This window comes from Jiulongibacter sediminis (assembly GCF_001306455.1).
GTDB lineage: Bacteria > Bacteroidota > Bacteroidia > Cytophagales > Spirosomataceae > Jiulongibacter > Jiulongibacter sediminis.
Map to the genome: position 1 here is coordinate 345,822 of NZ_LGTQ01000005.1, position 57,671 is coordinate 403,492.

Sequence of the window (57,671 nt, forward strand, 5' to 3'; positions counted from 1 at the left end):
TGCTACTCTTCCATATGTAATTCAATTGGCGAATAAAGGCTGGGAGACAGCATGCAGAGAAAACGTGGGTTTAAGTAAAGGTCTGAATGTCGTGAACGGGGAAATTGTTCATGGTGCAGTTGCAGATGCTTTTGAACCCCAATTAGCTTAGAAAGAATATTTGGTAAGAATAAAATTAGATTTCCTTAAACTGTTATGATGATGTATGCCCCGGTGATTTCCGGGGTTTTACTTTTTGTAGCCTCTCCTTTTTGACCGATACTCCTATTTCCAGATATTTTCTGTTTATTACTTCACAATTCTTACTGATTGAATTTAAAATAAAAGATGTAAATACATGTATTATTAAAATATTGTCTAACTTTAACATGTTAAAAGTTAGACAAAAAGAATAATCCAGATTTGACTGTCCAACGTAAATCAGCATTATGTCAAAAAAAGTAGTCATAGTAGGTGCAGGTTTTTCTTCGTTAGCTGCAGCTTCGTATCTGGCCAAATATGGCTTTGAGGTTACGGTTGTTGAGAAAAATAAAGAGGTAGGTGGAAGGGCCCGACAACTAAAAAAAGATGGCTTCACTTTTGACATTGGTCCTACTTTCTATTGGATGCCGGATGTTTTTGAAAAATTTTTCAATGACTTCGGTAAAACCGTTTCCGATTATTACGAACTAATTCAGCTGGATCCGGGGTATCAGATCTATTTTGGTGAAAAGTACAGTATCCCTGTATCAGCAGATTTTGAGAAGACGCTTCAAACTTTTGAAGAGGTACAAAAAGGCAGCGGCCCAAAGCTTCAAAAGTTCATGAATGTTGCCGAAGACAACTACAACATAGCAATTAAAGACCTCGTATATCAACCAGGTGAAAGCTTGATGGAGATCGTTACTCCCAAAACCGCTCTTAAGCTTGGTTCATTTATAAAGACAATAAAAAAAGACGTTGGTAATTACATTGACCATCCTGAGCTTAAGCAAATCTTGGAATTTCCTGTTTTATTTCTCGGGGCTAAACCATCAACCACTCCTTCCTTCTACAACTTCATGAACTATGCAGATCTTAAGCTGGGAACCTGGCACCCAAGAGGTGGTATGTACAAAGTGGTAGAGGGAATGACCAAACTGGCCAAAGACCTTGGAGTAAAAATAGAAACAGGTTGTGAGGTAAAAGCTTTTGATATCAGCCAAAATGAAGTCGTTAGTGTAAAGACATCGAATGGCACTTTTGAATGTGATATTCTACTAAGTGGAGCTGATTATCATCACACTGAACAATTATTGCCGGAAGTTTTTCGTCAATACAGCCAGAATTATTGGTCCAAAAAGACCTTTGCACCATCCGCTTTACTTTTTTATGTGGGTTTTGATAAAAAACTTCAAAATCTAACGCATCATACTCTATTTTTTGACACCGATTTTGAAAAACATGCCGAATGTATTTATGACTCAAAAAGTTGGCCTGATGAGCCTCTTTTCTATGCGAGTTTCCCAAGCATGACAGATGCCGATGCTGCTCCTGAAGGACAGGAGGCTGGCATTTTTCTTATTCCCTTAGCAACCGATATAGAAGATACACCAGAAATCAGAGAGAAATACTTTGATCTCATTCTTGATCGTATTGAGCGGTTGACAGATCAGAAAGTGGCTGATCACGTCTTATTTAAGGAATCATTCTGTATTAATGATTTCAAATCAGAATACAACTCATACGGAGGAAATGCCTACGGTCTGGCAAACACATTATTGCAAACGCATATTTTGAGACCCAGACTAAAAAGTAAAAAGCTAAAAAATATGTACTTTACAGGACAGCTTACTGTTCCTGGACCCGGTGTACCCCCTTCTTTGATTTCAGGAAAGATAGTTAGTGACCTAATCTTAAAATACCATTTATGAAAAAGTTATTTGATTCTTCGAGTTACGACTGCAGTAAGTTGATTACTAACACCTACAGCACTTCATTTTCTCTGGGCATTAAGTTATTCGGGAGGTCTATAAGGCCAGCTATTTATGCCATTTATGGTTTTGTAAGATATGCTGATGAAATTGTTGACACCTTTCATGATTATGATCAGGAGAAGCTGCTTGACGAATTCGAGGAAGAATACCAAAAGGCGATAGACCGAAAAATCAGTTTGAATCCCATACTGAACTCCTTTCAGGAAGTGGTTCATAATTATGAGCTTTATGAATATGTAGAGGATTTCATGCGTAGTATGCGTTATGACCTTTCTGTTGATGATTATACCTCAGAAGAGGCGTATAAAGATTATATCTATGGCTCAGCTGATGTGGTAGGGTTGATGTGTCTAAGGGTTTTTGTGAATAACGATAATCAGCGTTTTGAAGAATTAAAAGGCTTCGCAAAACATTTGGGTTCTGCTTTTCAAAAAGTAAATTTCTTGCGGGATCTTAACGCTGATCTTGAAGGTCTGGGACGTTCCTATTTTCCGAATCTTACTGGAAGAGACTTGAATGATATCACAAAACAGGAGATCATCGCAGATATTGAAGCTGATTTTGCAGAAGCTTATAAAGGGGTTGTGAAATTGCCTCTTGAAAGTCGTTTAGGAGTTTATCTTGCCTATCGTTATTATCAGGGTTTGCTTAGAAAGTTGAAAAGGCTTGATTGTACCAGAATCATGACTCAACGTACAAGAATCTCAGATCCCATCAAGTTATATATTATGTTCAAGGCTATCGCCCGGTACAAGCTTAACTTGATTTAATGTTTGATTCTAAACTTTCTGCCTTGCCTTTTATGACTGTTCGGCTATGGCTGAAATTAGAGACAAAGATGACTATCTGACCACGGAAGAGAAGATAGTTAACTTTCCTTGTGTGAAAAATCTTCATATAAGTCTTCAGAAGCTTACTTGGCCGTGGCAATATTGCGAAAAGTGGAATATACTAATTGACCCAATAAACAGTTTCAGTATTTTAGGCGGGGTAAGGAAATGTTGGAGAATTATATAAGAGAAAATCCAGTTGATTTAGAGGCCAGATATTTACAGATTATGGTTCAACTCAATGTTACCTCTTTTTTTGATTACAAAGATGCCTACCGGAACCATTACGCTTTATTGAAAAAAGAAATTGGGTCATCTTCATTGCCTCAAAGCTATCAAACACGTATTTTGTCAAAGATTAAAAACTAATTGAAAGAATGACAGTTTTAACCTATATCGGTATTACAGTTCTCACATTTTTAGTGATGGAAGCCGTTACGTGGTGTACTCATAAATTTGTAATGCATGGTTTTCTATGGTATCTGCATGAAGACCATCATCAACCCAAATACCAAGGTGTTTTTGAGAAAAATGATGCCTTCTTTTTGATTTTTGCGGTTCCGAGTATGCTACTGATGTACTTTGGTGTTGAACCTGTCTTAAACTATAAGTTATTCATAGGTCTTGGAATTATGTTTTACGGGATGGCTTATTTTCTGATTCATGACGTTTTAATACACCAACGCTTTAAGTGGTTTGATAAAATCAAAAATCCATACTTGGTTGGCTTAAGAAAAGCCCACAAAGTGCATCACAAACATTTAGGCAAAGAGCATGGCGAGTGCTTTGGTATGCTCTACGTTCCAAAAAAGTATTTCAACGTTTAATTATCCTTCTTTTGAAAAAACTAGCGGCTGTTTTGGCCTTTATTTTGATGGCTGCAGTGGCTCCTGCACAATATGCTTTCAAAGGAGAAATGGTTTCTCTAAACCAAATAGGTGATAATTCTTACGTTCATCTTTCCTACCTTCAAACCAATGATTTTGGTAATGTTGGTTGTAATGGAATGGTCATAATAAAAGGGAAGAAGGCCTATATTTTTGATACGCCGGCAACAAAAGAAGCCACAGGAGAACTGTTGAAATATTTAATGGATGAAAAGGGTTTGAAGGTTGCTGCTATTATTCCTACACATTTTCATGCCGACTGTCTTGCTGGTCTTGCTCTCTGCCATGCCAAAGAAATTGAGTCCATAGCTCATGAGCGTACAAAGAAATTGGCAGAGAAGAAACAGCTGGAGCTGCCAAAGAATACTTTTAACCGCGATATAGCTAAGCTCAAACTAAAAGGTTTGTCTTTGTTTTATCCCGGAGAGGGCCACACCAGTGACAATATAGTTGCCTATTATGAGCCTGATATGATTCTTTTTGGTGGTTGTCTGATCAAAAGTGATGGAGCAGGTAAGGGGAATTTAGAAGATGCGAATACATCAACATGGTCTTCTTCAGTAAGGAAGGTAAAAAAACACTATCCGAAAATGCAGAAAGTTATTCCCGGGCATGGTGATTCGGCGGGTCCAGAATTGCTTGATTATACGATACGCCTTTTCGCAGAATATTAACTGTATTGATCTGCTAATAACTCCCACTCTTCATCTAATGTAATTGACGGAAATGCTAATCCGAGCTGCCTGTACCACCATTTCGCATTGAAAAGATCACCCTCCACTCTATGTAAGTAAGCGTGTATGCGATCATAGTCAAATTGACCTTCATTAGACTGTGCAATTTCATGAGCCCTGTCCCAATTCCCTTTTTTGACCTGCCATAAAGCTTTTAGCATGTCGTTTGAGAGTTCGTTTTCAGAAGTGGCTTCTTGTATATTAGTCATTTATCTAAAATATTATATTTTCAATAATATTTGAAAATTATTTATTGCTCTCTGGACTTTTTATACGCTTTGGCGATGAAATAGAGTAGGGCTCCAAAGGCAATAATCCCAAAGAAAAGGTAGACAAAGTTTAAGACATCTTTCAAAACTGCCAGAAGTACGATAGATATCAAAAATAAGGTCGGAAGTTCATTTAAAAGTCTGAATTGAAAAGAGTTGTATGTTTTTTCTCCTTTTTCCTGCTTTTTGATAATTGTTTTACAATACACATGATAAACGGTAAGCAGAACCAGCAGTACCAGTTTAACTTTGATCCAGTTCTGTTGTAAAATTCCATGATTAAAACCTAGCATCAATAAGCCAAAAGTCCAGGTGATCATCATGGCCGGATTCATAATTATTTTATAAACCCGCTGTGCCATCAGGTTAAATTGGCTTTTCCATTCTTCTCTGATGTTCTCAGGTTTTTCATCGGCTTCAGCATGATAAACGAAGATTCTTACGATATAGAAAAGGCCTGCAAACCACGAAACAAATCCTACAATGTGAAGTGCCTTAAAATAGAGGTAATACTGCATCTTACTCGGGTACGGTAATTGTAACACAAAAATAAAAACATTTATCAAGCGTTTTTTATTTGATTTGAAATATGCCTTAGGTTACCTGAAGGCAAAGCTGATTTTCAACACCCTTCTTTACGGATGCCACTAAAAAACAAACTCTTATTTTCGGTTTTTGCTATTGTTTTGAACATCTCGGCCTTATATGCTCAAGACAGGAAAGCGGTCAGTTTTTACAAAAAAGCTGAAGAGTCCTTTAAACAAAGAGACCTTGCAGGGGCAAAGGTTTTTCTTCAGAAAGCTATTGAACGAGATGCTGAATATACGCTGGCCTATTATCTTCTAGGGCAAATTTCTTATGCTCAGCGTGATGTCGGTGGTGCCCGCCAAAACTTCGAAAAAGTGGTTGAACTTGATGGTGGCTCAAATTCATATGTAAGAGCTTATACCTTTTTGGCATCCCAATATCAGAAAGAGCAAAACCATGAAAAAGCAATGGCCTACTTCCAAAAGGCTCTGAAAAATACCAAAGAGGGGAGTAGGGCATATGCACAGTTGAAGCGAGACATGGCTGCCAGTGAGTTTGCCCTGGAGGCACTTGAAAATCCTCTGGTGATAAAGCCTAAAAAAATGGCTGATGTGCTTAATTTCAAAGCTATGCAATACTTTCCGGTCTTTACTGCGGATGGCGAAATGATCTACTTTACGGCAAGGCCTCAAAATGGTGACGAGAATATTTACATTTCAAAAAAGGTGAATAATCAATGGACCGAGCCTGAGAGCATCTCTAAAGTTATCAATACTGATTATAATGAGGGAACCTGCTCAATTTCGGCCGATGGTAAAACCATGGTATTTACCAGTTGTGAGGGCAGAGAAGGTTTTGGTCGTTGCGATCTTTATATCTCGAAGTTTACTGAAAAAGGTTGGTCGGTTCCTGAAAACCTTGGCCCAAATGTCAACTCACCTGAATGGGATTCTCAACCGGCCCTCTCACCTGATGGGACTGTTTTGGTTTTTTCTTCAAACCGTTTCGGTGGTTTGGGAGGGAAAGATCTTTATGTATCAACTTTAGATGATATGAACAGTTGGTCTAAAGCCGTGAACCTTGGGAAGGTAGTTAATACAATTCGTGACGAGGTTTCTCCGTTTTTGCATGCAAACGCAACTACGATCTTCTTTGCCAGTAATGGTCATACAGGTTTAGGTGGATATGATATATTCCTTACCAATAAGGAGTCAGGGAACTTCACGGAGCCTTTTAACCTTGGATACCCTGTCAATGATGAACAAGATCAATTTTCGCTGGTTATCTCAGCTGATGGCAAAACGGCTTATTACTCAAAAGAATCCGGGGAAGCTATCGACTTGTATGAATTTAAAATGCCGGATGAGCTAACCGAAAAGTTTAGCCCTACTTTCTATTTGAAAGGTAAAGTGACTGATTTAGCTTCAGGTCAGCCGCTTGAAGCGGATATCAAATTAGTTGATCTCAAAACCAGAGAAACTTTATCTTCTTTCAGGGCCGATGTAAAGGGTGATTATTTGGCTGTTTTGCCTCAATCTGGCAGTTATGCTCTCTATGTGGAAGAACCAGAGTACTTTTTCAAAAGTATGTCTTTTAGTCTTGACAAGGCTTCTGCTAAGAAAAACAAAATTCTGGATGTTTCCCTCGAGAAGATAGAGAAAGAGAGAACTGAGATTCTTAACAATATATATTTTGATGAAGCCAGCTGGGAGTTAAAATCAGAGTCTCAGGTTGAACTCAGTAAACTCGCTGAATTGATTTGGAGAAACCCAACTTTGAAGGTTGAAATTTCAGGCCATACGGATGATATTGGCTCACCCGACTCCAATCAAGAGTTGTCTCAAAAAAGAGCACAATCTGTCGTGGATTATTTGGTTAAAGAAGGACTGAATGAAAAGAATCTGGAGGCCAAAGGTTTTGGAGAGACTAAACCAATAGTGCCCAATAACTCAGACGAGAATCGACAGCTAAACAGAAGAATAGAATTAAGGTTTTACTAATTAACATTTATTAAAGCCATATCCTCGTGTTTCTTTGTGATAACAGGTACTTTTGAGGCCTTGGTATTGCTGTATTATTTGGCGAACTTTGCCGCCTTTCAAGGCGTTTAAAGAAGAAAATTTTAATAAATGACAACCGAATCCGTAGAGGTCTTAATCCTCGGCTCAGGCCCTGCAGGCTACACAGCAGCTATTTACGCAGGAAGAGCAGGCCTGAAACCAGTAATGTACCAGGGCAGCCAGCCAGGCGGCCAGCTAACAATCACTAATGACGTAGAAAACTTCCCCGGTTACCCCGAAGGCATTCAAGGGCCAGCCATGATGGAAGAGTTAAGAGCTCAGGCTGAGCGTTTTGGGCTTGATAACCGTTACGGAATGGCCACCTCTGTTGACTTTTCCATTCCTTTAGCTCACAAAGTAATTGTTGACGAGAATCACGAGATAACAGCGAAGGCCGTTATAATTGCTACCGGTGCTTCAGCCAAATGGTTAAATATAGAATCTGAACAACGCTTAAACGGACTTGGCGTGTCAGCCTGTGCTGTGTGTGATGGGTTCTTTTATCGTGGGCAGGATGTGGTCGTAGTAGGTGCAGGAGATACCGCTTGTGAAGAAGCTCACTACCTTTCAAAGCTTTGTAATAAAGTGACTATGCTGGTTCGCAAAGATCACTTCAGAGCTTCTACCATTATGGAGAGCCGAGTTAGAAAGACAGAAAATATTGAAATTTTATTCAATACTGAGACTGTTGAAGTACTTGGAGATGAAGGTGTTACCGGCGTGAAAGTGGTAAACAATCAGACCAAGGAGGAATCTGTGATCACTGCAACCGGCTTCTTTGTTGCCATCGGTCACAAACCCAATACCGATATTTTCAAAGGTTTCCTGGATATGGATGAAACGGGATATCTTGAAGTTGAAAAAGGAACTTCAAAAACGAATATAGAAGGTGTTTTTGCCAGCGGAGACGCCATGGATAAAGTTTATCGTCAGGCCGTTACTGCAGCCGGTACCGGTTGTATGGCCGCCTTAGATGCTGAACGTTATCTGGCAGCACACGAATAATTGAGATATGAAAAAGATTCTTGCTTTACTGATTTTTGTTTTGGGCTCTCAGCTTGTTATGGCTCAGCGTGAGAGAGGTAGTATTATTCGTGCTCCCAAAATTTTTCAGAAAAAGCAGGAATCATCTCCATCAGATGAAAAACAGGAAGCTGATACCTTTCAAAATGAGGTTGATTTTCAATTTGAGGAAGAGCCAAAATTACGGTTTCAAAACTCATTTGAAGTAAAAACGGTAAAGTCGAGTATTCCTTCAAATGCTCCCGGTACGGAGAAGTTTTCTGACTCTGAGATTCAAATAGAGCCTTTAAGGAGCCTGAATGAGAATATTCATGAAGATACCAGTTCTATTGACGAAGGGGAGTTGATGATTGTTGAAATCGAGGAAGAAGCTCGGTTCCCCGGTTCTGATGAAATGGTAAAAATTGCCAGTTATTTCTCTGTTTGGGATAATCATTATGTTAATCCCTACGGTATTAATCCCAGAACTTTCAACGATGTTATTCCTCTGAAACTTTATGATATTACTAAAGGTCGCTACTGGGCACCACCTCTTGACGCTTGCCCTGTAACGTCTCATTTTGGATTCCGTTGGAGAAGATGGCATAAAGGAACAGATATTGATCTTGAAACTGGTGATCCGGTTTATGCTGCTTTTGATGGAATAATTAGGATTTCCGGCACCAAATCGGGTTTTGGACGCTGTATTGTTATAAGACATTATAATGGCTTGGAAACCGTTTACGGTCACTTGTCAAAATTGCACTTTCCTGAAAATACGCGTGTAAATGCAGGAGACGAAATAGGCCTTGGAGGAAATACCGGAAGGAGTTATGGATCTCACCTTCATTTTGAAACCCGTTATGAGGGTAATTCTTTTGATGCAGAGAATATCTTCAAGTTTACAAGAGACTCTACCCAAATTCGCATGCAGGAGTTTTTAATGACTTCTAAAATGTATGATTATCTGAGAGGTAAATCGCCGAGGGTTGCCGTTGAGGATGTGGATGCGTCTATCAATATCCAGCCTGAGCAGGATATAGTGGAAGGGGAGGAGTTTGAAGACGACTTTGAAGAGGAAATTCCGGAGGAAGTTGTTCAAAAAGTTTGGTATAGAGTTAGACCCGGCGATAATCTTACCAAAATTGCCCGATCATACGGGACTACGGTTTCTGAAATCTGCAACCTGAATAAAATCAGTTCATATAAAAAACTATACGTAGGCACTCGACTGCGAATCAAGTAAGATGGCATTGAAATTAGATATTCTGGTCATTGCTGTGCATCCTGACGACGCGGAGCTCGGCTGTAGCGGTACAATTGCTAAGCACGTGGAAATGGGTTACAAAGTTGGAATTGTAGACTTTACCCGTGGAGAGTTGGGAACCAGAGGCTCAGCTGAAATAAGGGATCAGGAGGCTGCTGAATCGGCTAAAATTCTTGGCCTCGCGGTTAGAGAAAACCTGAGGTTCAGAGATGGTTTCTTCAAAAATGATGAAGAACACCAGATGGAGCTGATCAAAATCATTAGAAAATACAAGCCGGATATTGTTCTTGCTAACGCCTTGGAAGATCGCCACCCTGATCATGGCAGAGCGTCATCTTTAGCCACTGATGCCTGCTTCTACAGTGGTCTGAGAATGGTGAAAACAATTGACGACAAAGGGGAAGAGCAGGAAGCCTGGCGTCCCGATCAGGTGTATCATTATATACAGGACAGATATATTGAGCCTGATTTCGTGGTTGATGTTTCGGATTTTTGGGATATTAAAGATGCTTCTATCCGAGCTTTTAGTAGTCAGTTCTATGATCCAAATAGTTCAGAACCAGAAAGTTATATCGCCTCGCCTGACTTTCTTCAATTCGTGGAAGCCAGATCCCGGGAAATGGGTCACAAAATCGGTGTAAAATATGGCGAAGGTTTCACCAGCGAAAAAAAGCTTGAAAAAAAGGACTTGATAAAAGGGTAGTCTTTCTACCAGTACTTACCTCTGTTTTGTGCTATTTTGAAAATTCCACGAAAAAGGACAACCAGATGATTATAGATGTTTGGAAAAAATCCAAAATGGTTTTTTAATACATTGTATCGGTCAATAAGCGATTTTGTCAAGTTTTGATTTGAGATTCCTCCTTCGAGGTATTTAGCAATTGGGTAATTCAGGAAGACTGCTTTTTTAGCCTTTTTAAAACTTTTAATTTCCCAGTCAATATCAGCACTTAAGTTGTTTTCAATATACGCTGGTGCAATTGATCTTCTGACAATCAGGCTTTGATGGCAAACGAGCATTCCGTATTTCAGGTCTTTCCAAGTCATATTTGCCTTTAGTTTATGTGGGGTCAGATCAGATCTTTTTCCTCTGATTTCTCCCGACTCATTTACAAACCAGGCATCCCCATAAATGAGGTCGCAATCGGAATGAATATTTGCAATGATCTTACACATTGTACTTTCATCTGCTATTTCATCTCCGGCATTCATGAACCAGACAAATTCGCCTTTGGCCATAGCCAGGCCTTTATTCATCGCGTCATAAATGCCATTATCTTTTTCGGAAACTATGGAAGTGATCAGGCCTCGGTATTTATTTGCAAGCTGAAGTGTTCCATCTTTTGATTGGCCATCTATCAGGAGATATTCAAAATTCTTACATTCCTGTTTCGCTATACTTTGAAGGGTTCTTTCAAGTACTTTTTCAGCGTTATAAGTGATAGTGATGATTGTAATGAGGGCCATGTTCTCTTAAATCAAAAGTATTAGCCTAACTTTATGAGCTATATTTGCAAAGAAAGTTAAGTCTTGGCATTTATATTGCAATGTTGTGTTAAACGTAGTTCCTAATACTTTAAAATGAAAAAAATCTTCGCCAAAGAAGCGATATTGCCCATCCTTCTGGCCCTTGGCTCTTTCCTCCTGGTAAGTCTAATTTATTTCAGTCCATTGCTTCAAGGCAAGGTTCTGTCTATGCATGATGTCAATATGGCTTCCGGAGCTGCAAAAGAATTGCAAGATTTCCATGAGAAAACGGGAGAATGGGCTTGGTGGACCAACTCCATGTTTGGAGGTATGCCGGCGTACATGATTGTAGGCGGTTATTCATATAGTTTGATCTCAAATTTGGGTAGCTTTTTAAGCAATCTATTGCCTGTTCCAGTTAATTTGTTTTTTATTTCGATGTGTTGCTTTTACCTTTTTATGAGGGTTATTAAAGTTAAGAATTGGGTCAGTATAACGGCATCTGTTGCTTATGCTTTTGGTACATACAATCTAGTTTTTACTGAAGCTGGTCACGTTTCTAAGATTCTGGCACTGGCCTATATGCCAGGGTTACTGGCAGGAGTTCATTTGATTTTGAAAGAAAAATACCTTTTTGGGGCTTTTCTAACCGCACTTTTTGTTGGATTTGAGTTACAGGCTAATCACTTACAAATTACCTATTATTTCACTTTGGTAATTTTGGTTTATGTAATTTATGAGTTTGCTATCAAGTTAAAGTCCAAAAAACCGCAAGTTTTTTTGAAAATGATTTCTGCCTTTATAATTGCTTTGTTAATTGGTGTTGGTATGCATACACAAAGACTATGGAGTGCAATTTCATATTCTGCTGAAACGATAAGAGGGAAATCTGAACTTACAAAAACAACTGTAGGAAAAGCTGGTTTGGATAAAGAGTATGCCTTCTCATGGAGTTATGGGATATCAGAAACTATCAACATATTGGTACCAAACTTAATGGGCGGAAGCTCTGTAGGTGAGCTAGATGAGAATTCAGAGACTTTTGGATTAATCACTTCAAAAGGTGTTGATAGAGCGACGGCTCAAAGATTTGTCGCGAGTTTGCCATTGTATCATGGAGATCAAAGTAGCACTGCAGGCCCCGCATATTCAGGGGTGGTGGTAATATTTCTTTTTGTCTTAGGGCTTTTTATTCTTCAATCTAATTGGCGTTGGGTTCACTTGGGGTTATTGATTCTTCTTTTTATGCTTTCTTGGGGTAGCAATTTCCCGTCTTTGAACTACCTACTTTTCGATCATCTGCCAGGATATAATAAATTCAGAGCGGTTAGTGTAATTCTAACCATTGCACATTTTGTGCTGGTTTGGGGAGCTGCTTTTAGTTTAAACAAAATAATTGATGAAAGAACTGATTTTAGTTTGTTGAAGAGGCCATTAATGAAGAGTACTGGAGTTCTTCTGGTTTTCATGCTGATAGGATATTTCAGTCTCGATTTTGTGGGTACTAGAGATGTCGACTTTATGAATAATCTTAAACCTTCTTTTGGGGAGGAAGGTGCCAGCCAGGTTTTGAATGCCTTAAGAAGTGATAGGGCCAGTCTTGCTCTTTCGGATATTTACAGAGCTATCGGGCTCATTTTTCTATCTGTTTTATTGATTTATTTTTATTCAAAAAATAAGATCAAAGATTTACTTTTCTCTTTTATTATTTTGCTTGTAGTAGTATTTGATATGTTTTCTGTAGGTAAAAGGTATTTCAATAATTCAGATTTTGTTTCAAAATTGAAGGTAAAACCTGGAGTGTTCGAGCCTACCGCGGCAGATTTACAAATACTGGAAGATAAAGACCCGAATTTTCGGGTATTAAATCTTACGACGAATTTTATGAGTGATGCTCGAGATTCCTATTTTCATAAATCTCTTGGAGGCTATCATGGAGCGAAGTTGAAAAAATATCAGGAGTTAGTTGATAATCAAATGATAAAGGATGGAAGATTAAATATGGGGGTGATCAATATGTTGAATACTAAATATTTCATCAATAATTCGGAAGCTGGCGTTCAGGCTCAAATAAACAATGGAGCACTAGGTAATGCATGGTTTGTAGATACTCTTCAGGCAGTTTATTCAGCTGACGAGGAATTGGATATCACTGGAAATATGATAGTTGCGAACAAAGCTGTGACCCAGAACTCTTTTAGTGCTGATTCTAAATATTACCAGATTCCAGAAAATGCCTCTATATCTTTAATCAGTTATGAACCGAATAGACTTGTTTATAAAAGTGTCAATTCAAATGTATCTTTTGTTGTTTTTTCAGAGGTTTACTATAGAGGAAATCGAGATTGGATATCCTTTGTTGACGGTGTTGAAACCCCTCATTTAAAAGTCAATTACCTTTTGCGAGGAATAGAACTACCGGCTGGCAATCATGAAATAGTCTTTGAATTCAAGCCTCAATCTGTTGAGATTGGCGAGAAAATAGATCTTGCAGCTTCAGCGGGTTTAATAGTGTTATTTGGGCTGGCTTTTATTTCCATGATAAGAAAAGAAAAGGTGAAAATGTAATTCATGAAAGTATTAATGATTAATACTTATGATGATTATGGAGGTGCTGCCATAGCTTGTAAACGAACGATGGAAGCATTGAATGAAATCACCTCAATAGAAGTAAAACTACTTTGCCTTATAAAAAAATCAGATAATGAACGTGTTAAGTCAGTTGGTGGAAATTTTTCACTTTATCTTGAGAAAGCAGATTTTCTTCTTTATGAAAAATCAAAACAAAGTCGTTTTGCATTTTCGACCGCAAAATTTGGCACTGATATTAGTCGGCATTCCTGGGTTCTAGAAGCAGATGTACTTCATTTACACTGGATTAATTTAGGCTTCCTATCCATTAAAAACATAGGTAAAATATTAGAATTGGATAAGCCAGTTTTTTGGACTTTTCATGATATGTGGCCATTTACCGGTGGCTGCCATCAATCAAATTTATGCCATGAATATCAAAACAAATGTGGTAATTGTTCTGCATTTTTAAGAAAGCCCAATCCTACAGATTTAAGTCATAAAATTTTGCAGGAAAAAAAGAAATGGGATACCTCAAAACTACATATCATAGGTATAAGTGAATGGATGAATGTTAGGATTTCAAAGAGTGCATTATTCAAAAAATCTAAATTTTGTACTGTTCCAAATCCTATTAATTCTACGATTTTTAAAAGAAAAGATAAGTCATCACTAAGAAAGAAATGGGGCTTAGAAGAAGAGAAAACCTATCTTTTGTTCACAGCAGCATATATTGATAACTATTTTAAGGGCTTTGATCTGTTTCTTGAAATTATTGAAAAGCTAAAGTTTTACGATGAAGACATTGTAGTTCTTTTTGCAGGGGAGTTTCGAAGCTATGACCTAGCCAATTTCCCAATGTCATACATTCACTTTGGGAAGGTAACTGATGAAAATAAAATGGCCGAAATCTATAACTTGGCTGACCTATTTTTATCTACATCCCCAAATGAATCATTCTCATATACGGCATTAGAAGCTGCTTTTTGTGGGAATTTTGTAATTGGTTTTGATACTGGAGAAATAGGTTCGATCATTGCAAAAACTGGTTATGGAGCTCTTGTCAATTCAATAGATGATTTTTTGACGGCAATCAAATTGTATTTAGAAAAAAAGAAAGCTTTCATAGAGCCTAATTTAAATAAGCTTTCTTTTTATAGTTACGAAACAGTGGCTAAAGAGCTTTATTCTCTTTATCATTCGAAATTAGCTCTTTTATGAAATTCTTATTTGGTCGAAGTTTTCTGCAAGTACTATTCAGGAAAATGTATCATTATTCTTTAAAAGGGATGAATTATAATCTGGTAGGCAGTGGTGAAAAGAATGTACTGAAGAAAGTATTGGCTGGGACAGAAGATACGGAGGTCATAATAATCGATGCAGGAGCTAATGTCGGCCAATTTGCTAACATGGCCCTGAGTCTAATATCTGAAAAAGGACGGGTATATTCCTTTGAACCCGCTGCCGATACTTTTCAGAAATTAGAGGCGAATATCAAAGATTCCAGAGTTATCAAGGTGAATAAAGGTCTTGGAGATGAAGAAAAGCAAATAGTTCTCTATAGTAGTCAACCGGGATCTACCATCGCTTCGGTTTTTCAACGAAATATTTCAGGAGAGCTTCAAACGGATCATGAAACGATTCAAATTACGACACTCGATTTATTTGCTGACAAATTAAATCTGGAATATATTCATTTTCTGAAAGTCGATGTGGAGGGGGCGGACCTTGACGTTTTGAAAGGAGCAAAAAGACTTCTGAAGAACCGAAAAATCAAATTTATTCAATTCGAATTTGGCGGTACTCAAATAGCCCCCAGAGTTTTTCTACGTGACTTTTATGAACTTCTGGAAAAAGATTACTCTTTATACCGGGTGTTGAGAGATGGGCTTCAGAATATTGAACAGTATTCTGAGCACTATGAAATATTCAGTTATGCAAATTACTTAGCCATATTGAAAGATAGATGAAGTTAACGGTTCTTCCTTTTGGTGGGTTGGGGAATAGAATGCGGGTGATTGACTCGGCTTTTTTGGTTTCTGAGCAAAATGATATATCCCCGGTGAATCTGATATGGTTAAGAAAATGGGAGCTGAATGCCCCTTTTTATTCCATCTTTCAGCCCTTTCCAAAGATGCTAAATCTGGTCGATGGTGCGGTCTATTACTTCTTTCTTTACCTGGTCAAACATATTTATGTTCAAAAATTCGAAAAGCTCTACAGGTTTATTTTCAGACTCTATTATGACCTCGTATTACTGGATAACGATATAAAAGACAAGCAACCTGAAGAAATTTATGGGTTAACCAAAGGAAAGAAACGCATTCTTATTGCCAGTTGTTATGGCTTTCAAAATTCGTCAAACTTTAAAAGTTTCCTTCCGTCTGATAATGTTAAAAAAGGATTAGATAGGTTGAATTTGCCGGAGTCTTATATAGGAGTCCACATCCGCAGGACTGATCATTCAGCGATTATAAAAGAGTCTGGTTTAGAAGAATTTGTAGAGGCATGTCACGAAGAAATAGTGGAGAATAAAGAGGTTAAGTTCTTTTTAGCAACAGATGACAGGATTGTGAAATCAACTTTTCAGAATCAGTTTGGAGAACGATTAATTACTCAGGAAACAGAGTTATCAAGAGATTCAGAAGAAGGTATAATAGGTGCCTATGTGGATATTCTTGCTCTGTCTGGTGCTGAAAAAATAATATGTAATCTGAAAAGTAGTTTTGCTGAGACTGCAATAAAGATTGGAACAATTAAGGAGGTAATAGAGATATAAGTGCTCAGATCGATATGAACAAACTAATGAAAGTCGTGTTGCTAATTTTGTCTTATCTGGGAATAAGACCCGGGGTCTTTTTCCAGAATTTAAGATATGCACCGGCATATGTGGGTGATTTTTTCAAATTCAGTAAAAAAAGAGGTGAATGGAAAATCAAACTCTATCCTATACTGACAGATAAGACAGATCAAAGCGGAAAGGCCCGTGGCGTTTATTTTTTTCAGGACCTTTTTGTAGCTCATGAAGTCTTCAGAGCCAATCCTCGCAGGCATGTAGATATCGGTTCCAGAATTGACGGTTTCGTGGCCCATGTAGCCAGTTTTCGGGAAATTGAAATTCTGGATATCCGTCCTCTGGAAAACTCCATTTTCAATGTCCAGTTTGTGCAGGCTGACCTTATGAAACCTCAGCCCCAACTTAAGGCTTCCACTGATTCACTTTCCTGTCTGCACACTATTGAGCATTTCGGTCTGGGTAGGTATGGGGACCCGATTGATCCGGACGGCCATATTAAAGGGCTTGATTCGATGTATGAATTGCTTGAACCCGGCGGAACGTTCTATTTTTCGACTCAAATAGGACCATCCTGTGTCCATTTTAATGCTCACCGCGTATTCTCCATTCAGTACTTACTTGATTTACTCCTGAGTCGTTATCAATACGAATTGCAATCTTTCTCCTATATTGACGATAGGGATCAATTGTACAAAAATGTGGAATTAACCGAAGAATTGATTCAGTCAAATGCAGGCTGCAAGCTTGGCTGTGGAATTTTTATTCTAAAAAAGAGACTTTAATTTCTCAAAAACGTCATTAATCATCTGATTAATTTCACGCGAAACGTTAAGAAAGTATAGCGATGAAATCAGGAGAAGACCCGTAACTGAACATTTATATATCAGAGAGAGGAATCTGTCAAGATTATCATATATAGTCAAATCGGGTAAATAGAGCCCAACAATTGTAACCAGGATACCTGTAAGCAGAATAAACAGTAAAGATTTGGAATAAGGATGTATTTTGAAAAACTTCCAGATCAGGATATTGCGAAAGGTATTATAATAGACCGTAGCAATCAAAGCAGCAAATGCCGCCCCATTTAAACCATACGAAGGGATCAGTAAATGATTCAGGAGGTACAAGACTGCTACAAAACTGATCACCAGCAAAGAATCAAGTTTGTAATATTTTGAATAACCCAAGATCAGGGAATTGAGGCCGGATGCCAGGTCATATAGTTTTGCGATACCAATAATTAACAAAACATATTTGCCGACATAATATTCGGGTTTGATAAACGAAAATAAAACATCCACATTGACCCATACTAAAACGAGGAGTATGGTACCAAAGAACACCTGGGTAATACTGCTTTTTTGGAAAATACCTTTCACTTTCTCAAAATCATTCTCTTCCATTGCGGTCAGAACGATAGCTGTGGATGCCTTGAGGCTGATGTTATAGGAAATGGTCATAACGCTACCAAAGAACAGGCAGGTGTTGTAAATACCAGTCTGACTTAAACCAAGAAATTCATAAACCATTAGTGTGTCAAGCTTTGTAATGGCAATAGAAGATAAACTGGTTACGACGCTGAAGCCTGCAAAAGAAAGAAACGGTTTTAGGAAATTACTTTTTAGCAGAAAGGAGGAAGGTCTGAAATTCAAGGCCCCGATACGATGAATATGAAAAAACATCAGTACGGCCGGAACACAGATGGCCACTGCCCATATTCCCACAAAAAGCTTTGTATCCAGCCAATTGGCGATGTAAAATACGACGGCCAGAAGTACTAAAAAACGCTGAAGAAACTGGCTAAGAAAATTACCGGTAATGGTGTCGTGCAGGCTTTTGGCATAATTGTCAAAAATATTGAAAGTTGCGGTTGCGAATGTTATCGGAAGAATGACAAAATAATATTTCTCAAACAGAGAAGTGTCACCAGCATTTGAGCTCAGAATTTGTTTTTGTAATCCCCAGACTACAAAAGTCACTAAAAGGCAGCCGAGCAGAAGTGCAACAAGGGCGTTAAAAAGAAAACCTTTATTCCCCTTTTCTTTATCTCTGAATTGATCAAAAAAACGTACACCTGCCGAGGTGAATCCGAGGTTTGCCAATAACACAAAAATCATCATCCAGCTCATCAGCATAGCCAATAAGCCGTTCTCTTCAGTTGTCAGGTAATTTGGGATCAAATAGGCCTGAGTGACGCTACCCACCAAAACTCCCAGATAGGCCCAAAGGGTACCGATTATTGTTTGCCTTTTGATTACTGTCATTATTGTCTGCTTACAGATGATTATCTTTGGACCGAATTCATCCCTTCGTCAGTGTACAAAGATTAAAAATTAATAGAATTGCCGGCTCCAATCGTCCTTTTTTGTTTTAACAGGCCTGATCATCTTCGTCAAACCATTGATGGTTTAAGAACTAATTCGCTGGCGACTGCCAGTGAATTATACGTGATCTGTGATGGCCCTCGTCATAATAGGCCGGAAGATTTGCCCAAGATAGAACAAGTAAGAAGTATAGTTACGGGAATAAACGGTTTTTCCCGCGTACATACTTTTTATTCAGCTGAAAATATGGGATTGGCAAAAGCGATCATAACCCATCTTAGTCGTTTATTTGCCTCACACAAAGCCCTGATTGTGTTAGAGGATGATATCATTGTGCATCCTCTTTTTCTTGATTTTATGAATCAGGCTTTAGAAAAGTATAAGGAGAATATGAGCATTTCTTCCGTTTCTGGTTATTCATACGGGCTAAATCTGCTAGGGCTGGAGAACGTTGAATTTGCATTAGTTAAGAGAGCCTCTTCATGGGGATGGGGTACGTGGAGTAACCGATGGACTCAGGTCGATTGGGAGGTAAGGGGATTTAATGAGTTTATTTCGGACAGGTCTAAGGTTTTACAATTCGCAGACGCCGGCAAAGATCAGGTTCCAATGCTTGTTAAACAACAAAAAGGGTTAATCCAATCATGGGCAGTACGATGGACCTATCATCATTATAAAACAAATACCTACTGTTTGATTCCTGTAAAATCTCTTTTAAACAACATCGGAACCGATGGGACCGGAACAAACTTTAATATTAAAACCAAAAAATATGACGTTGAAATTGCTGATTACCAAAAGATAGAGCTGCCTTCAAAGATATCTCCGGACCCCGTCGTTCAACGTTTTATTCGCAACCATTTTAACCCTAGTTTTTTCAGGAGAATTATCAACTTTATAAAGTTTGGAGTCTGGCTCTGATAATATTCACCCTTATTTCGCTACCCAGCCACCATCAACAGGCATAATTGTGCCTACCATATAATCACTGGCTGCTGATGAAAGAAATAGAGCTGCACCTTGAATTTCTTCCAGTTTGCCCCATCGACCTAATGAGGTAGCACCTACGATAAAGTTCTTCGCTTCTTCGGTATCGGCGATGGGTTCATTCATTTCTGTAAGAAAAGGACCTGGGCAGATGGCGTTCACGTTAATATTGAATGGAGATAGTTCTAAAGCGAGGGCTTTGGTCATGTTCACCACAGCTCCTTTTGAAGCCGTGTATGGGGTGCGATTAGCAAGGCCGACTACACCCAAAGTACTGGCGAGGTTGATAATTTTACCTGATTTCTGTTTTTTCATATGGGGTGTGACCGCCCTGCTGGCCAGCCAGGTACCCGTTACGTTGATGTCCATTACTTTTTTGAAATCATTCAGACTCAGCTCGTCAATAGCCCCTCTAATGTTGATTCCGGCTGAATTGATTAAGACATCTATACTTCCGAAAGAATCTATGCAAGCTTTAGCCATAGCTTCAGTTTTGGTTTGATCTGTCACATCGGTGGCATATCCTTTAGCTTTTGTACCATAGGCTTCTTCAATTTTTTGGGCTGCCGAATCGCATTCCTCCTGGGTACGGGAGACAAGAAAAACGTTTCCTCCTGCGGAGGCGATGGCTTCGGCCATAGCAAGGCCTAGTCCTTTTGAGCCGCCAGTGATGATGGCCGTTTTCCCTGACATATCGAATAGCTTAATTCCGGGTAGTTTTGACATAATATTTTAAAATACTTTTTGAGAGTTTCTTTTAAATGGGTTGAATGAGCAAATTAAACAATACCAAGCTCTTTTCTGGCGTAATTCAAGCACGCAATTTGATTTTCCTCTTCCAATGCTAGTTGTTCGGCAAAGGATTGACCTGAAACCCTGGCTAATTTCTTTTCACTATAGTTTTCTTTGATGAGTCTTAAGTTCTTCGCCAGGTCTTTTCCAAGCCTATCTCCAAAAGTAATCCAGTATTGGTCGGTTAGAAAAGGAATAGGAAGTGGATCTCTCGTCATCATTTCTAAGTTGATTTTAACATTGGGATTATGCTTTCTGAGTTCCATGGTCATTCGGTTTAGGTCAAGAAAGCCCACTCCAAAAGGAACCTCAGATAACAGAAAGCCATCCTCATATTCTTCTATCCCCATATCTTTAAAATGGGTTGTGAAGGTGTATGGAGCAAGCTTTTCTACTACTTCATAAGGGTCTTCCAAAAAGGAAATGTTATTTCCGGTGTCAAGATTACAGCCTAGCCACTCACTGTCAAAATGTTTCAGAACGGCCACCATCTCATCCGCAGTCCAGTCTTTATGATTCTCAATGGCGAGTTTTACCTTATGTTTTCGAGCTACAGGCTCTGCCAGTCTCATTGATTTCATCGAATCTTTTTTAAACTGATTCCAGTCTTCAAGATTAGTAAAAGTCATATAACGTCTTCCACTCAGGCAGGCTGTTCTAATAATATCAACCCCACCTTCTTTAGCCATTTGAACATCTTTTTCAAATTGATCTACTTCACCTTCTGTTTTTGGAAGCCGAAGTTGCCCCTCAATCCACATACCGGTATCTTCCTGAAGTTTTCTCATTTTTTTTGCATAGTCAGAATCCCAACCATTGGCTAAAACCTGTGCTCCTCCGGTACCAAGATCGTAACAATGTTTCGCCATATCATAAGCTCCGGCAAAAATAGGATGAGCTGTTGTTCCTTCCGTATTCCTGCGGTTTCTTAAATGATAAGACCAGACGGAAATTCCGAGTGTATTTGGCTTAACATTGAAAGAAGACAGAGCGGGAAAAGCCGCTGCAGCGGCCATAGCCAGAGAAGTGTTTTTGATAAATTTTCTGCGGTCTAAATGATTGTTTTGCATTTCAATAGAGTCTTGAGTTTACTTCTGTTCGTTCAGTTTTTCGGTGTGCGTTATCAGCTCTCGGGCTGTCCATGGTTGTACTTTCCCTTGTGATCTTACTCTTAGCATTCCCACTGTTCTTCGGGTTACAGGTGCTGCTGAGTGGCCCCATTCATTTCGGATGTAGGTCATTATGTTGGCTATATCCTCATCATTAAGCGTAGAATGAGAAGGCATCACGGGCAAAATATCCGGTACATCATAGTGCGTTCCTTTCACGGTCAAAGGTCCCTCCAATCCATGAAGAAGTATCAAAGCCAGACGACTCTCGTCACCTGTAACCCATTCTGAACCTGAAAGCGGAGGAGCAAACCGTTTGACTCCCTTACCATTTGCTCCGTGGCAACCTGTGCAATAGGTCAAATAGGCTTTTCTTCCGGCACTATATTGTTTCAAACCTTCTGCATCTAATACAAAGGATGATTTCTCCTGAGTTTGTTCAACCGGTTTTTCTGGCCAGTGAAGAGCTTTGCTTAATCGCTCAGTTTCCAATGTGCCTTGCTCCAAAAGTTGAGGCTTGAAAGTCAGAGTCAATGGCTCTTCTTCAGAACTCATAGCTTCAGACGCCATACCTGTCAATAAGGCCTGAGTTTGCCAATTGTCTTTCTGACCTATCATATTCAATAGTTTATTGACTTCTTCAGGAATTCTCCTTTTTAGAATAATTGCTCCCAATTGATCAAAAAAGATATTTTGATGGTCCGTATTTTTCTGCCAGGAGGGTTGAGTTATGAGGTAATCAATGAGGTCTAACTCTCTGTTGCCGGAGGCACTCAGTGCAGCATCTCTCAATAAGGCATCTTCTCCCTGGTTTGAAATAATTTGAGCTATCGCTCTAAATGCAACATCTTTTTCAAACTGATCCGATGACAGAAGCATTTGAAGTGCCAACGCATCACTGATACGGCCTGAAAGTACTTTAGTCAGGCCTATTTTAAGTTCACTTTTATTGATATTGTCATGTCGTGATGCTAGAGCAAGAGCACGGGCCTTAACGTCTTCGTTATCATCATTAGAGAGAAGTTGGAGTGTAAGAGACGGATTTAATACTCCTAGGTTTTCCATCACCGTCAGGGCACCTAATTGAGCATATGGCTCTGCATGTAATGCCACTTTCTCCAATTCAGGTAAATCTTGAGTTAGTTTGTTTTGGATCAAAAGACGTTTTGAATGCTCACGAGCCCACTGAAACGGACTTTCAAGTTGTTCAACTAAGCCTTTTGGGTCATTGGTTGATAATTCTGCTTTTGATAGAGCCTGAAAATTCTTGGGTGTTATTTTCCAGATGCGGCCCAAGTGTACGTATTTATCAAGACCTCTTTTCAGCGTTTGCTCTCTAAGATATTCAGTCATATATGCCCCATGCTGATTTATTCCACGATACATATCGACAATATAGATGGCTCCATCAGGGCCGCTCGTGATATGGACGGGTCTGAAACGCTCATCTGTAGAAGCCAAGAATTCCTTGCCATTAAAGGCATTCTTGGCTTCCAGATAATTTCCGTTGGAATTCACCAGATTGAGTTTTACTAAATTACCCGCTGGTTCACAGACAAATACACTATTATAAAGGTTATCGGGAAAAACACCCCGACTTCTTTGAACGAAAGGAGAGCACGCCGATGTAAATTCCAGCAGTTTGCCTTCTTCATTTAATGTACCCGGTATGTAACCTCTGTTAATTGCCGGATTAGGCCTGGCGGGAAAAACTCTTCGGTCAATAGTTAGACCGTGGTCAATACCGGTAGTAGCCTCAAAATGAGGGTTTCTGTTTAAAAGATTGGGCTGAACCAGATCAGCATGTAGTTGCGACCAGTTGTAATTATAATAGAGTCGGCCTAAATCATCTTTGTCAATTCCCCATTGCCCTCTGAATTCGGTTTCTTCTTTGAGCCATTCTTTCCCGTTTCTTTTATACCTGTATTTCGATTTGGCATTGTATATCCAGCCATCGTCGCCTAAAATAAGACCATTGGCCGAGTGTTCGGGTAGGCCACCACCACCGTATTCTGCATCTACTAGTGTCCGTTTGTCAGAAACTCCGTCACCATCGGTATCTTCATAAAACCAAAGAGGAATGTTTTCAGCAATAAGGACGCCGTCCGGGAAAAACTGTATGCCCCTGGGTAAAATAAGATTATCAGCGTATGTGGTTCTCTTGTCAAATTTGCCATCGCCGTCTTTATCTTCAAGGTAAGAGACGCGGCCTATCGGTGAATCTTCATTGCTACCATCGATATCATTCATAAAAGCCCGCATTTCTACTACCCAGAGCCTACCTTTTTCATCAAATTTTGCAAGAACAGGGTCTTCAAGAAGTGGCTCGGCAGCTACTAATTTGATATCGAAACCATCGGCAAGCTGAAAGGTTTTAAGCTCCTCCTCCGGAGATTTTGGAAGAGAAATTTCGTCATCAAAAAAATCAAATCCCTTGGGAAACAGAGACAAAACAAAGGCCAGTATCAGGCTTATTCTAAGCATTCTTTCTATAGGTTTGCGTAGAATAAAAATAGCCAGAATTTGATTATTTCCCGAAAGAATTGGAAGAAAGGGGGTAATTAGAAGATGTGTGGGCTATCTCTTTGAGATTTTATTGCCACTGATGTCTCGTTGAAGCTTACTTTTAAAGCGGTTGGTGTCTTCAGACCGCAGGTTTTGATGCTTGGTTTTTCGTCCACTTACCCGTTTTCGCCACATTTTAAAACTGGATTGTTTCATCTCTTTTCTCATCAATTCAATGACCTCTTTTTCGGCAAGGCCAAATTGAAATTCAATGGCTTCAAAGGGCGTTCTGTCTTCCCAGGCCATTTCAATGATTCGGTCTGTTTCTCTTTCGGTTAGTCCCATATCTGTCGGCTTGGTGTAGTGTGTCGTTCCAAAATACGTTTTGATTCAGTTTTTACTTTCTTCTGTTTCCGCATTCCCCAAAGAATATCGCTAGCTCTTTTTCTAGTTATTTTTTGGTCAATAATCGGGTAAGGATAATCCTCGCCAAGAGTAAAACCTATATCTGCGGCTTCAATGGCCGTCATTTCTTCGGGGGCGTGAATGTATTCCAAAGGAACCTTGGCGAGTTCAGGTACCCATTGCTTGATAAATTCACCATCCGGATCATGCTTTCGGCTGTTCAAAGTCGGGTTGTAAATACGAACGGTATTGATGCCTGTTTCACCCGCTTGCATGATAATTTGCGGGAAATGGATGCCGGGCTCAAAATCAAGAAACTGGCGAGCCAGATGCGGTGCGGCCAATTGCCAAGGTTGCCAAAGATGATGTGTAAAAAAGCTGACCAGCATAGCCCGCATTCTGAAATTGAGATAACCCGTTTCATTCAGACATCGCATGCAGGCATCTATCAATGGAAATCCTGTTTGACCAGTTTCCCAGGCCTCAACAAAAGCGGGATTGACCTCTTTTTCGATTTCTCTGAAGCCTTTATTGACCGGTCGAAACTCCATTTCGCATTCCATTTCAAATTTCTGGATGAAATGAGCCTGCCATCGTAAACGGGAGGTAAAACCATTCAAATCCCTTTTTTTACCACCATTTTCCGCCAGAGCCTTTGCCTTCTGCCAAACTTCTCTGACGCTAAGATTGCCCCAAGCCAGATACGGAGACAGACGGCTGCAGCTTTTCCGGGCAAGAAGGGGCTTTGAGATGTTTTTATTGTACGTTTTATAGCGGTCGGCCAGAAAACTGTTCAGGTATTTCAGTGCCGTTTTTCGCCCTCCTTTTTGAAAGTTTTTTGAAGGTTCTTTTTCAAGTTGAAAGGGTTCAAAAATTGATGCTAATTGACTGAAAAATTCTTTTGAAATAAACTGGTCTTGAGCTGGTTTAAAGTCAAATAGCTCACTTTTCATGTAAGTATACCAGTCTTTTCGCCAGTCTTTTCTATTTTTCCGACCTCTGAAAACGCCGTTGTTGATATTCTCAAGCCACGCTATATTTTGATTTTCAAACCAATCTTTGAGATAAAGATCACGAGCAAAAGTGATTTTCAAGCCCGTTTCCTGATGAGAGAATACCTTGTTGATTTGCAGACTAGAATTGAGCCGCTCAAAAACATCTGCGGCCTCACCTTTGACAGTCAAAACGGCTGTTCCTTGTTCTTTAAGTTCTTCATTGAGGTCACTAAGTGATTGTTTGATAAAATCCCAGTGCCGCTTGCTATAATGTTCGTCTTGCTCCAAAGAAGGCTCCAGAATATATAGAAATAGTACAGGTTCCGGCTGCTGCAAAGCGTGATGAATGGCCTCGTTATCGGTAAGCCTAAGGTCTCTTTTGAACCATACGATATTTACAGCTGGCTTAGTAGTCATCAGTGTTTTCAATAATATCTGCAGCTCTTGCTTTGATGGCTTTTAATTCATCTTTTGAAATTTTATCCAGAAGGCTGAGCATCATGCTCATACGAGGATTTTTCTCGAAGTATTTTCGTTTTTCATCCAGGAAATTCCAGTAGAGCGAGTTGAACGGACAAGCCTTTTCGCCAGTCCGTTGTTTATGATCGTAATGGCAGCTATCGCAGTAATTGCTCATCTTATGAATGTAGGAGGCACTGGAAACGTAGGGTTTTGTGGCGAGGAGGCCGCCATCGGCCCATTGGCTCATTCCACGAGTGTTTGGTAACTGCACCCATTGAATGGCGTCAATGTAAATTCCTAAATACCAGTCATCAACTTCGTCAGGGTGTCTGAAAGTGAGCAAAGCAAAATTCCCGGTGATCATTAATCGCTGAATGTGATGAGCGTAGGCATTTCTCAGAGAGTTTTGAATGCAGTTGCTCAGGCAATTCATTTTGGTCTTACCCGTCCAATAAAAATCAGGAAGCTTCTCATGATTCTCCAGCTCATTCCTCTGAGCGTATTCGGGCATCTGAGCCCAGTAAACGCCACGCATGTACTCCCGCCAACCAATCACCTGACGAATAAAACCTTCTACTTGAGAGATGTCAATTTCATCCTGATGTTTCAGATAATATTTCTCAATTCTTTCCACTACTTCACGGGCTGAAATCAATTTCAGGTTCATGGCAAATGAAAGACCTGAGTGATAAAGCATTGCCTTATCCGTGTGCATGGCATCCTGATAATCTCCGAAATGAATCAAAAGCTTTTCGCAGAAATAATCCAGCTGCTCTAAAGCCTCTTTTCGGCTTACCGGGAAATGAAATTGATCTTTTGGTAGCTGCCCGATGGTTTCAATGCCAGCTTCGTCAATCAGCTTTTTGAGGTGGCTCACCTCCTTTGTGAATAGTATAGGATCAGGTATTAAGGTCTGGTTTTTCCACTTTTTCTGATTGCTTTTGTCAAAATTCCATTTTCCACCAGCTGGTTCATCACCATTCATTAAAACATCATGTTTCTTTCGCATGGCACGATAGAAATTCTCCATCAGGTAAGTCTTTTTTCCTTTAAAAAACTCCTGCAGTTCGTTTCTGGAAGTATAAAAATGCTCGGTATCAAAGACCTCAGACTCAATTTCAATTTCTTCGCAAAACGCCCTAAGTTCTTCATCAAGCCGATATTCATCAGGAAGTAAGTATTCAAATTTCTGAATACTGTTTTCGCCAATGAGATTTTTGAGGTTTTTTGTGAGACTTTGAGTGTTTTTACGATGATCAAGTTGATAGTATATGACTTTATGGCCATTTTTTTCTAATTGCTCTGCAAAGGACCTCATGGCCAGAAAAAAGCCAACGATTTTTTGAATATGATGTCTCACATAATCGGTTTCCTGCCGCATCTCAAACATACAATAGGTGACCTGCTCATTGGTTTCCTGAAACCAGGAATGCTGGCTATTAACTTGATCACCCAGAATTAGTCGTAGTGTTTGCATCTTTTGATTTTCTTGCTCCACTGCAGCGTTTGCTACAGTATTTAACCTCATCCCAGTTTTTCTCCCATTTCTTTCTCCAGGTGAAGGGCCGCTGGCAAACAGGACATATTTTTTCAGGAAGAGGCTTTTTCATGTCGGTTGGAGTATCCTTCTCCTTAGACCATTTCTGTTACGGGTTGATCAGGTCGGGTATAGTTGAAACGTTTCTTTATCTCGGGTATAGCATAGGCGTCTAGTCCGTTGATAGATGCGACATCTCCAACTTCTAAATGGAGAAAGCCGTCATCTTGTAGCATTTCTTCTTTGACATAAATGCCCTGAATCTCTCCGATCATAAGTATGGTTCCGTTGACTTTTATCGGAATTTCCTCAACATATTTCATCATAATCTGAACAGGACTTTCGGCGACAAAAGGGGCTGGCCAGTCATTACGATATTTAGGGGTCAAGCCTGTTTTGTCAAATTCAGAAATATCCTCTGCATATTTGGCAGAACAGTGGTGTGCCTCGCTCAAAAAAGATTCAGCGATGTGATTTATAGTGTAATACTTACTCTTGAGGATATTCTCATAGGTGTGTCTTGGCACGGTAGGCGGCCTGAGAATAAAACCTAATAGAGCCGGGTCGGAACCAAGATGCGTTACAGAAGAAAAAGTCCCGATATTTTCCACACCTTTTGCTGACAATGTGCCAATCAAATTCGCAGATTTATATCCAGAGCACGAGTTGACCAGGTTTGCCCGAAATAAACGGTCAAAACCTTTTAGATCTTCTTTACTGATATAATTCATATTCTCCTTTAAGCTGGTTCAAGATATTGCTGAAAAGAATTGATCCTCACTTCAGCTTTAAGCTCATGTAATAGATTATAGAGTCCGAAGAAAGTACGGTTAATGTATAAGAAATGTTTACTCCCTCTATTTCCATTCATTTTACGGAGCTCAGTACTTTTGGCATATTTCTCACCAAGGGCGGCAATGGCAGCGAAGAATGAATCATCTGAGAAGTCAAAAACCTCGGAATTGAAGGGCTTCGAAAACAGACTGAGCATTTCAGAGAATAGCTTCGTAAAGTATTTGGCTTCTTCAGGGCTGTCATCTGTTCTAATGATTTCCAAGTCTTTCAGTCCTTTCTGTAATTTTTCAGGATCTGAGATGTTTTCTGCTTTGGCCAGTTCAAAATACGGTTCATAGAAATCGTCAGGAATTTCTTTCATGCAGCCAAAATCAATGGCAATCAGCTCATTTTCTTCATTGATTAAGAAATTACCAGGATGCGGGTCTGCATGTACTTTTCTTAACTCATGGATTTGAAACAAATAAAAATCCCACAAAACCTGTCCTACTTTTCGGGCGGCTTCGGGGTCTGTATTGGTTTTTGTCCATTCTGATAAGTGGACGCCGTGCATCCAATCCATGGTCAGAATACGATCAGTTGAGAGTTCTTCGTAATACTGTGGAAACCTCAGATTGGCGATATGACTACAGGCCTGAGCAATCTCCTGGCTTTGTTTAATCTCCAGCTTGTAATCAGTTTCTTCTTTGAGTTTCAACTCCACTTCTTTGAAGTACTTTTCACTGTCCGCACCCTGAAGATTAAACATGCGAATGGCGATCGGTTTCACAATTGCCAAGTCAGAAGAAATACTGTCTGCAACGCCAGGATACTGAATTTTAACTGCTAAAGTTTTTCCATCTTTCTCAGCTTTATGAACCTGACCAATACTTGCGGCATTTACCGAGTTTTCAGAAAACTTGTCAAAAAGATCCAAAGGTTCTTTTCCAAAGTATTTTCTAAAAGTTTTTCTCACCAAGGGGGCGGAAAGCGGCGGAACGGAGAATTGTGACAAGGAAAATTTCTCAACATAGGCATTTGGAAGAAGGTTTTTCTCCATACTTAGCATTTGAGCTGCTTTCAGTGCACTTCCCTTCAAGCTTTTCAGTCCGTCGTAAATATCTTCGGCGTTTGATTCATTCAAAGCTTCTCTGTTGACTTCAGGATTAACCAGCTTTTCTCCGTAGTATTTGAGGTAATTGCCTCCAACTTTCACTCCCGTTTTGACGAGTTTGGCAGCCCGACTGATTTTGCCGGTAGGTATACTGTCTATGGTGTTCATGGCTATGCGATGGCTTCTTTGTAAAGAAATTTACCAAGATCTAACACAGATTTGATTGGTGTGTTTTCAACCAAATCAAAAGTAGCCATGATAGCCTTTTCAATGAAAATGTCCGTTTTTTCAAAGCCTGCTGACTCATCATTGACCCAGAAACGCATCACTACCAAAAGCTGAGCCCAAGCGGCCTCCTGAAAGGTGTTTGACTTAAACTTTTCTAACCGTTTTGCCTCAGACTTTATTTGCTCAGCAAAAATTTCCTGAGTGTAATTAGAGAAATGCTCCCTCAAACCTTTTAACTGCTCCAGTTTGTTGAACTCTTTTATGTTTTTTGGCAGAGCTGCTAAAACATAACTTCTGTTAGCCGTGAGAATCTCAAAGAAAGTGTAATAAAAACTCAGAAGTTTCTCTCGTGAATCGTATTGTTGGTACTCTTCATTTTTCTCCAGGAGTTCGATTGTCTTTTCAAAAAACGTTGTGAATACTTTCTTTTCGACGGCCTTTAGTGACCCATATTCCTGATAAAATTCAGTTTCAGTCAGTTTATTTTCTTTACAGAACTTATATACGCTCTCAGGCTCGGAGCCATGCTCTAAAACCCACTGCATATAAAGTTCTAAAATTGATTTTTTCGTTTTCGCCATGATGTTTTCTGTTGATCAAAATAGAAACAATGTCTAACTGTGATTAGTTTAAAGTTAGACAAAATTCTTACTCATTGATCAACCTCAACGGCAAAACTTGTTTGCTCAGCAATTCACCGAAGGCTTTCCATCGTCCTTCATTTGTATCTGCTCTGCCGTCGATGTATTGGGCAATCAGGTCTTTGCCGTAGTTGTAGTTGATGACATAACTGCGGTATTTTCTGGTAAAGGCAATTCTCTGTTTCGCTTTGTCGGGGCTATAGAAGCCATATTTGATGAGGAACTCGATTCCCTCATCGTCTGTCATATTGCCATTTAAAATGCCTCTGGCAACTTCATTGCCAGCATAATTAAGTTTTGAAACGCTTTCTAAAGCTTTAAAATAGGCGGTAATTCCGGTGGTATCTAAACCAGCCAATGGTAAAAGAGTCTCCTTACAAAAGGCGATCTTTTCCTCTTCAGGAAAGGCCAGTTGAATACCGTAATTTGCCGACCCTTCAGCAATAAGCGATTGTGGGCTAAAAAGCGGGTAGAGTGATGTTTCTATGTAGCCTTTTTCGTTATAAAGGTTTTCCTCCAGGAGCATATTATAAACATGGTGACCGGGGTAGCTTTCATGGCTTCCTACATCAATAACCCGCTCGATGGAAATGGGAAAATCAGTATTGATTTGTATCAGGCTGGTGTAATTTCCTTTGTACCAATTGTAACCGCTCCAAGCCTTGTCACCCACATATTCAAGGTTAAAACTTTCATTTTCAGGAATTGGATAATGCAGTTTCGTTTGGTTGCGAGCCTCAGCAATAGCAGCTCTTAAAACTGTATCCAGTCTGGCGGGCGGAATTACAAACTGCTGACTCAAAGTAGCAAACCGATCTTTCAAACTGCCAGAACCTGGCAGAGTGTTTTCAAGGTCATTAATTATTTCCTGGAAATGACTCTCTTCAAAATTGGGAGCCGAAACGCCGAATAGCTTTTTTGATTCTTCATCAAAATCTGAGGTTTCGCCGGCCACGATTCGAATTCTTTCTTCAGCCGCTATAAGTTGAGCCAAAATATAATTTGCTCTTTGAACCTCAATTTCATCTGAGGAGTTTTTGATAAATTCCTGAAAGCCTGACTGAAGGCCAATTACTTTATGCAAAAGCATTTCTTTCGGAAAAGAATCATACTCTGCCGGTGCTGGCTTCAGGTTGTCAGGCCCGTAATATGCATCTACAAAATCAGGGTCATATTGACCAATTAGAAGACCGGTTTTGACATATTCTTTGGCTAGTTGTTCGAGAGGGTTGGTTTCTTCTGGTGTGGTATTGCAAGATTGAAATAGAACAGTGAGGAGAACAAATGAAAGGTATATTTTCTTCATGAGAGCTTATTTAAATTATATTGAGGGTGTTTCCCGAATCAAACTTTTATCTGATTAAATCGCTTCATCAAAACTATTTATGAAATATAGGTATTCTGTTTTAAGTCTTCTTTGTTTTTTCATTGCCATCAGATCAGACGCCCAGGAGTTTAGGATAAATTTGGCCGGATACCTTCCTGATGGCAGTAAAAAGGTATTATTTCTTGATTCAGAATTTTCAACAGAAAGACGTTTTGTTTTGAAATCTGTTGCAGATTCCCGCTTTGAACTTAAGTTGAAAGCATATTCTAAAACCAATTGGAAACCATTTGAACGCACTTTTGAAATACATTTTGATGAATTTCAAAACGGAGGTGAATACTTTATTCAGGAGTTGAACTCTGGTCTTCAATCTAAGCCCTTCACGATAGGTCTTTTTCCTGATTGGCAGGAAGATGTCATTGGCTTTATGCAGACTCAGCGTTGTGGTTTCAATCCATATTTTGGGGATTCCTGCCATAAGAGAGATGGGCTTAGTTTTTACGGACTGGTTCCGGACTCATCGTTAGTGGATGCTGGTGGTGGGTGGCATGATGCCGGTGATCAGTTAAAATATTTGATAACAGGTTCTAATGCCACGGCACGTATGCTTCAGGCTTGGTTAAAATACCCAAATCAGTTTAAAGATCGGGTCCTTTCTAATGGTTTGAAAGGGGAGAACGGTCTCCCTGATGTCTTGGATGAAGCCCGTTGGGGACTGGAATGGCTGCTTCGGCTACACCCTCAAAAGGAAGTACTTTATCATCAGGTAGCTGATGACAGGGATCATCACGGTTTCAAAATGCCTCAAAATGACAATGCCGATTACGGCTGGGGTGCTAATGGCTACCGACCGGTCTATGCCGCTACGGGTCGGCCGCAAGGTCTGGGGAAATACAAAAGCAAGGCGACAGGCTACGCCAATTTAGCAGGTAGAACAGCCGCTGCCTTAGCTTTAGGTTTTCAAGCTTTTGAGCAATTTGATGAAACCAGGATTTTTGCAAAACGTTGCCTTCTGGCAGCTTTGGAGGTTTATCAACTTGGAAAAGAGAACGAAGGATTTCAGCAGGGCAATAGCTATGGGGCACCGTATCGCTATGAAGAAAATACCTGGGCGGACGACATGGAATGGGCAGCTGCTGAGCTTTATAAGGTAACGAATCAAAAGACTTACCTTAAAGATGCTCGAAAATATGCAGAGGAAATAGGTAATTGGTCCTGGATGCAAAGAGATACCGCCTCGCATTATGAAATGTACCCTTTTGTGAACATGGGTCATTATGCTTTCTGGCAGACAGGTAATAGGAAAGACAAAAAAAGAGCAGCCGAATATTACCGTCAAAATCTCAAGAAGGTACAGGAAAGAGCTGCAGGAAATCCATATGGTGTGGGGCATCTTTTTATTTGGTGCTCCAATAACCTTTCTGCCGCAGTGGCCACGCAAGCTATTCTTTATGAGGAAATGACAGGTGATACCCAGTTCAGGCAACTTATTTTTAATCAAATCAACTGGATTTTTGGATTGAATCCATGGGGGACATCCATGATCACAGGATTGCCGGAAAACGCTGACTGGCCCTTGGATGTTCACATGCCTTTCAGGGTGTTGAACAAACAAGTGGTAAAAGGAAGTCTGGTCGATGGCCCGCTTTGGAGTACCATTCACGACGGCATGTTGGGTATTCAGTTGTCTGAAGAAGATGAATACAAAGATTATCAGCCGCCTCATATTCGCTATCACGACGACTATGCTGATTATTCGACCAATGAGCCTACTATGGACGGATCAGCAGATTTGATTTTGCTTCTGACTTATTTAAATACTGGCCGATGAGAAGATTGATTTTTATCTTTTTACTGGTTAGCGTAAATGTCTCTGCTCAAGAAAAACTCTACGAAAAGGAGGGGGCATGGTATAGGTCAGATACAGCTCAAAAGGCCATCTATTTGATATTTACAGGCCATGATTTTGACGAAGGATTTCCTTTTGTGATGAAAACACTCAACGAAGAAAAAGTGAAGGCAAGCTTTTTTCTGACCGGTACTTTTGTTCAAAAACATCGAAGGCTGATTAAAGATATTATGGCTGAAGGGCATTTTGTGGGGCCGCATTCAGACCGGCATTTATTGTACTGCGATTGGGTCAAAAGAGACTCTCTGCTGGTTTCAGGAAAAGAACTAAAACACGATTACTTAAGAAACCTGAAACGACTGAACAAATTGGGGATTTTTACCAACTTGTTTATGCCTCCCTATGAATGGTATAACCGGCAAGTAAATGATCTGTTGAAAAAAAGTTTCGGAGTTGAACTGGTCAATTTCACACCCGGCACTTCTTCCAATGCCGATTATACAACACCAAATGTGGTCAACTACAAAAGTTCACAGGAGATTTATGATCGAATTCTTGACTATGAAGCTGAGAGAGGATTGAACGGTTTTCATTTGCTCATTCACCCGGGTATCGACCCAGAAAGAACAGACAAATTGTACCTGCGTCTGCCTGATCTGCTTAATGAACTGAAAACCAAAGGTTATCGGTTTGAAAGATTTGATGACTAATCAAGAAATTAATCCTATGCCTTTACAAACGCATAATACCCAACCCCCCGTCAGGAACAATAATCTGGCCTGTACAGTAAGGTAAGCCACCGGTTGCCAAAGAAGCCACGACTTTACCGATATCAGCAGGCTTGCCCATTCTTTTTTCAAGAACAAGGCCGTCTTCGGCCATTTTAGTGTATTTGTCTTTCACTACTGTCGTCATATCTGTTTCTATAACTCCAGGCTGCACTTCGTAAACGGGGATTCCATAATCCGCCATTTTTACCGCAAAAGAACTACTCATGATACTCAAACTGGCTTTAGCCATACAGTATTCGATACGTTGAGTAGATGCTGTTCTGGCTGAAATAGAGGTGATATTGATAATCATAGCCTCAAAATCATCATTTCCTTCTTTTTGTTTAATCAGCTCTTTGGCGGCTTTTTGAGTTAAGAAGAAAGTCCCTTTCTGATTGATATTCATCATATAGTCGAAGTCTTCTTCCTCAATCTCCAACATGTCTTTCCGGACCTTTGGAGCAACACCGGCATTATTGACCAAAACGTTTAAACGACCATGGTCAGCCAATACTTTTTCAATGATCGCAGTTCTGTCTTCAGCTTTAGCTATATTGCCCTGAGCATAAGTAACTTTAGTGCCATGAGATTGCAGTGAGTTCAAAGCCTCCTGAGCGGATTCTTCATCTCTGACACCATTGATCGTAAGGTCAAAACCTACCTTGGCCAACTCCGTGGCGATTCCAAACCCAATTCCTCTGCTTCCGCCCGTTACGAGGGCTACTTTATTTTTCATATTTTTTTTAAGACAAAAGATTTAAGACGTAAGACAAAAGACTAACTTTCCAGACACCATACTGAAAACATCGGTCATCGATCATCCGTCATCCGCCTCCAAAACATCAAACACCTGACTTCCAACTTCAGACCTCTAACCCCAGACCTCCCAACTCACATCGCACTCTTAATCTCCTTCACCTTCTTCGCTTCAGGCATTTCTTTATAGTAGGCATCCAATGGGAAACAACCAGAAATCATGGCGTTTCGAGGTCCGGTGGTACAATCAGAGAAGGTTCGGCAGATCTTGGTTCTTTTTACCACTTCACCGTTCAACATGTCGGCCGGCATTTCCGGGTAACTCAAAACCATGCGTCCAAAACCGATCATGTCCGCTTTTTTTTCTTCCAATACCGCCTGAGCCACATTAGGCAGCCATTCCTGAAGGTAGGAGTAGGCCGAGCCAATAATCACCATTTCAGGAAATTGCTCTTTGATCTGAGCCGTCACTTTAATCTGACGAGCAACACCAAGGAAAGGATCCTCCGGTGGCAAATAACCATCAGAGGGAGGGAAGAGGGCAGGTCTGATGATATGAGGGTTATAATAAGGGCTTCCGCCGGTCACACAAATCAATTCGATACCCAGGCTCTGAGCCAGGCTGATGAATTCAAAGGTTTCATTCAGGTCTTCTGAAAGACCATCTTTTGCTCCACCGAAAGCATAGTTGTATTCTCCGCTGGTTGATGGTTCACCCATGCCTTCTTCGTCCGGCTTAAACGGCATCCAGTCAAATGCACTCAGGCGAATTCCCATTTGCAATCCGGGAGCGGCCTCTTTGATACCCGCCACGATGTCTCTTAAAAAACGAGTTCTGTTTTCAAAACTTCCACCGTATTTGCCTGGCCGGTCAAAAGACGAAAGGAATTCATGACCCAGGTACCCATGGCAATGTTTGATATCTACAAAATCAAAACCAGCCTTTTGTACCAGTACCGCGGCTTTGATATAGTCCTGAATCAGATTATCGATGTATTCATCAGTCAAAATTGGATAGTCTTCGCCAAGACCCTGTTTATCATTTAGAACAGGATGGTAATAAAGGATTTTTGGCTCCATTTTATCCTGACGAAAGGGCTTACAGAAACGTCCGGAGTGCGTGAGCTGAAGACCAACCATAAAATCATTAGTGTTGCCAAACTGAGCTTCATGTTCAGTGTGAAGCATATCATGAAGCTCCACAAAATCCTGAAAATTGGCCTCATTGATCATGAGCTGATTGGGATTCGCCCGTCCTTCAGGGTTAACGGCTACCGCTTCGCAGCCGAATAACAACTTGGCTCCACTGATCGCAAAATGCTTCCAGCGTCTTTTGGTATGTGCACTCGGTTTACCGTCAGTTGTGCCGTCCCAGCCTTCCATTGGCAGGATACATAAGCTGTTTCCTATTTCTGATCCCGATTTGAGCTTGATTTTTTTAGCAAAAACAGAATCTGGTCCTGATCCCACTTCTGATCGGAAAGGCAATTCGGCACCAATGGATTCTAAATGTTCCAGAAGTTGCTCGTCAGTCTTAAGTTGGGCTACCCGGGTATATTTTGGTTTATTTTTTTTACTCATCGGTTTCGGTATTGGTCAAGGCAGTTATAAAAAGCATAATCAGGTTTGTTTTCGATCATCCGACCCACTTGAATGGCCAGTTCACGTATATGGTAGTCGCCCCACATGCTGCTTTCATGGCAGGCGATTTTCTGTCCTTCCGGAATATTGTCCCAGCCGTTCGGCTGATGATAAATGCTGTGCAGCAAAATACCCTGATGATGATCTTCGGTAGAGAGATAGGGCTCTTGAAGCAGACTTTCCGTGGTGGTCAGTCCGGCTTTTATATAGTTGTCATCATTCAGATACTTTCCTAAGCGAATCAAACCCTGGGCTGCAATCGCGGCCGCTGTGCTGTCAACGGGCTCAAAATCATTATAAGGATCGGCTTTGACCTGGGTATAATCACCCAGCTTGTGGATGTTTGGTGCCCCGGTATCCCAGTAGGTTATGCCATCAAGAGCCGTATTCTCAATGAAGAAATCACAAGTGGCTTTCGCTCCCTTTTTAAGGATTTCAATCAATTCTTTTTTGGAAATCAAGCCTTCAAATTCACTTTTGGGCAATAGGCTCATTAATTCCAATTCCTCGGCAAATCCGCAAATGGCCCAGGCCAAACCGCGTGTCCAGGTGGTAAAGCCGCTGAAACCTTGCTGGGCATTAGGAGCCCTGAAGTTTCCGTCGTTGGTATTGAAAATGCATTCATGAGCGGTGCGGCCCCAAACATCGTAAGAGTCTCGGCCTTCGCCATAGTATACATTATATTTTGCGGTGGATAGTATATGTTTGATGCCTCTTTCCAGCAGGTTGATGCTGACATCATTCTCCCCCTTCAATTTATGACCCATCAGATGGCTAAGCATCAGAATCCTCACCGAACGAATGGTGTCTACAAACAAAGAATGAGGCCCATTGAAGGAGTAGATGTAACCGCCATCCACCGTTTTTGTCCAGCGGGAGGCCTGCACAGCTCCACTGTTTTTAATGGCCAGTTCATAGAAGTTTTGCTCCCAGTCGTTCTGCGGAATCAGGCTTTCTTTCATAAAACGTAGAAGGTTTCCGTAGGTGCTGATGTTATTAAAACCGTGATCGTGAACCCCAATATGGGTCAGATGCGGAGCCATTTTCTCCAGGGTATTTTTCCGGCCGATGTTGAGAAACTCCTCGTCGCCCGTGGCCTCAAATTGTAAAAGAGCGGAGCCATATTGAAACCCCTCGGTCCATTCGGTCCATCCCCGTGAGCTGTATTTCCCGTTCACCGTAAAAACCGGTGCTCCCTTTGAGGAGTCATATTCCTGTTCAATTGATTTGATTTTTTGACCTGACAAGGTCCAGAAGTCCACCAATAGACCTTTTAAGTCTTGCGGAGCAATGTCTTTTTTGACCTGCATTTAATTCAATAGAGTTTGGTTGAGCTCAATGAACGAAATCAATCGTTCGTGATTAAATGCGAAGTAATACAATATTGCCCTAAATGGTGTCCTTTGCCGTCATTAATTTACCATTTAATCCGGTTTTTTTGCCGCGATGACTTCGATCTCAATGAATTTGTGGGGGTTCACCAAAGTGGCTACTCCAACGGTGGCCCGAACGGGCTTTGAAGGATTTTCCTCGTTGCCGAAATACTGTTTATAAGCATTATTCCAACCTACAAAATCATATTGACCACTTTGGGTGTCTGGTGCTACAAAAACGTGCATAGAGAACACATTAGTCAACGAATAGCCACTTTCAGCTAAAGTGGTTTTGATTTTTTCCAGAATATTCAGGGCCTGCGTTTCAGTATTTCCGTATTTGGCATAATTGCCATCTTCCAATGTCGGATCCAGAGCACCGGCCGTGAAACCGCTGGTATAAAAAACAGCATAGTCAGATGGCACTGAAGCCGTTGACGAGATAATGGATTTTGGATTCCCTTTTAACTCGAGTTCCTGGGCCTGGCTATGGAATGAGATTGTGAAGGTGTTAACTAATAGAATGCTGTATATTTGAATTTTAGCAATATTAAATTTCATCTTTTTTTGATTAATGTTTATGAATAAACTGAATGTTTAAATTTATGCAAAATAAGATTTCTTGATTACCGACCGCTCCGGATTTCTTTCAAAAAATTTAAACATTGAATTCAAATGAACAGAAGAAATTTCTTTCTGAAAGCGGGTGTGGTCGGAGCTTTGGCAGCGACCGAGGGTCTTCAAAGTTGTGTGACCGGGCCGAAACTATACGGGGACAAAAGTTTTTATATCAATAGGGGTTTTACCGCCATTCCCAAACTTAAACTTTCCTCTGACCGCATTATTAAAGAAACTGTGGGGCTCAGGCCTTTCCGAATCTCAGGCCCTCGAATGGAAAAAGAAATGCTTGGCTCTAAAACCATCGTTCATAATTATGGTCACGGTGGCAGTGGCTGGTCGCTCTCCTGGGGTACCGGAAATCAGGCTCGCGAACTGGTGAAAACCACTCCATACAAAGAAGTCGCTCTGCTGGGTTGTGGTACGGTTGGCATCGCTACAGCCACATTATTGCAGGAAAGTGGCTTCAAGGTCACCATTTATACCAAGGATGTACCACCCAATGTGACCTCTAATCTGGCCACTGGTACATGGTCGCCCTCCTCCAGAGTTTGCGACCGCGAAAGTGCCACGCCTGAGTTTGAAGCACGCTGGCAGGATGCCACACGTTTTTCTTTCAGAAGAATGCAGATGATGCTGGGCATGAATGATATTGTGGCCTGGGGCGATGAATACCAGGTAAGAAAAAATGCCCCTTCAGGCACCCGACGAGCGGGAGGCTCTGAAGTCTTCCATCTGAAAGGTCTGGCACCGGAATGGCGGGAACTTGGCAAAAAAGATCACCCTTTCAATGCCGATTATGTGAGACGCCGGAGCAATATGATTTTCAACATTCCGAGTTACCTCAATTTTCACCTGAACAACTTCATGATCCGTGGCGGAAAGGTGGAAATCAAAGAAATCAAAACCCCGGAAGACATTGATGCTCTGGAGCAAAAGGTAGTGGTTAACTGCATGGGGCTCGGAGCCGGACAGGTGTTCAATGATAAAGAAGTGTTTCCCATCTCAGGTCAGCTGGCCTGTCTTGTACCACAGACAGAAGTCAATTACAAACTCGCCACCGACGGAGCTTACTTTATCACCCGAAAAGATGGTATCTACCTGGGCGGCACCGGCAAAGAAAACAGCTGGGATACCAATCCCGACCGGGCCGAAACGGAGAAGTGGGTGAGTATTTTATCGGATTTGATGAAGGAGATGAAGGGGTAGTTTTAAAGACTCAAGATTTAAGGCGGAAGACTAATATCTTTCGTCTTTTGAATGAATTCTTGCTTCGAATAGCTTTATGGACTTTGAGGAATATGTTTCAAGGTACTTCGACCTAGTTGTCTTTGGTGCAATAAATTCAATATCGGGCAGAAGACAGAGTGACACCTACCTCGAAGTCTAAAAGACTTCAAGGAGCAGAGATACTACAAAGGAAGACACAAGATCATTAAAAGTCTTGCGTCATAAATCTTCATCTTAAGTCTTCAAAAAGACTGACGACTCATATTTATATGCTAAACTTATAAATTTCCAGCTTCGTTGAAGTTTAAGAATCTTCAGGCTACTGGATTAAAGCTTACTTTCAAAACATTTTTCAAGAATAGTTCGTAGTCTTCAATCAATCCCTAATTGTTCATTTACAATATCTTACATGAAAATTGTCTTATGTAAGAAAACTGAGGTTGATTGACGTTGTTATAAAAAATATATTCCAATTGATTTCCTTTCTGGTCAAAGTATGCTGAAGTCAAAACACTATTTGAACCATTTCTGAAGGAATACGTTTTCCTATGACTCAGCCCCCCGTTGGAGAAATATTCAAATTCTTGGTATAACCTGTAATTCTGATCATCGTTTGAAAGATCAGTGCTGGTCAAGAATCCATTGCTATAATTATATGTGTAGTAGTCATTAACTCCATTTGATTGAAACCGGATCTCCTTAATTTTTAGACCCTCTGAATTATATTCAAAATGACGAAAAGGAGCATCGTTATTCATTATGGAAATAAGCTGAGTAAGAGAGTCATATTTATACACTAAAATATCGGTAACATTGGTCGGAGGAATGAACCATATTTCTTTTAAGAGATTTTGATTGTCATCATATTCAAGGGTTCTGCGTTGGGTCAGTTGGTCGTTGGTAAGCATTTCTTTCTTTAAGATATTCCCAGCCTCGTTATACTCATTCCGGGTAGTGCTCTTCTGATTGTTTCTGACCAATTCAAGTAAGGTCTGATTTCCCGACTCATCATACTCAGCCAATGAAGACTCAGAAGTGAAGTAATTAATGACCAAACTTCTTCGAACTTGGCCATTTTTATGATAGTTATACTCCGTAAGTGACCTATTTCTGCCGTCTTCTACTTCTAAAATTGAATTGAGTTGGTCACCAGAATAGTCTTTGAAATAAACTCTTTGATAAGTAATACCGTTCTGATAAAAAATTGTTGAATCCAAGTTAAGAAGGTCATCATAAAAGTTAATTTCAGAGCTAGATAAAGTTTCATAATCATAAAGCTCGGATTTTAGAATTACACACTTTTCCAGTAGCTCCTGCTGAGAGGGCTTGACCTTATCATCAGTTTGACATGAGATTACAAATATTAAGGAAAGTAAAACGCTTAGTTTTGTTGTGATTGAGGACATATATTAGAGGGTTATAAGTTGGGATTTATTCTTGGCATTCCAAGAAAGTTTATTTCCTTTTTTTGAGGCAAAGTTATTTATCATTTTATAGAATTAAGACTACAAAAACTAATCCATTAAAAGGGAAAACTATCGGCTCGCTTACATATTTCAGTCCATATATACCCCCCAGGAAGTATTCAACCGTCAAATTATCAATGAAATAGACACCTCGACCAGTAGATTGCATTCTGGTTCATAACTTAACAGAGTCTCCGTCATGGACTCAGCGGACATAAATTAAATTCAATAAAAGGTATAAAAAAAGACGCAAGACCAGCCAGTCTTACGTCTTTTATCTTAAATCTTATGTCTTTCGAGCTTAACGACTCATATACATATTTCTTTCCTTGTAAACCTTCAGGAAGTACTCATCTTTCAAATTATCGATGAAATAGATGCCTTCACCAGTTGATTTCATCTCTGGTCCCAGCTCCTTGTTTACATTCGGGAATTTGTGGAAAGAGAACACCGGTATCTTGATGGCGTAGCCTTTCTTTACCGGCTGGAAATTAAAGTCTTTGACTTTTTTCTCGCCCAGCATCACCTGAGTCGCATAGTTGACATACGGCTCCTGGTAAGCTTTACAGATGAATGGAACAGTACGTGAAGCTCTTGGGTTGGCCTCGATCACATATACGATTTCATCTTTAATGGCAAACTGGATATTGATCAAGCCTTTGGTATCCAAGGCTACCGCAATTCGTTTGGTATAGTCTTCAATCTGAGCCAGAACGTTCTCACTCAAATCAAAGGCCGGAAGAACCGCGTACGAGTCGCCCGAGTGAATACCCGCCGGCTCGATATGCTCCATAATACCAATGATATAGGCTTCCTCCCCGTCGCAGATGGCATCGGCTTCGGCCTCTACCGCTCCTTCAAGAAAGTGATCGAGTAGAATATTATTATCCGGGATTTCGCTAAGAATTCGCACGACGTGTTGCTCCAGCTCATCCTCGTTGATCACAATTTTCATGCTTTGGCCACCCAATACGTAGGATGGTCTAACCAAAAGCGGGAATCCAAGTTCTTTTGAAACCTCAACGGCTTTGTCAGAAGTTCTTACAGTGGTGAATTTCGGGTAAGGAATGCCTAATTCCACCAGTTTCTCTGAGAAACGACCACGATCTTCAGCCAAATCAAGAGCCTCCCATGAAGTACCGATGATTTTGATGCCGTATTTTGTCAGTTTCTCCGCCATTTTAAGAGCTGTTTGACCTCCCAACTGAACAATCACCCCTTCCGGTTTTTCATGCTGAATGATGTCATACACATGCTCCCAGAAAACAGGCTCAAAGTAAAGTTTATCAGAAATATCCGGATCGGTTGAAACCGTTTCAGGGTTACAGTTGATCATAATGGTTTCGTAGCCACACTCTTTAGCGGCCAAAACACCGTGTACACAAGAGTAGTCGAATTCAATCCCCTGCCCAATACGGTTTGGACCTGATCCGATGACAAGAATCTTCTTCTTATCAGAAACCTCAGACTCATTATCCGGATTTTCCTGTTTTACGTTAAATGTGCTGTAGTAATAAGGCGTTTGAGCCTCAAACTCAGCGGCACAAGTATCTACACATTTGTACGCTCTTTTAATACCTAATTCATGTCTTTGAGCAGCCACTTCGCTTTCCAGACGGTGAACAAGGTGAGCAATCTGACGGTCGGCATAGCCTTTTTGTTTGGCTTCCAGCATCAGATCAGCCGGAATATCCTCCAGCTTATATTTCATAATTTCTTTTTCCAGATGAATCAATTCTTCAATCTGGTGAAGGAACCACTTGTCAATTTTCGATAAATTTTGAATCGTATTGAAAGACAATCCGGCCTTGAAAGCATCGTAGATATGGAACATACGATCCCACGAGGGGTGCTCCAAGCTTTCTTTCAAAGCTGCCTGATCTTTCAGTTCTTTGCCGTCAGCACCCAAACCGTTTCTTCCGATTTCAAGCGATTGACAAGCTTTTTGGAGAGCTTCCTGGAAGTTTCTTCCAATACCCATGGCTTCTCCCACGGCTTTCATCTGAAGACCAAGCTTTTGGTCAGCACCTTTGAACTTGGCAAAGTTCCATCTCGGTACTTTTACGATCACATAGTCAATCGCCGGCTCAAACATCGCCGAAGTGCTTCCCGTAATTGGGTTGATCAATTCATCAAGATTATAACCTATCGCCATTTTAGCAGCGATTTTGGCAATCGGGTAACCCGTGGCTTTTGAAGCCAGGGCCGATGATCTACTTACACGCGGGTTAATTTCAATACCGATGATGGTGTCATCGTCAGGGCTAAGGGCAAACTGCACATTACATCCACCGGCAAATTGCCCGATTCCATTCATCATTTTGATGGCCATATCACGCATACGCTGATAAATGGTATCAGGTAGCGTCATAGCCGGTGCAACGGTTATAGAGTCACCAGTGTGAACGCCCATAGCATCGAAGTTTTCGATGGTACAAATGATCACGATGTTTCCTACGTTGTCTCTAAGGAGCTCAAGCTCATATTCTTTCCAGCCAAGGATAGATTGCTCTATCAAAACTTCATGAACAGGAGAAGCATGAAGGCCAGCATTCAGGGCTCTGTCAAATTCTTCAGGTGAGTTTACAAAGCCTCCACCATAACCACCCATGGTAAATGATGGTCTGATTACGAGTGGGAAACCAATTTCCTGTGCGATTTCTTTTCCTTCTAAGAACGACTTCGCCGTACGTCCTTCGCAAACGCTCACCCCGATTTCCTTCATTTTTAATCGGAATTTCTCGCGGTCTTCGGTGGTTTCGATAGCATTAATGTCAACACCAATCATTTTGGTATTGAACTTTTCGAAGATTCCGGCTTCGTCACATTCTATGGCAAGGTTAAGAGCGGTCTGTCCTCCCATGGTCGGTAAAACAGCATCAATTGGCTTGCCCATGTCCACATGAATCTGCAGAATTTCCTCAATGTATTTTTTCTCCAGAGGTTTCAGATAAACATAGTCAGCATTCAGCGGGTCGGTCATGATTGTGGCCGGATTTGAATTAATCAAAGCCACCTCAATTCCTTCTTCTCTTAATGATCTTGCTGCTTGCGAACCGGAGTAGTCAAACTCACATGCTTGCCCGATAATGATCGGTCCCGAACCTATAATTAGAACGGACTTTAGATTGGTATTTTTTGGCATTTCCTAGTGAAGAGGTTTCGATTTGTACATCGAAGATCAAAGGTAATACACAAAGCTTAAACTGGCCTCCTATTATCAGGAAATTGACTAAATACTTTTTCCTGCAAGAATATTTCCGATGAAATATAGGATTTATCTTAGACATTGTCTTTTTTTGTCTGAAACTCACTTTCGTATATGCTTTCCATTAAAAAATTACTCCTAACCATTACTTTAGGCTTGGTCATTTTGACTGGCTATTCTCAGGGCGAAATCGCCATTCTTCCGGTTTACAATCCCTCTCATTTACAATTGAAAATTACGGCGAATAACGAAATTCTTTCCGGCCGGGACTTTCTTACAGGAGAAGATAATTTGCTGAATATCAAAGCCTTTTCTGAAGAAGATGGCGAACTTGTACTCACTGAATTGAGAGCAGATCTTGTCAGACACGGAAGAAAAGTTTCTTCTATTACTGCTGGAGAAAAGATGGATTTAACCAACCTCATGGCCAATGCTCAAAGCGGAGACGTTTTCCGGTTTACTGCTGATAAAGTTTACATTAGAAACAGTGAGGGAAAACTCGAATTGTATTCGATAGGTAATGTCAATTTTCTCTATACCTATAGATCTTCAAAAGGCTTAGTTCTCAACTAGAATCGCGGGATCAATAGGCTCGATGAGTAAAACGTCCTCTTTCTCAACCATAACGGCACCATCAGGGGTGCCTTTTATTTTCCGGACAAACTTTTTTGGAGTGTAGGCCACTGGCACCATGGTGTCATTTCTTTTCTTGGAGAACCAAGCTGCCAGTCCGGCCGCGGTTTCCAAAACTCTTTTTGGTGTTTTTTGACCAGATATTTCTTTAATGACCACATGAGACCCCGAAACATCTTTGGCGTGTAACCAGGTATCATTTTTATGACTGTATTTGAGGGTTAGCAGGTCGTTGTTCTTCGCGTTTTTCCCAATCCAGATTTTGTAACCTTCAATTTCAAAGACTTTGAACAAATCCTCAGCTTTCGGGATTTTTGACTTTTTCTGAGTTATTTCTTCTTTCTTAACATGATTTCTCAGCGATTTCAATGAATCCGTTTTTTCAATGGTTTCGATTTGGCTTTTCAGGGTCTCAATTTCCTGTTCTTTTGAATTTAGATTCTTTTCTAAAACCTCAAATTCAATCTTCTCTTTTTTAGCCTTTCGATAGTACAATTCAGCATTTTTTTGAGCCGAAAGGTCTTTCTTCAATTTGATTTCCAGTGGTTTTCCGGTTTGAAAGTCATTTAATGTCACCAAAGTGCTTTCCTTCGGAATTTCGTGTAAATAAGCCATGATCAAATGACCGATGGCCTGATTGCCAGGGCCCTCTAAAAGAGTATCGAGCCTTTGAGAAGTTTTCGATAGATAATTTTCAGCGTTTTTGAGTTCTTTTTGAAGTTTTTTGAGAGCAGACCGCTTCTCATTTTCCAGCTGAGACGTTTTTTGCTTCTCAACATAAAAACTGTTTGCAGCGTAAAAAGGATCTTTGTACTCATTAATAACCTCACCGAAACGGAGTAATGAAAGGTGAAGCTCATTCCTGAAATTAATGATGTAGAACTTGCCAGCTTTTAAAAGCTCATTGATACTTTCGACCAATCCCCAATTCGCTTCAATGTTCTGTTCTTTATTTTGTTCAAAATAGGCTTTTGGCAACTTGCCCCAGGTAGGAAAAAGTTTTGAGGGGTTACCTTCATGGTTCAAGAACGCCTCTTTCGATTGTTTCAATTCCTTCGCAAAATCAGCGTATTTTAACTGAAGATCGTCTTTAAGTCTATTGTTGAAGATGGCAAAGGCATCATTGCCATTGAAGGCAATAATATTGGAACGGTTACCATACATTTTCAAAACCAGTGCTAAGTCATTTTCGAGCTCAATGGCAATGGCACGCTCGTTTTTGAAAACGAAAATTTTTGAAACGTTCAGGTCTATTAACTCTTCAAAAAGATCAACAGAGTTTTGTTTGGCACGATGGAAAGTCTCTGAGAAATACAGCCCACCAAAAGTGGATTTAACAGAGCATTTGATATAAAAATCACCCTCCTGATTTCCAAAACCCAGAATGAGCTCGTCTTTTTCCTGACTAAAACAGGCCAGAAGGGTTTTACCTTTGAGTTTATCGCTCAAAGGCTTTTCCAGCATTTTGAAGAAATGATAATTGCAGTGCATTTATTGAGTAACGGCCAGGATGCCTTCTTTCATGGCATATTTTGAGATTTTGATCTCACGAAGATTGAAATTTTGAATCAAATATCGAATCAAACAAGAAGCTACTACTATCATATCTACCCGCAGCTCTACCATGCCGGGAATGGCCATTCGTTCCGCACGGTTTTTGGTCAAAAACTGCTCATAGGCTCTAATGAAGGCCTCCAAAGGATAATCAAAACCTACTTTGTTTTCAGGAGTACCCTTTCCGGTGGTCTCAAAATGATACATATTATTCAATGTATCAAAACTGCCGGAAGAGCCTATGAGAACTTCAGGTGAATATTGATGGCAGGCATTGGCCAAAGGCAATAATTTTTCCCTGAAATAATCATCCATTTTACTGACAGAGCTGTTTGGGATAGGATCGGTTGGGAAAAACATATCCATTAGTCGCTGGCCACCAATTTCAAAACTTTGCTTCCAGAGCAGTCCTTTTGCATTGCAAATGATAAACTCCACACTACCACCACCGATGTCAACAATTACTGAGTTTTTCTCAACCTTTACGGCCTGACTTACACCTTTATAAATCAGCTCAGCTTCACGGTCGCCGGAGATGACTTCCACTTTAATATTCACTTCTTTTTTGAAAGCTTCAATTACTTCATTCCTGTTGGAGGCACTTCTCAAAGCAGAGGTTCCAAAGGCAAAAATTCTATACTCTGGTATTGCATATTGATCAATGATATTTCTGAATTCCTTAAGAACATTTATGCCCCTTTGAGTCCCCTCTGGAGTGATAATGCCCTGCTGAATGCCTCCCATGCCTAGTTTAGCTGCAATAGAAGTTTTGGAGATGGCTTCATTTGAGTCGTTTACAATCAAAAGGTGAAAGGTATTAGTACCAAGATCAATTATTGCACGCATTTTTTTTAAAAGATTTAAGACTCAAGACAAAAGACTCCTGAAGTCAAAGATGACGGTTCCTAAGCCTGTCAAAGGACCAATTTTCCTATTTATCAAATTTTCCCAGATTTAAACAAAGCCTCAATTTCTCCAATTTCCAGCGGGATATCAGAACAGAGGTCTTCATTTCCATCCTCCGTGATTAGAATATCATTTTCCAATCGAACGCCCAGGCACTCTTCCTCAATATAAATTCCCGGCTCGCAGGTAAGCACCATGCCGGGCTGAAAAACAGCGTATCGACTACCAACATCATGAACATCTAACCCTAAATGATGTGAAATGCTATGTGGAAAGTATTTGCGGTAAAGAGGGCTTTCCGGCTTTTGTTTTTCAACATCCTCTTTTTTAAGTAAACCCAATTTGATCAATTCGGCCTCCATTTTTTGAGACGTTTCCTCCCGAAGTTTTTCCATGGTATTTCCGGCTACTATCCGCTCTTTGGCAAAGTGAAAGACATTCAGGACTGCCTTATAGACCAGCTTTTGACGTTCTGTGAATTTTCCATTGACGGGCAGGCAGCGGGTGATATCGGCGTTATAGTTGGCATATTCGGCCCCAAAATCCATAAGGATGAGGTCGCCATCTTTACAGACTTCATTATTGGTAACATAATGAAGCACGCAAGCATTTTTTCCGGACGCCATGATAGGAGGGAAGGCATGCCCGCGGGAGCGATTGATCAAAAACTCATGCGTCAAATGGGCCTCCAGCTCAAATTCATGAATGTCAGGCGTGATTTTATCGGCTAAACGAAGAAATCCTTTTTTTGTAATCGCTAAAGCTTTTCTCAGTTGGTCAATCTCTTCTTTTTCTTTGATAAGTCTTAATTCGCCTAGAATAGGGGCCAATCTGTTGACTTCAAACAGCGGGTACGCCGCCATGACCTTTTGGTTGAATTCTTCACTTTTGGTCCTGAATTCAGTATTTCTGCCATCGTGTTCGTTGGCGTTCAGATATATCGACTTTGCTTCTGGCAAAGTTCTTTTTAGGTAGCCGTCCAGTTGATGCGACCACAATACCTTTTCGATACCACTGATTTCACGAGCCTGTTCTTTACTTAGTTTTTCTCCTTCCCAGATTTTCAGATGGTCGTTCGTTTCTCGAATAAACAAAATCTCCCGGTGGCTCTCCACCGGATGATTTGGTTGCAGAATTAGATACGTTTCCTCCTGATCAATACCACAGAGATAAAACAAGTCTGAATTTTGTTTGAAACCAAAAACACCGTCAGCATTGGTTGGGAGCACTTCGTTTGAACAAAGAATGGCTACAGCTCCATCTTTGAGCTGGCTTCCTAACTTTTTCCTGTTTTTAATGAATAATGAGTTTGGGATAGGTTGGTATCTCATAATTTTTCCTGATTTATAGTACTCTCACTACCATCAGGCCGGCATGTTTTGAAATTCTGTTGATATAATTCTTAATCGTTTCATCCGCAATTACCACTTTCTCTAACTCTGAGGAGGCATGCATAAAGCGGAGTTCCCCATTCTGCCAATAGGCAATACCTTCGTGGTTGACATCCAAACCTTTAATATTGGAGGTGAAAGCAATAATATCACCCGTTTTTATCTCGCCTTTTACCTGATCCAGGTTTTCAGGTTTGATCTCATAAAAGTCATAATCCGCCAGGTCAGCCTCCATTACTTTAATTTGCCCTAGTACCGTGTTATTGGTCTTAAAGGCTGAATAGTATTGACGGTGAGTGCTCATAAAATTAATATTCAGAGGCTTTTTAGTGCCTAATTCCGGGGTAAGATCTTCAACCAACCCCATATCTTCGGCATGTTTGGTCCAGTCGAAAAAGTAATGGATACGCGATGAATAGCCATCAACTTCTCCATAGCGGTAACGCAATCTTTGCATCATTTCTCTAAAATCAGCCAAGGTGGGGTTCTCATATTCTGAAATATGAGTGAGGGCTAAAAGAGTTTCAACATAAGTATAACAATCAAAGCCATCAAGTCGACAAATAAGCTTTTCAGTAGTGCTCTCTAGCGTATGGCCTAAATATGGTTTTCCGAGAAAACGTTTGCCTATTTCCACCATGCGTTCGCTTCGTGTTTCGCTGGTTAGGTTTGAGGTCAATTCTTTGATGAGTTTATCGTCACCTTCCTGAGCTTTTGTGAGAAAAGGTACGATTAATATAGCAACGATAATGAGGGCTTTTTTCATTTATTTCTTGTTTGGAAAACAGTTATGAAGGCAAAGATAGAAGTTTCTTATCCCTGATTATCTTAATGATCTGTGAATATATTTCCACGGCTATTTCGCATTTCCTGTGCTTATTTCCCTGTACTTTTTTACTTTTGTGCCTCATTTGAGGGGCCTTTGTCTCCAAAACTGAAAATAAGGAATTCTAATGGGGCATCTTAAAGCCCTAAACTGCTAGTTAGCAATGAGTAAAACAATGACGCTGGAGGTGCTCTCCAGCATTAAAGGTGCGAAGTCGTCAGAGGCGGTAGAGCAGCTTTTTGAGGTAATCAAAAAAGCGAAGGCTACCGTAGAGCATGGACAAGCCAATCATTTTACGGCGGTTTCTGTCAGCGATTTACGCCCCGATGAGGTAATCAAAAGCTCAGAATTAGAAAGGGAGATTATCAAAAAGAACTTTCCAAAGCAAAAAGACGGCTATTTGGTGGTTTCTAAAGTTATTGAGGAATAAGTATGAGTTCAGATATTCGTCAGCTTCATGATGATTTGGTGCAGGGCAAAATAATTTGCACTGCTTTGGTAAAATCAAAAATTGAGGAGCTCAAAAGCAGTAAAGAAAATACAGCCAATTACCTTCTGGAAGACTATGCTTTGCAAAAAGCAGCAGCGGTAGATGCCAAACTTCAAAAAGGTGAGAAGATAGGTTTACTTGAAGGAATTCCTTTTGGTTTGAAGGATGTTTATCTTCTTCAGGGCCAACCGGCTTCAGCAAGCTCAGATTTTCTCAAAAATTACATTTCGCCTTATACCGCCACTGCAATTCAAAAGCTTTTGGATGCCGGAGCAATACCGATTGTAAAAGAAAACTGTGACAGTTTCGGGCATGGAAGTTCTACTGAAAATACGGTTTTCGGTGCAGCTAAGAATGCCTGGGATAAAAATAAGGTAGCTGGTGGAAGTAGCGGTGGAAGTGCTGTCAACGTTGCAAAAAAATATACAACATTCTCCATCGGTGGTGATACGGGAGGCTCTATTCGGCAACCTGCCGGATACAATAAGGTGTATGGGCTAAAACCTACCTACGGTCGTATTTCTCGTTATGGAATTATGGCTTACGCTTCATCAACAGATGTTGTAGGGCCTATCGCGAGGACGATTGAAGATATTCGGATTGTCCTCAATACCATTAGCGGTAAAGATTACCATGATCAAACCACCTACGCTTCTGAAGCTGTTTCAGAAGAAAAAGTGAATGATCTGGCCGCTGCGAAGAAATTAAAAGTAGGGTATTACAGAAGTTTTCTTGAAAGTAAAGCCTTAGATGCCTCCTTCAAGAGCAGTTTTGAGGATTTATTGAAAAAACTCAAGGAGCTGGGTATTGAAGTGAAACCTCTTGATTTCTTTGAAACGAACACCTTAGTTTCCACTTATTATACTTTGGCTATGGCCGAAACAGCCTCAAACCTTGCCCGTTTAGATGGTACCAATTATGGTAACCGGGCTGAGGCCGAAAACCTGAAAGAAATCTACGCCCTCACCCGCTCAGAAAATTTCACGGAGGAAACCAAAAGGAGAATTGTGGGTGGTAATCAAGTGCTTTCTCAAGGGCACTCTGAAGAGATTTATAACAAAGCCAGAGCCGTAAGGGACGAAATTGATGATCGTTTTGCCGAGGAGTTTGAGGCCGTAGATATCGTGCTTTCTCCGGTCACGCTGGGGCCTGTGCCTAATGTAGGCGAAACTCTGAAAGACCCGTTAGCCATGTATTTGTCAGATGCTTACACTGTTGGATTTAGTCTTGGTGGTTTACCAACACTTACCGCTCCAACAGGTACAGAAACGGGAATTCAGATTACAGCTGCGAAAAATGGAGAGGAAAAGGTTCTTCAATTTGCCAACCTCTTAAAAGACCTACAGTAAAAGATGGATATAGAAGTATTATCACAACAATTAGAGGAGGCTGGTCTTGAGCTCGTTATTGGTTTAGAGACTCATATTCGTCTTAATACCAAAACAAAGCTTTTCTGTTCATGCCCAAATGAGGAGACAGAAGAGCCCAATACCAATATCTGTTCTGTGTGTACTGGTCAGATGGGTGTTTTGCCGGCTATAAATGCTGAGGCCATCAGAAAGGCCATTTATTTCGGTAAGGCGGTTAATTCCAGTTTTAGCAATGAAGTAATTTGCTGGGATAGAAAGCATTATGAGTATCCTGATCTTCCGAAAAACTTTCAGCTGACTCAATTTCAGCGGCCCATCATTCCTGATGGCTCAGTAGAGTGTTACCGTGATAACGGAACGACTTTTAAAGTAGACATTGAGCAGGTTCATATTGAAGAAGATGCGGCTAAGCTTATGCACGAACGTAAACAAACGCTGGTTGACTTCAATAAAGGTGGAGTTCCACTTATAGAGGTAGTTACAACGCCTTGCATCCGTAATATCAAGGATGCCGCCACATATGCACAATACCTTCAAAGAATCGTTCAGAATCTGAATATCTCAGAAGCTAACCTCGAGAAGGGTGAATTCAAGTCTGACGTTTCTGTTTCCTTACGGAAGAAAGGAACAGAAGACCTGAACCCAAGAACTGAAATCAAAAACCTGAACTCCTTCAAGTTCATGATGGAGGCTTTGGTAGAAGAAGTGGCCAAGCAGTTTAACTATTACACGGAGAATGGCAAGTTCAGACCTGATCAAACAACGGTGCTTTTTGACGCGGTATTGAAGCAAACTAAAACCATGCGTAAAAAGGAATTTGCGGCCGACTATCGCTATGCTTTAGAGCCGGATATTCCTTTTGTTGATATCCGAAAAGAAATTGAGGAGATCGCAGTTGATCATAGCTTGTTACCTTTTGCTATTGAAAGTACATTGATCAATGGTGGCGTTCGACCGCAGGATGCTAAATTTTTTACCTCAGATGCTGACCGCTCAAACTTGTTTTTGGCGATCAATTCGGCGTTGGAAGATACGGCTTTCGTTGCTAAAACTTTACTCAATAACCTCAAACCAGAGGATTACGAGAAGATTGAAAAGCCTTCAGCTCTTACCGAAATGTTTGCCGAGTTAAAAAGTGGAAATATCACAGTTATCTTGTTGCAGGACGCTATCAATGCATACCTGAATGATGCTCAATTTGACTATCAAGCTTATTTTAAAGAGAACAGTATTTCTGATTCTTCGATAGATGATAGTGTTCAAAAAGTTATTGAGGAGAATGGAGATATAGCGGAGGAGATTAAGGCGGGGAATCAGGGTAAAGCCGGAATTCTTGTTGGTAAAGTGCTTCAAATCATTGGAAAGGGTGCTTCTGGTAAAGTTATTCGTGAGAAAATTTTAGATGCCCTAAATCCTGAAAAGGCTGCTGCTCAGGAGAAAGCTAAGTCAGAAGGTCAGACTTCTTCAAAGAAAGTGGTGGAAGAAGATGATTCGCGATTCAAAGAAATCGTAGTCAAAGACCTTTATAGAACCCACAAAAACAATCAAATTACACAGGAGCTTCTCAATAATGAAATAACTGTAGCAGGTTGGGTGGCAAGTGTCAGAGATCACGGCGATCTGGTCTTCGTCGATCTCAGAGATAACAGTTATGAGGTTCTTCAAATCAGGTTGGATAGAGCTCATTTTGATAATCTCGATGACCTTTCTCACCTGAAAGCTGAGTCGGTGATTATGTGTACAGGTGAAATTATCAAACGAGCTGAAGATGATTTCAATCCTGGCATAAAAACGGGAGAACTGGAATTAGATGCCCGATCGGTAGAGGTTTTGAATGCCTCTAAGACTTTACCTTTTGAAATCAAGAGGGCAGCAAAAACTGGTGAGAATGTTCGTTTCAAATATAAGTTTCTGGATCATAGAAGTGCAGAAAACAGAAGAGCTATAATCAATCGACATAAGGTGATTAAGCTGATCAGAGATGTACTGGATTCAGAAGAGTTTATAGAAGTAGAAACTCCGATTTTAACGGCCGGAACAGACGAAGGAGCCCGTGAGTTTATCGTTCCAAGCCGTAATTTCCCTGGTCAGTTTTATACTTTACCTCAGGCCCCGCAGCAGTTTAAGCAAATGCTGATGGTGGGTGGTTTTGAAAAGTATTTCCAGATCGCTCGTTGTTTTCGGGATGAAGATAGTCGAGGAGACAGACAGCCTGAATTTACGCAGCTTGATATTGAAATGGCCTTTGTGAGCATGCAGGATATCATTGATGTGAATACCCGCCTTTTCAATGAAGTTGTCACTAAAGTCTACGGAAACAAGTGGAGGCTCTTCCCTTTTAAAGTGATTTCTTACTATGAGGCCATGGAAAAGTATGGTTGCGACAGACCTGACCTTCGATTCGGTCTCGAAATGCAGGACATCACTGAAATTGTAAAAGAAACTGAATTCCAGGTTTTTGCCAAACCAATTGAGGAAGGTGGAATTGTAAAGTGTATCAAAGTAGGAGGTGATCTGCAAAAGAAACGTCTCTCTAAAGGACAAATTGAGAAATTGACATCAATTGCTCAGGAGCATGGATTGGGCGGGCTTGCCTATATCATTGTTAATGAAGATGAATTGCAGTCACCGATCATTAAATTCCTTGGTGAAGACATTTGTGAAAACATTATCAAAGCCACGGAGGCAAAAGTTGGAGACATTGTTTTCTTCTCAGCAGCGGAGTATAGCGTTGCCAATAAGGCTTTGGATGCAGTAAGGCAGGAGTTAGGTCAGATTCTCAACCTGATTAACCCAAAAGAGCTTCATCCGGCTTGGGTTGTTGACTTCCCGTTCTTTGAGAAGACTGATGAAGGTAGATGGACTTTTACACACAATCCTTTCTCAATGCCTAAAGTGGAAGATATTGAGAAACATCTCAAAGGAGAGGATGTAGGAAGTATTATTGCCCAGCAATATGACATGGTACTTAATGGCTATGAGATAGGAGGAGGGTCAGTTAGAGCTCATAAAGCAGAAATTCTTGAAGCGACCTATAAAAATATGGGTTATGACAAAGAAGAGATGCGGAAAAGTGTAGGACATATGTATGATGCCTTCCACTACGGTGCACCGCCGCATGGTGGTATAGCATGGGGTGTGGATAGACTGATGATGATTTTGGAAAAGAAAAACAGCATCAGAGAAGTGATGGCATTCCCGAAAACAGGTTCAGGAGAAGATTTGATGTTTAACAGCCCAAGTGTGCTGTCTGATAAAAAAATCGCAGAAGCCAATATCAAAAGCACAGCAAAGAAGTAGGTCAATAAAGGAAGTATTGAGTTCAGATTTTAAGAGTTTTCTCTTAGAATCATTCAAAAAATGCATTTTAGCCTAGAGCGAATGCAAAAAATGTTGACTCAATTAATAATTTATTCCTATTTTTACGCAGCTAAAGATATTATTTGGTTTTTAGTTTGTTGATGAAGTGTAATTGCGACACGCAGTCTCTGATAGGGACTGTGTGTTTTTTTTATATAGCTTTGGAAAAACAAAACTGATGGATGCACGAAGGAGCACTGATTCAAAATGATGCTGTTGTTATTGGACTATTGTTAGTCCTGCTGTATTTCATTTTCCAAACGAATAAGTATGGAGGAAAGGCCTGGCAAGGCTTTTACAAGTTTTTCCCACCCATCTTATTGTGCTATTTTATTCCTGGAGCTTTGAATTCGCTAGGTGTCATTTCAGGAGAAACCTCTCAGGTTTACCCGGTGGTTAGTCGTTACTTTTTGCCTCCATGTCTGCTTCTCTTTACCCTTAGTTTAGATATTCACATGCTGAAAAAGTTAGGCTTTAAAGCTGTTTTAGTCTTTTTAGCCGGTACTCTTGGTGTGGTTTTAGGTGGTCCTTTGGCCGTACTAATGGTAAAGTTAATTAGCCCGGAAAGCTTTAACGCTGAAACATGGAAAGGGCTTTCAACAGTTGCCGGAAGCTGGATAGGTGGCGGGGCAAATCAAACAGCATTGAAAGAAGTTTTTCAACCTTCGGCGGTTCTTTTTTCTCAATCTGTGGCTGTTGATATCCTTGTTGCTGAAAGTTGGTTAGCCGTACTTCTATTAGGCGTGGCTAATAAAGAAAAGTTAAATCGTTTTTTTGGTGGTGGCACTGATCTCATTGAGGAGATTAAGGAAAAGTTAGCGGGTGAGGCTGAGAAAAAGAGTAGAATACCGGCTTTTGAAGATCTGATGAAAATTCTGGCGGTGGGCTTTGGAGGAACCGCTATTGCCTATTTGGTATCAGACGCTATTGCACCCTTTATCGAGGCAAATTACCCCGAGCTTTCTCAGTTTAGTTTAACCTCAGGCTTCTTCTGGGTCGTCGTCATTGTGACTTTGATTGGTATAATTTTATCTCAGACTAAAGTCAGAGAAATTGAACATGTGGGTGCCAGCAAAATTGCCACGGTATTCCTGTATATTTTGATAGCTTCTATAGGTATGCAGATGGACCTCGTGGCTGTTAGAGATAACCCTTATCTTTTTCTGGTCGGTTTTATCTGGATTATAATTCATGCACTTTTTGTAGTGGCAGCAGGCAAACTGTTGAAAGTACCTTACTTTTTTGTGGCTGTGGGTTCACAGGCAAATGTTGGAGGTGCGGCTTCGGCTTCAGTAGTGGCAGCCGCCTATCACCCGGCTCTTATTTCAGTAGGTGTTATCCTCTCGGTTTTGGGTTATGCCGTTGGCACCTATGCTGGATTTGCAACCGCTCAATTGCTTCGTATCGCCTCAGGTTATTAATGGCTTAATAATTGTTATCTTCATAAGGTGTATCTAACACTTATGAGAGGTTTACAATGCTTACTACTATTTATTCTATCCCTGGTAAAGGGGACGGAAGCCTATGGTCAGCCTGATAGCTCTAAAGTTAGAAACAAGTTTCACTACGGTTTTGAAATCGGCTCGTTTTTTAGTCTCAATAATAAGATTCCGTTTTGGCAAAAAGCCAATCAGTTTGGAGCTGTTCCTCAAAGTGGTAATTCGCTTTATTTTCGGCAAATGATTGAATCAAAGACGGATACTTCTGTAGGCTTCTTTCATGCAGATTATTGTTTGGATCTGGCCACGGTCGTTGGAGAAAAGCCTATGATTATTATTCCTGAGGCTTTTTTGAAACTGAATTTTGGACCATTTGTAATTTCCGGAGGGCGATTCAAAGAAGTTCTTGGCTTGGTGGATTCAACACTAAGCAGCGGGTCAATCACATGGTCGGGTAATTCTCTTGGAATTCCTCAGGTGAGAATAGCCATACCAGAATACACCAAGCTATTTGTTCCCTGGCTAGGTTTCAAAGGTCATTACTCCCATGGCTGGTTTGGTGATCAGGTGTCGGTCAAAGATTACTATTTACACCAAAAAGCTTTGTACGGAAGAATAGGCTCAGATAAATCAAGACTACGAGTTTATGGTGGATTGCTTCACCATGTTCAATGGGGAGGCGAGCCTAAATATGGTCCAAGTGGCCCGGGAGATGATCGTTTTACAGATGGGGCTTTTGCTGAAGATTGGTTCACGTATGGTCAGGTTGTTTTCCCTTTCAGAGCATTACGCGAAGATACCACAGGCTATGGGGATTTCGAACTAATGAATCGTTTTGGAAATCATATTGGTCAGATAGACATCGGAGGAGACATAAACCTCGGGAGTATGAATTTGTTGGTTTACAAACAAAACATTTTTGAAACGGGTCAAACATTCTCCAGCTTGACCAATATGGATGATGGACTTTATGGAGTTGCAATAAAGTCAAGAAGGGAGGGTACCGTTTTCAAACGTTTAGTTTTGGAGTATTTGAGAACCACCAATCAGGGCTCATACCGTTCTGGTTTGCCAAGGTTACTGGGTTTGCCAGATCGTTATTTCGGCACCGAGACCTACTATTTCAATCATATGCAATACATTGATGGCTGGGCGTATGAGAGTGAAACTATAGGAACACCACTCCTCGTGCCCCAGGAGGAAATAAGACCTGAAAAACAAAGC

Annotated in this window: 49 protein-coding genes (2 of these 49 cut by a window edge); 24 read left to right on the forward strand and 25 right to left on the reverse strand. The window is 40.5% G+C overall.

Annotated features, from left to right (window positions below; translation table 11 throughout):
* From ald to bla, 5 genes are all read left to right on the forward strand, one after another.
* Positions 1–151, forward strand: partial view of an alanine dehydrogenase gene (gene ald, locus AFM12_RS01495; protein WP_055143487.1) — the 3' portion only. The gene continues 944 nt to the left of window position 1, outside the view; only the last 151 of its 1,095 coding nucleotides appear in the window; the start codon falls outside the window, past its left edge; it ends in the stop codon at positions 149–151.
* A gap of 277 nt (positions 152–428) precedes the next feature.
* On the forward strand, positions 429–1,892 hold the full coding sequence (crtID, locus tag AFM12_RS01500) for a bifunctional phytoene desaturase/3,4-desaturase (RefSeq protein ID WP_055143489.1): 1,464 nt from the start codon (positions 429–431) through the stop codon (positions 1,890–1,892).
* Positions 1,889–2,725: a phytoene/squalene synthase family protein gene (locus AFM12_RS01505; protein WP_055143491.1), complete on the forward strand. Its 837-nt coding sequence runs from the start codon at positions 1,889–1,891 to the stop codon at positions 2,723–2,725. The genes crtID and AFM12_RS01505 overlap by 4 nt, the downstream gene beginning before the upstream one ends.
* 437 nt (positions 2,726–3,162) lie before the next feature.
* The gene (locus AFM12_RS01520) at positions 3,163–3,612 is read left to right on the forward strand and encodes a sterol desaturase family protein (RefSeq protein WP_055143495.1); all 450 of its coding nucleotides are present in this window, start codon (positions 3,163–3,165) and stop codon (positions 3,610–3,612) included.
* Positions 3,613–3,623: 11 nt separating this feature from the next.
* The gene (gene bla, locus AFM12_RS01525) at positions 3,624–4,346 is read left to right on the forward strand and encodes a subclass B1 metallo-beta-lactamase (RefSeq protein ID WP_055143497.1); all 723 of its coding nucleotides are present in this window, start codon (positions 3,624–3,626) and stop codon (positions 4,344–4,346) included.
* Here bla and AFM12_RS01530 read toward each other — a convergent pair.
* Both AFM12_RS01530 and hemJ read right to left on the reverse strand, forming a co-directional pair.
* On the reverse strand, positions 4,343–4,615 hold the full coding sequence (locus AFM12_RS01530; RefSeq protein WP_055143499.1) for a hypothetical protein: 273 nt from the start codon (positions 4,613–4,615) through the stop codon (positions 4,343–4,345). The genes bla and AFM12_RS01530 overlap by 4 nt on opposite strands.
* A gap of 41 nt (positions 4,616–4,656) precedes the next feature.
* Complete coding sequence (hemJ, locus tag AFM12_RS01535) at positions 4,657–5,193, reverse strand: protoporphyrinogen oxidase HemJ (RefSeq protein ID WP_055143501.1); 537 nt, start codon at positions 5,191–5,193, stop codon at positions 4,657–4,659.
* Between the two features lie 123 nt (positions 5,194–5,316).
* On the opposite strand from hemJ, the gene AFM12_RS01540 reads away from it, so the two are divergent.
* The 4 genes from AFM12_RS01540 to bshB1 all read left to right on the forward strand — a co-directional run bounded on the left by AFM12_RS01540 (position 5,317) and on the right by bshB1 (position 10,235).
* Positions 5,317–7,203: an OmpA family protein gene (locus tag AFM12_RS01540; protein WP_055143503.1), complete on the forward strand. Its 1,887-nt coding sequence runs from the start codon at positions 5,317–5,319 to the stop codon at positions 7,201–7,203.
* Between the two features lie 129 nt (positions 7,204–7,332).
* Positions 7,333–8,268, forward strand: coding sequence for a thioredoxin-disulfide reductase (gene trxB / locus AFM12_RS01545; RefSeq protein WP_055143505.1), 936 nt, complete (start codon positions 7,333–7,335; stop codon positions 8,266–8,268).
* A gap of 7 nt (positions 8,269–8,275) precedes the next feature.
* Entirely contained in the window at positions 8,276–9,511 is a 1,236-nt protein-coding gene (locus tag AFM12_RS01550; RefSeq protein ID WP_055143507.1) for a M23 family metallopeptidase, read from the forward strand.
* A 7-nt stretch (positions 9,512–9,518) separates the two neighbouring features.
* Positions 9,519–10,235, forward strand: coding sequence for a bacillithiol biosynthesis deacetylase BshB1 (bshB1, locus tag AFM12_RS01555; protein ID WP_055145038.1), 717 nt, complete (start codon positions 9,519–9,521; stop codon positions 10,233–10,235).
* A 5-nt stretch (positions 10,236–10,240) separates the two neighbouring features.
* Here the strand turns inward: bshB1 and AFM12_RS01560 are convergent, their stop codons facing one another.
* Positions 10,241–10,999 carry a glycosyltransferase family 2 protein gene (locus AFM12_RS01560; RefSeq protein WP_055143509.1) on the reverse strand — a complete coding sequence of 253 codons (759 nt, stop codon included), beginning with the start codon at positions 10,997–10,999 and terminating at the stop codon, positions 10,241–10,243.
* A 114-nt stretch (positions 11,000–11,113) separates the two neighbouring features.
* On the opposite strand from AFM12_RS01560, the gene AFM12_RS01565 reads away from it, so the two are divergent.
* The 5 genes from AFM12_RS01565 to AFM12_RS01585 are packed head-to-tail and all read left to right on the forward strand — an operon-like array spanning position 11,114 to position 17,149.
* Positions 11,114–13,567, forward strand: a complete 2,454-nt coding sequence (locus AFM12_RS01565; RefSeq protein ID WP_055143511.1) for a glycosyltransferase family protein — start codon at positions 11,114–11,116, stop codon at positions 13,565–13,567.
* 3 nt (positions 13,568–13,570) lie between these two features.
* Complete coding sequence (locus AFM12_RS01570; RefSeq protein WP_055143513.1) at positions 13,571–14,791, forward strand: glycosyltransferase; 1,221 nt, start codon at positions 13,571–13,573, stop codon at positions 14,789–14,791.
* On the forward strand, positions 14,788–15,540 hold the full coding sequence (locus AFM12_RS01575) for an FkbM family methyltransferase (protein WP_082391151.1): 753 nt from the start codon (positions 14,788–14,790) through the stop codon (positions 15,538–15,540). Before AFM12_RS01570 ends, AFM12_RS01575 begins: the two co-directional genes overlap by 4 nt.
* Positions 15,537–16,349, forward strand: coding sequence for an O-fucosyltransferase family protein (locus AFM12_RS01580; protein ID WP_055143517.1), 813 nt, complete (start codon positions 15,537–15,539; stop codon positions 16,347–16,349). The genes AFM12_RS01575 and AFM12_RS01580 overlap by 4 nt, the downstream gene beginning before the upstream one ends.
* Before the next feature lie 14 nt (positions 16,350–16,363).
* A complete protein-coding gene (locus AFM12_RS01585) occupies positions 16,364–17,149 on the forward strand; it encodes a DUF268 domain-containing protein (RefSeq protein WP_216598489.1) in 786 nt (261 codons plus the stop codon).
* On the opposite strand, the gene AFM12_RS01590 is transcribed toward AFM12_RS01585, so the two are convergent.
* The gene (locus AFM12_RS01590) at positions 17,132–18,631 is read right to left on the reverse strand and encodes a lipopolysaccharide biosynthesis protein (RefSeq protein WP_055143519.1); all 1,500 of its coding nucleotides are present in this window, start codon (positions 18,629–18,631) and stop codon (positions 17,132–17,134) included. The two genes, AFM12_RS01585 and AFM12_RS01590, sit on opposite strands and share 18 nt — an antisense overlap.
* Positions 18,632–18,709: 78 nt before the next feature.
* Here AFM12_RS01590 and AFM12_RS01595 point away from each other — a divergent pair, with 78 nt between their 5' ends.
* Complete coding sequence (locus AFM12_RS01595; RefSeq protein ID WP_157687255.1) at positions 18,710–19,612, forward strand: glycosyltransferase; 903 nt, start codon at positions 18,710–18,712, stop codon at positions 19,610–19,612.
* Between the two features lie 12 nt (positions 19,613–19,624).
* On the opposite strand, the gene AFM12_RS01600 is transcribed toward AFM12_RS01595, so the two are convergent.
* From AFM12_RS01600 to AFM12_RS01645, 11 genes are all read right to left on the reverse strand, one after another.
* On the reverse strand, positions 19,625–20,404 hold the full coding sequence (locus AFM12_RS01600; RefSeq protein ID WP_055143523.1) for an SDR family NAD(P)-dependent oxidoreductase: 780 nt from the start codon (positions 20,402–20,404) through the stop codon (positions 19,625–19,627).
* 53 nt (positions 20,405–20,457) lie between these two features.
* A complete protein-coding gene (locus tag AFM12_RS01605; protein WP_216598490.1) occupies positions 20,458–21,540 on the reverse strand; it encodes a sugar phosphate isomerase/epimerase family protein in 1,083 nt (360 codons plus the stop codon).
* A gap of 18 nt (positions 21,541–21,558) precedes the next feature.
* Positions 21,559–24,063 (reverse strand): DUF7133 domain-containing protein, encoded by a 2,505-nt coding sequence (locus AFM12_RS01610; RefSeq protein WP_055143525.1) that lies wholly within the window; start codon positions 24,061–24,063, stop codon positions 21,559–21,561.
* A 93-nt stretch (positions 24,064–24,156) separates the two neighbouring features.
* Positions 24,157–24,429 (reverse strand): TIGR03643 family protein, encoded by a 273-nt coding sequence (locus AFM12_RS01615; protein WP_055143527.1) that lies wholly within the window; start codon positions 24,427–24,429, stop codon positions 24,157–24,159.
* Positions 24,420–25,901, reverse strand: coding sequence for an FAD-binding domain-containing protein (locus AFM12_RS01620; protein ID WP_055143529.1), 1,482 nt, complete (start codon positions 25,899–25,901; stop codon positions 24,420–24,422). The genes AFM12_RS01615 and AFM12_RS01620 overlap by 10 nt, the downstream gene beginning before the upstream one ends.
* Positions 25,891–27,423 carry a cryptochrome/photolyase family protein gene (locus tag AFM12_RS01625; RefSeq protein WP_055145047.1) on the reverse strand — a complete coding sequence of 511 codons (1,533 nt, stop codon included), beginning with the start codon at positions 27,421–27,423 and terminating at the stop codon, positions 25,891–25,893. Before AFM12_RS01625 ends, AFM12_RS01620 begins: the two co-directional genes overlap by 11 nt.
* Positions 27,395–27,556, reverse strand: a complete 162-nt coding sequence (locus AFM12_RS19430; RefSeq protein ID WP_082391153.1) for a DUF2256 domain-containing protein — start codon at positions 27,554–27,556, stop codon at positions 27,395–27,397. The genes AFM12_RS01625 and AFM12_RS19430 overlap by 29 nt, the downstream gene beginning before the upstream one ends.
* Before the next feature lie 22 nt (positions 27,557–27,578).
* Entirely contained in the window at positions 27,579–28,214 is a 636-nt protein-coding gene (locus AFM12_RS01630) for a flavin reductase family protein (protein WP_055143531.1), read from the reverse strand.
* Between the two features lie 8 nt (positions 28,215–28,222).
* Positions 28,223–29,539 carry an ABC1 kinase family protein gene (locus tag AFM12_RS01635; protein WP_055143532.1) on the reverse strand — a complete coding sequence of 439 codons (1,317 nt, stop codon included), beginning with the start codon at positions 29,537–29,539 and terminating at the stop codon, positions 28,223–28,225.
* A gap of 2 nt (positions 29,540–29,541) precedes the next feature.
* The gene (locus AFM12_RS01640) at positions 29,542–30,180 is read right to left on the reverse strand and encodes a TetR family transcriptional regulator C-terminal domain-containing protein (RefSeq protein WP_055143533.1); all 639 of its coding nucleotides are present in this window, start codon (positions 30,178–30,180) and stop codon (positions 29,542–29,544) included.
* A 67-nt stretch (positions 30,181–30,247) separates the two neighbouring features.
* Positions 30,248–31,546 carry a hypothetical protein gene (locus AFM12_RS01645; protein WP_055143534.1) on the reverse strand — a complete coding sequence of 433 codons (1,299 nt, stop codon included), beginning with the start codon at positions 31,544–31,546 and terminating at the stop codon, positions 30,248–30,250.
* Positions 31,547–31,625: 79 nt separating this feature from the next.
* Here AFM12_RS01645 and AFM12_RS01650 point away from each other — a divergent pair, with 79 nt between their 5' ends.
* Both AFM12_RS01650 and AFM12_RS01655 read left to right on the forward strand, forming a co-directional pair.
* Complete coding sequence (locus AFM12_RS01650) at positions 31,626–33,398, forward strand: glycoside hydrolase family 9 protein (protein ID WP_055143535.1); 1,773 nt, start codon at positions 31,626–31,628, stop codon at positions 33,396–33,398.
* On the forward strand, positions 33,395–34,126 hold the full coding sequence (locus tag AFM12_RS01655) for a polysaccharide deacetylase family protein (protein ID WP_055143536.1): 732 nt from the start codon (positions 33,395–33,397) through the stop codon (positions 34,124–34,126). Before AFM12_RS01650 ends, AFM12_RS01655 begins: the two co-directional genes overlap by 4 nt.
* Positions 34,127–34,148: 22 nt before the next feature.
* On the opposite strand, the gene AFM12_RS01660 is transcribed toward AFM12_RS01655, so the two are convergent.
* The 4 genes from AFM12_RS01660 to AFM12_RS01675 all read right to left on the reverse strand — a co-directional run bounded on the left by AFM12_RS01660 (position 34,149) and on the right by AFM12_RS01675 (position 38,517).
* On the reverse strand, positions 34,149–34,922 hold the full coding sequence (locus AFM12_RS01660) for a 3-ketoacyl-ACP reductase (protein ID WP_055143537.1): 774 nt from the start codon (positions 34,920–34,922) through the stop codon (positions 34,149–34,151).
* Positions 34,923–35,077: 155 nt separating this feature from the next.
* Entirely contained in the window at positions 35,078–36,523 is a 1,446-nt protein-coding gene (locus tag AFM12_RS01665) for an oxidoreductase (RefSeq protein WP_055143538.1), read from the reverse strand.
* Complete coding sequence (locus AFM12_RS01670) at positions 36,520–37,893, reverse strand: glycoside hydrolase family 88 protein (protein ID WP_055143539.1); 1,374 nt, start codon at positions 37,891–37,893, stop codon at positions 36,520–36,522. The genes AFM12_RS01665 and AFM12_RS01670 overlap by 4 nt, the downstream gene beginning before the upstream one ends.
* Positions 37,894–38,007: 114 nt before the next feature.
* On the reverse strand, positions 38,008–38,517 hold the full coding sequence (locus AFM12_RS01675; protein ID WP_055143540.1) for a Rid family hydrolase: 510 nt from the start codon (positions 38,515–38,517) through the stop codon (positions 38,008–38,010).
* A gap of 114 nt (positions 38,518–38,631) precedes the next feature.
* Between AFM12_RS01675 and AFM12_RS01680 the strand changes: the two genes are divergently transcribed.
* Positions 38,632–39,783 (forward strand): FAD-dependent oxidoreductase, encoded by a 1,152-nt coding sequence (locus AFM12_RS01680; RefSeq protein WP_055143541.1) that lies wholly within the window; start codon positions 38,632–38,634, stop codon positions 39,781–39,783.
* 416 nt (positions 39,784–40,199) lie between these two features.
* Here the strand turns inward: AFM12_RS01680 and AFM12_RS01685 are convergent, their stop codons facing one another.
* Both AFM12_RS01685 and carB read right to left on the reverse strand, forming a co-directional pair.
* A complete protein-coding gene (locus AFM12_RS01685; protein ID WP_055143542.1) occupies positions 40,200–41,210 on the reverse strand; it encodes a hypothetical protein in 1,011 nt (336 codons plus the stop codon).
* A 361-nt stretch (positions 41,211–41,571) separates the two neighbouring features.
* A complete protein-coding gene (gene carB / locus AFM12_RS01690) occupies positions 41,572–44,415 on the reverse strand; it encodes a carbamoyl-phosphate synthase large subunit (RefSeq protein ID WP_055143543.1) in 2,844 nt (947 codons plus the stop codon).
* Positions 44,416–44,592: 177 nt separating this feature from the next.
* Here carB and AFM12_RS01695 point away from each other — a divergent pair, with 177 nt between their 5' ends.
* Positions 44,593–45,051, forward strand: a complete 459-nt coding sequence (locus AFM12_RS01695) for a hypothetical protein (RefSeq protein ID WP_055143544.1) — start codon at positions 44,593–44,595, stop codon at positions 45,049–45,051.
* On the opposite strand, the gene AFM12_RS01700 is transcribed toward AFM12_RS01695, so the two are convergent.
* From AFM12_RS01700 to AFM12_RS01715, 4 genes are all read right to left on the reverse strand, one after another.
* Positions 45,037–46,575: an NFACT RNA binding domain-containing protein gene (locus AFM12_RS01700; RefSeq protein WP_055143545.1), complete on the reverse strand. Its 1,539-nt coding sequence runs from the start codon at positions 46,573–46,575 to the stop codon at positions 45,037–45,039. The two genes, AFM12_RS01695 and AFM12_RS01700, sit on opposite strands and share 15 nt — an antisense overlap.
* 27 nt (positions 46,576–46,602) lie before the next feature.
* Positions 46,603–47,511 (reverse strand): Ppx/GppA phosphatase family protein, encoded by a 909-nt coding sequence (locus AFM12_RS01705; protein ID WP_055143546.1) that lies wholly within the window; start codon positions 47,509–47,511, stop codon positions 46,603–46,605.
* 92 nt (positions 47,512–47,603) lie between these two features.
* The gene (locus AFM12_RS01710; protein WP_055143547.1) at positions 47,604–48,902 is read right to left on the reverse strand and encodes an aminopeptidase P N-terminal domain-containing protein; all 1,299 of its coding nucleotides are present in this window, start codon (positions 48,900–48,902) and stop codon (positions 47,604–47,606) included.
* Positions 48,903–48,915: 13 nt separating this feature from the next.
* Positions 48,916–49,728, reverse strand: coding sequence for an N-acetylmuramoyl-L-alanine amidase-like domain-containing protein (locus tag AFM12_RS01715; protein ID WP_055143548.1), 813 nt, complete (start codon positions 49,726–49,728; stop codon positions 48,916–48,918).
* A gap of 223 nt (positions 49,729–49,951) precedes the next feature.
* On the opposite strand from AFM12_RS01715, the gene AFM12_RS01720 reads away from it, so the two are divergent.
* The 5 genes from AFM12_RS01720 to AFM12_RS01740 form a co-directional block, all read left to right on the forward strand.
* Positions 49,952–50,218, forward strand: coding sequence for an Asp-tRNA(Asn)/Glu-tRNA(Gln) amidotransferase subunit GatC (locus tag AFM12_RS01720; protein ID WP_055143549.1), 267 nt, complete (start codon positions 49,952–49,954; stop codon positions 50,216–50,218).
* Between the two features lie 2 nt (positions 50,219–50,220).
* Entirely contained in the window at positions 50,221–51,627 is a 1,407-nt protein-coding gene (locus tag AFM12_RS01725; RefSeq protein ID WP_055143550.1) for an amidase, read from the forward strand.
* A gap of 3 nt (positions 51,628–51,630) precedes the next feature.
* Positions 51,631–54,948 carry a bifunctional amidotransferase subunit GatB/aspartate--tRNA ligase AspS gene (gatB/aspS, locus tag AFM12_RS01730; RefSeq protein ID WP_055143551.1) on the forward strand — a complete coding sequence of 1,106 codons (3,318 nt, stop codon included), beginning with the start codon at positions 51,631–51,633 and terminating at the stop codon, positions 54,946–54,948.
* Positions 54,949–55,190: 242 nt separating this feature from the next.
* Positions 55,191–56,429: a DUF819 family protein gene (locus tag AFM12_RS01735; RefSeq protein WP_055143552.1), complete on the forward strand. Its 1,239-nt coding sequence runs from the start codon at positions 55,191–55,193 to the stop codon at positions 56,427–56,429.
* A 42-nt stretch (positions 56,430–56,471) separates the two neighbouring features.
* Positions 56,472–57,671: the 5' portion of a capsule assembly Wzi family protein gene (locus tag AFM12_RS01740; RefSeq protein ID WP_055143553.1), read on the forward strand. 285 nt of this gene lie beyond the right edge of the window; 1,200 of the gene's 1,485 nt are visible here — the first part of the coding sequence; its start codon is at positions 56,472–56,474; the stop codon falls past the right edge of the window.

Coding starts and splice junctions, on each gene's coding strand:
- crtID (WP_055143489.1), top strand. CDS start 429: ATGTCAAAAAAAGTAGTCATAGTAGGTGCAGGTTTTTCTTCGTTAGCT.
- AFM12_RS01505 (WP_055143491.1), top strand. CDS start 1,889: ATGAAAAAGTTATTTGATTCTTCGAGTTACGACTGCAGTAAGTTGATT.
- AFM12_RS01520 (WP_055143495.1), top strand. CDS start 3,163: ATGACAGTTTTAACCTATATCGGTATTACAGTTCTCACATTTTTAGTG.
- AFM12_RS01530 (WP_055143499.1), bottom strand. CDS start 4,615: ATGACTAATATACAAGAAGCCACTTCTGAAAACGAACTCTCAAACGAC.
- hemJ (WP_055143501.1), bottom strand. CDS start 5,193: ATGCAGTATTACCTCTATTTTAAGGCACTTCACATTGTAGGATTTGTT.
- AFM12_RS01540 (WP_055143503.1), top strand. CDS start 5,317: ATGCCACTAAAAAACAAACTCTTATTTTCGGTTTTTGCTATTGTTTTG.
- trxB (WP_055143505.1), top strand. CDS start 7,333: ATGACAACCGAATCCGTAGAGGTCTTAATCCTCGGCTCAGGCCCTGCA.
- AFM12_RS01550 (WP_055143507.1), top strand. CDS start 8,276: ATGAAAAAGATTCTTGCTTTACTGATTTTTGTTTTGGGCTCTCAGCTT.
- AFM12_RS01560 (WP_055143509.1), bottom strand. CDS start 10,999: ATGGCCCTCATTACAATCATCACTATCACTTATAACGCTGAAAAAGTA.
- AFM12_RS01565 (WP_055143511.1), top strand. CDS start 11,114: ATGAAAAAAATCTTCGCCAAAGAAGCGATATTGCCCATCCTTCTGGCC.
- AFM12_RS01570 (WP_055143513.1), top strand. CDS start 13,571: ATGAAAGTATTAATGATTAATACTTATGATGATTATGGAGGTGCTGCC.
- AFM12_RS01575 (WP_082391151.1), top strand. CDS start 14,788: ATGAAATTCTTATTTGGTCGAAGTTTTCTGCAAGTACTATTCAGGAAA.
- AFM12_RS01580 (WP_055143517.1), top strand. CDS start 15,537: ATGAAGTTAACGGTTCTTCCTTTTGGTGGGTTGGGGAATAGAATGCGG.
- AFM12_RS01585 (WP_216598489.1), top strand. CDS start 16,364: ATGAACAAACTAATGAAAGTCGTGTTGCTAATTTTGTCTTATCTGGGA.
- AFM12_RS01590 (WP_055143519.1), bottom strand. CDS start 18,631: ATGACAGTAATCAAAAGGCAAACAATAATCGGTACCCTTTGGGCCTAT.
- AFM12_RS01600 (WP_055143523.1), bottom strand. CDS start 20,404: ATGTCAAAACTACCCGGAATTAAGCTATTCGATATGTCAGGGAAAACG.
- AFM12_RS01605 (WP_216598490.1), bottom strand. CDS start 21,540: ATGCAAAACAATCATTTAGACCGCAGAAAATTTATCAAAAACACTTCT.
- AFM12_RS01610 (WP_055143525.1), bottom strand. CDS start 24,063: ATGCTTAGAATAAGCCTGATACTGGCCTTTGTTTTGTCTCTGTTTCCC.
- AFM12_RS01615 (WP_055143527.1), bottom strand. CDS start 24,429: ATGGGACTAACCGAAAGAGAAACAGACCGAATCATTGAAATGGCCTGG.
- AFM12_RS01620 (WP_055143529.1), bottom strand. CDS start 25,901: ATGACTACTAAGCCAGCTGTAAATATCGTATGGTTCAAAAGAGACCTT.
- AFM12_RS01625 (WP_055145047.1), bottom strand. CDS start 27,423: ATGCAAACACTACGACTAATTCTGGGTGATCAAGTTAATAGCCAGCAT.
- AFM12_RS19430 (WP_082391153.1), bottom strand. CDS start 27,556: ATGAAAAAGCCTCTTCCTGAAAAAATATGTCCTGTTTGCCAGCGGCCC.
- AFM12_RS01630 (WP_055143531.1), bottom strand. CDS start 28,214: ATGAATTATATCAGTAAAGAAGATCTAAAAGGTTTTGACCGTTTATTT.
- AFM12_RS01635 (WP_055143532.1), bottom strand. CDS start 29,539: ATGAACACCATAGACAGTATACCTACCGGCAAAATCAGTCGGGCTGCC.
- AFM12_RS01640 (WP_055143533.1), bottom strand. CDS start 30,180: ATGGCGAAAACGAAAAAATCAATTTTAGAACTTTATATGCAGTGGGTT.
- AFM12_RS01645 (WP_055143534.1), bottom strand. CDS start 31,546: ATGAAGAAAATATACCTTTCATTTGTTCTCCTCACTGTTCTATTTCAA.
- AFM12_RS01650 (WP_055143535.1), top strand. CDS start 31,626: ATGAAATATAGGTATTCTGTTTTAAGTCTTCTTTGTTTTTTCATTGCC.
- AFM12_RS01655 (WP_055143536.1), top strand. CDS start 33,395: ATGAGAAGATTGATTTTTATCTTTTTACTGGTTAGCGTAAATGTCTCT.
- AFM12_RS01660 (WP_055143537.1), bottom strand. CDS start 34,922: ATGAAAAATAAAGTAGCCCTCGTAACGGGCGGAAGCAGAGGAATTGGG.
- AFM12_RS01665 (WP_055143538.1), bottom strand. CDS start 36,523: ATGAGTAAAAAAAATAAACCAAAATATACCCGGGTAGCCCAACTTAAG.
- AFM12_RS01670 (WP_055143539.1), bottom strand. CDS start 37,893: ATGCAGGTCAAAAAAGACATTGCTCCGCAAGACTTAAAAGGTCTATTG.
- AFM12_RS01675 (WP_055143540.1), bottom strand. CDS start 38,517: ATGAAATTTAATATTGCTAAAATTCAAATATACAGCATTCTATTAGTT.
- AFM12_RS01680 (WP_055143541.1), top strand. CDS start 38,632: ATGAACAGAAGAAATTTCTTTCTGAAAGCGGGTGTGGTCGGAGCTTTG.
- AFM12_RS01685 (WP_055143542.1), bottom strand. CDS start 41,210: ATGTCCTCAATCACAACAAAACTAAGCGTTTTACTTTCCTTAATATTT.
- carB (WP_055143543.1), bottom strand. CDS start 44,415: ATGCCAAAAAATACCAATCTAAAGTCCGTTCTAATTATAGGTTCGGGA.
- AFM12_RS01695 (WP_055143544.1), top strand. CDS start 44,593: ATGCTTTCCATTAAAAAATTACTCCTAACCATTACTTTAGGCTTGGTC.
- AFM12_RS01700 (WP_055143545.1), bottom strand. CDS start 46,575: ATGCTGGAAAAGCCTTTGAGCGATAAACTCAAAGGTAAAACCCTTCTG.
- AFM12_RS01705 (WP_055143546.1), bottom strand. CDS start 47,511: ATGCGTGCAATAATTGATCTTGGTACTAATACCTTTCACCTTTTGATT.
- AFM12_RS01710 (WP_055143547.1), bottom strand. CDS start 48,902: ATGAGATACCAACCTATCCCAAACTCATTATTCATTAAAAACAGGAAA.
- AFM12_RS01715 (WP_055143548.1), bottom strand. CDS start 49,728: ATGAAAAAAGCCCTCATTATCGTTGCTATATTAATCGTACCTTTTCTC.
- AFM12_RS01720 (WP_055143549.1), top strand. CDS start 49,952: ATGAGTAAAACAATGACGCTGGAGGTGCTCTCCAGCATTAAAGGTGCG.
- AFM12_RS01725 (WP_055143550.1), top strand. CDS start 50,221: ATGAGTTCAGATATTCGTCAGCTTCATGATGATTTGGTGCAGGGCAAA.
- gatB/aspS (WP_055143551.1), top strand. CDS start 51,631: ATGGATATAGAAGTATTATCACAACAATTAGAGGAGGCTGGTCTTGAG.
- AFM12_RS01735 (WP_055143552.1), top strand. CDS start 55,191: ATGCACGAAGGAGCACTGATTCAAAATGATGCTGTTGTTATTGGACTA.